Here is a 57,514-nt window from a genome sequence, read left to right as displayed (position 1 = left end):
GATCGACCGGGAGTACGCGCGCCCGCTGAACGTCGAGCAGCTGGCCAGGGACGCGCACATGTCCGCGGGACACCTCAGCCGCGAGTTCAGGCGCGCCTACGGCGACTCGCCGTACTCGTACCTCATGACCCGGCGCATCGAGCGCGCCATGGCTCTGCTGAGGCGCGGCGACCTCAGCGTCACCGACGTGTGCTTCGAGGTCGGTTGTTCGTCCCTGGGCACCTTCAGCACCCGCTTCACCGAACTGGTCGGTATGCCGCCCAGCGCCTACCGAAAGCAGGCCGTGGGCGAGGCGGAGGGCATGCCCTCGTGCGTGGTCCGGCAGGTCACCAGACCGATCAGGAATCAAGAAGCGCGGCGCCCCGGCCAGACGTAGTCTGACCAGCATGGACATCAAGATCAACGCCAGTTTCCTGCCGCACACCGACCCGGAGGCCTCCCTGGCCTTCTACCGGGACGTCCTCGGCTTCGAGGTCCGCCTCGACGTCGGGTACGAGGGGATGCGCTGGATCACCGTGGGACCGGCGGGGCAACCCGACACCTCGGTGGTCCTGGAGCCGCCGGTGTCCGATCCCGGCGTCACCGACGAGGAGCGCCGGGTCATCACCGAGATGATGGCCAAGGGGACCTACGCCTTCCTGAACCTGGCCACCCCGGACCTGGACTCCGCCTTCGAACAGATGGTGGCCCGGGGCGCCGAAGTCGTCCAGGAGCCCACCGACCAGCCGTACGGCGTCCGCGACTGCGCCTTCCGCGACCCGGCCGGAAACCTGGTGCGGATCAAGGAGGACCGTTGACCGGGCAGCGCCCGGACGCCCCGCACCCGGCCGACGGACACGAACTGATCCGGGTGCACGGCGCCCGGGAGAACAACCTCCGGGACGTCAGCGTCGAGATCCCCAAACGCCGCCTGACGGTGTTCACCGGGGTCTCCGGTTCGGGCAAGACCTCTCTGGTCTTCAGCACGATCGCCGCCGAGTCACAGCGGATGATCAACGAGACCTACAGCAGCTTCGCGCAGGGCTTCATGCCGTCGATGCCCCGGCCCGACGTGGACGTCCTCGACGGGTTGACCACCGCCATCATCGTGGACCAGGAGCGCCTGGGCGCCGACCCCCGCTCCACGGTGGGCACGGCCACCGACGCCAACGCGATGCTGCGCATCCTGTTCAGCCGCCTGGGGCAGCCGCACATCGGCTCCCCGCACGCGTTCTCCTTCAACGTCGCCTCGGTCAGGGCCAGCGGCGCCATCACGGTGGAGCGCGGCGATCGCAAGACGGTGAAGCAGACCTTCACCCGCACCGGCGGTATGTGCGTCAACTGCGAGGGCCGGGGCAAGGTCACCGACTTCGACCTGCGCGAGCTCTACGACGACTCCAAGTCGCTGTCGGAGGGGGCGTTCACCATCCCCGGCTGGAAGTCGGACGACTGGTGGACGGTACGGACCTACAAGGCGTCGGGGTTCTTCGACCCGGACAAGCCGATCCGCGACTACACCGAGCAGGAGAAGCGGGACTTCCTGTACCACGAGCCGGTCAAGGTGAAGGTCGAGAAGTCGAACCTGACCTTAGAGGGTCTGATCCCCAAGCTCCGCAAGTCGTTCCTGTCCAAGGACAAGGAGGCGATGCAGCCGCACATCCGGGAGTTCGTGGAGCGCGCGGTGACCTTCACCGACTGCCCCGTGTGCGGCGGGACCCGACTCAGTGAGGCGGCCCGGTCGTCGAGGATCGGGGGCGTGAACATCGCCGAGGTCTGCGCGATGCAGATCAGCGACCTCGCGGAGTGGGTGCGTGACCTGGACGAGCCGTCCGCCGCTCCCCTGCTGTCGGCCCTGCGACGGACGCTGGACTCGTTCGTGGAGATCGGGCTGGGCTACCTGTCCCTGGACCGCGCGGCCGGAACGCTGTCGGGCGGCGAGGCCCAGCGCACCAAGATGATCCGTCACCTGGGGTCCTCTCTGACCGACACCACGTACGTCTTCGACGAACCCACGGCCGGTCTGCACCCGCACGACGTCGAGCGGATGAACCGGCTGCTGCTCCGGCTGCGCGACAAGGGCAACACGGTGCTGGTCGTGGAGCACGAGCCGGACACCATCGCGATCGCCGACCACGTCGTGGACCTCGGGCCCGGCGCCGGCTCGGCGGGCGGCACCGTGTGCTTCGAGGGGACCGTGGGAGGACTGCGCACCAGCGACACCACCACCGGCCGCCACCTCGACGACCGGGCCGCCCTCAAGGAGAGGGTGCGCGTCCCCACCGGCCGCTTCGAGATCAGGGGCGCCGCCACGCACAACCTGCGCGACGTGGACGTGGACGTCCCCTTGGGGGTGCTCACCGTCGTCACCGGGGTGGCCGGTTCGGGCAAGAGCTCACTCGTCCAGGGGTCGCTGGTCGAGGGGGCCTCCGCCGTGGAGGCGGGCGTGGTGGCCGTCGACCAGAGCCCCATCCGTGGTTCGCGGCGCAGCAACCCGGCGACCTACACCGGGCTGCTCGAACCGGTGCGCAAGGCGTTCGCCAAGGCCAACGGGGTCAAGCCCGCGCTGTTCAGCGCCAACTCCGAGGGCGCCTGCCCGGTCTGCAAGGGGATCGGGGTGGTCTACACCGATCTCGGGTTCATGGCCAGCATCGCCTCCACCTGCGAGGAGTGCGACGGCAGACGGTTCGACACCTCCGTGCTGGAGTACCGCCTGGGCGGGCTCGACATCAGCGAGGTGCTCTCGATGTCGGTGTCGGAGGCGACGGCGTTCTTCGCCGAGGGCGAGGCGCGGACCCCCGCGGCGCACCGGATCCTGGAGCGGCTGACGGACGTGGGGCTGGGCTACCTGAGTCTGGGCCAGCCGCTCACCACGCTGTCCGGCGGCGAGCGCCAGCGGCTCAAGCTCGCCGTCCACATGGCGGACCGGGGCGGAGTGTACGTCCTGGACGAGCCGACCACCGGCCTGCACCTGGCCGATGTCGGGCACCTACTGGCCCTGCTGGACCGGCTGGTGGAGTCCGGGAAGTCGGTGGTCGTGATCGAGCACCACCAGTCGGTGATGGCGCACGCCGACTGGATCATCGACCTCGGCCCGGGTGCGGGCCAGGACGGTGGGCGGGTGGTCTTCGAGGGCACCCCGGCGGAGATCGTCGCCGACCGCTCCACGCTCACCGGCCAGCACCTTGCGGAATTCGTCGGGGGCTGAGGACGACGGCCCCGGGGCCGTCCCGGCACCGTTATCGGGACGGCCTCACTCGGTGCCGTGTGAGCACTCACTCACAAGCTCGGATCGCAAGAGTGCCCGCTCCCACAGCGGACACGAGCGAGGAGGGGACGGTTCAGGAGGGCGCCGGGGGACGGGCCGTTCTGGCCCACGTCACCCCGCGGGGCGGGGGGGATGGGTCATGCCGTTGGCCAGGGTGCGCGCCCACGGGGCGTCCACCGCGTCCAGGTCGAGGGCGGTGATCAGGTGGCACATCAGGCCCATGGCGAAGAAGTGCTGGACCTGGTCCCGGGTCCCCCCGGAAAGCGAGTGCGCGAGGGTCACCGCCGAGGCGTACCCCTTCCTGACGGCCTCGCGGATCTCGGGGACGTCGGTGGCGCTCTGGGCGTGCACCTGGAGCATGATCAGGTCGCGGTCGGCGATCAGCGCGGCATACGCGTCGCCCATCCCCTCCAGGACCTGGGCGGCCGAACCCCCGAGGGAACCCTCCGCCCCTTCGCGCAGGGCCTGCTCGATGCGCTCGAAGCACAGCTCCAGCGTCGCCGTGAACAGCCCCAGTTTGCTGCCGAACAGGCGGAAGACGTAGGCCTGGGAGATCCCGGCGGCGTCGGCGATGTCGGTCACCGGCGTCGCGCGGTAGCCGCCCTTGGCGAAGGCGGTCACCGCGTGCCCCAGGATCAGGGACCGGCGCGCCTCCGCCGTGGAACGGCCGCCGCCATCTTTCGGACTCATGGGTGTGAGTACACACTCACATCGCGGTTCTGTCAACCCGTGCAGCACCCGTCACTCCCCCGGCCGCCCGGTGGTGCCTGCCGATGGGGAGCATCAGCGGCTTCCCCGAGGTGGGGTCGGTGATGATCTGGCTCTCCATCCCGAACACCGCCCGCACCGTCTCCGGGGTGAGCACTCGCTCCGGCTGGCCCGCCGCGTGGAGCCCGCCCTCGGCGAGCGCGATGAGGTGGTCGGCGTAGCGAGCCGCCAGGTTGAGGTCGTGCAGGACCAGCACGATGGTGGTTCCGCGCGAGGCGTTGAGGTCGGTGAGCAGGTCCAGGACCTCCACCTGGTGGCTGACGTCCAGGAACGTGGTCGGCTCGTCCAACAGGAGCAGGTCCGTGCGCTGGGCCAGCGCCATGGCGATCCACACCCGCTGGCGCTGCCCGCCGGAGAGCTCGTCCACGGGCCGGTCGGCGAGTTCCACGGTCCCCGTGGCCTCCAGCGCCTCGGCCACCGCCTCGTCGTCCTTCCCGCTCCAGCGCGTGAACATGCGCTGGTGGGGGTGGCGGCCCCGGCCCACCAGGTCGCTCACGGTGATGCCCTCCGGGGCGACCGGCGACTGCGGGAGCAGACCCAGCGTCCGCGCGACCTCCTTGGGCGGCGTGCGGTGGACCTCCCGGCCGTCGAGCAGGACACGGCCCGAACGTGGAGCCAGCAACCGCGACATGGAACGCAGCAGGGTGGACTTGCCGCACGCGTTGGCGCCGACGATGGCGGTGATCCGGCCGGGCGGCACGGCCAGGTCCAGGGAGTCGATGACGTCGCGGTCCTTGTACCCGAGCGTCAGTTCCTCGACGAGGAGCGAGTGGTCCGTGGTCACAGGGAGCCTCCCACGCGGTTGCTGCGAATGATGAGGTAGACGAGGTAGGGGGCGCCGAGCACGCCGGTGACGACCCCGACCGGGAACCGGGTCCCGAAGGCGAACTGGCCGCAGAAGTCGGCGACCAGGACCAGGAGTGCGCCGACCAGGGCGGAGGGCACGAGCAGAGAGCCGTCCGAGCCCACCAGCCGGGCGGCGATCGGCCCGGACAGGAAGGCCACGAAGGCGATCGGTCCGGCCGCGGCGGTGGCGAAGGCGATGAGCCCGACCGCTCCGACCACCGCCAGGAGGCGGGTCCGGTCCACCCGGACACCCAGGGCCGAGGCGGTGTCGTCGCCCAACTGGAGCGCGGACAGGTTCCCGGCCTGTCCCAGGAGCACCGGGGCGATGAGCACCAGCGCGATGACGACCGGCACGGTCGCTCCCCATCCGGCGCCGTTGAGGCTGCCGGTGAGCCAGCGCATCGCCTCCTGGTGGTCCCAGGTGGCCGCGCGGTCCAGGATGTAGGAGGTGATGCTGTGGAGCATGGCCGCGACGCCGATGCCGATGAGGATGAGCCGGGTGCCCGAGACCCCGTCCTTGTACGACAGCAGGTAGATGACCATGGCCACGCCGAGTCCGGCGACGATCGCGAAGACGGACACCCCGGCCCCGTCCAGGGAGAGCACCACGATCGCGAAGGTCGCCGCCGCGCTCGCCCCGGCGCTGATACCGATGATGTCCGGGCTGGCCAGGGGGTTGCGCAGCATGGTCTGGAAGGTGACTCCGGCGAGCCCGAAGCACGCCCCGGCGGTGATCGCGAGCACGGCTCGTGGCAGGCGAAGCCGCCCGACCGTGAACGAGGCGCCGGGGACGTCCTGTCCGAGGACCACTCGGGCGACGTCGCCGGGCGGGTAGAAGGTCTGTCCCACCATCAGGGTGACGGCGAAGCCGACCACGAGCAGGGCGGCGAGGATGACGATCACGGTGTGCCGTCGGCGCGCCCGGCGCGCACGACCGCGCGTGACGGTCTCGACGGTGGAGGTGGTCACAGGGAACGAACCTTCTGACGTCGGACGATGTAGATGAAGAAGGGGGCACCGACCAGCGCGGTCACGATCCCCACATCGATCTGTCCCGGGCGGGCCACGACGCGCCCGACCACGTCGGCGGCGGTCAGCAGCGCGGCGCCGGTCAGGGCCGAGAACGGCAGCAGCCAGCGGTGGTCGACCCCCACGAGCAGGCGGCACACGTGGGGGATCACGAGGCCGACGAACCCGATCGGGCCGGTGACGGCGGTGCTGGCGCCGCACAGCACGACGGAGCCGACCGAAGCGGTGACCCGCGAGATCGCGACGCGTTCGCCCAGGCCCGCGGCGAGGTCGTCGCCCAGTGCCAGGAGGTTGAGGCCCCGAGCCGAGAGGAGGCAGACGACGAACCCGACCACCAGGAAGGGCAGCACGTGGGAGATGGCCGCGAACGTGCCGCCGCCCACGCCGCCGATCTGCCAGGAGCGGACCCCGTCGGCGATGTCGTTGCGGGGCAGCACGACGGCGCTGATGAACGAGGACAGCGCGGCGGAGGTGGCCGCACCGGCCAGCGCCAGCTTCAGCGGGCTCGCGCCTCCCCGACCCAAGGAGCCGATGACGTGCACGAACAGGGCCGTGACGGCGGCGCCGACGATTCCGGCCCAGATGAAACCGGTGGCCGTGGCCAGGCCGAAGTAGGCCATGCCGATGACGACGGCCAGCGAGGCGCCCATGTTCACGCCGAGGATGCCGGGGTCGGCCAGCGGGTTGCGGGTCACGCCCTGCATGACCGCGCCGGAGACCCCGAGCGCCGCGCCGACGAGCACGGCGAGCAGGGTTCGCGGGATGCGCTTGGCCACGGCGGCCTCGTTGAAGCCCTCGGCCGATCCGCCGAAGGCCGCCACGATGTCGGCCCACTGGACGTCGCGGGAGCCGACCGAGACCGAGAGGAACATCAGGCCCAGCAGGACGGCGAGGACCACGAGGAGCCAGAGGGGCCGGCCCCGGCGCGGGGACCGCGCGACCGCGGTCCCCACGTCGGTGGGTGACTGTTGGGTGATCACTGCGCCCCGTCAGCGGCCTCGGCCAGGAGCGACAGGTAGTCGTCGAGGATCCACGAGATCGACAGCGGGGTCGGGTTCGCGGCGGTGCCGAGCGGGCTGTCGCCGGGCAGGTTCACCACGGCGGAGTTCTCGACGGCGGGCATCTGGGACAGCAGCGGGTCGCCCTCCAGGGCCTCCACCAGCTCCTCGCCGCCGTAGGTGACGATGACCTCGACGTCGTCGAAGGCGTCGGCCTGCTCGGCGCTGTGCGTGAGGGAGAACTGGTCGGTCTCGGCGGAGGCGGTGGCGACGCTCTCGGGGGTGACCATCCCGATGTCCTCGAAGAACAGCGCGCGGGTGTCGTGGGTGGTGTAGAAGCTGACCTCGCTGAGGTCGGTGGTGTCGACGTGCGTCATGAACATCGCCGCCGCGCCCTCGATCTGCGGGTACTCCGCGACCGCGGCGTCGATCTCGGCCTCCAGGTCAGCGATGAGCTCGGTGCCCTCGTCGGCCCTGCCGATGGCGGCGCTGTTGAGCTCGATGGTGTCGCGCCAGGAGGTGCCCCAGGCGGTCTCCGGGTAGGCGACGACGGGGGCGATCTCGCTGAGGGTGTCGTAGTCCTCCTGGGTCAGCCCGGAGTACGCGGCGAGGATGACGTCGGGCTGGGTGTCGGCGACGGCCTCGAAGTCGATGCCGTCGGTCTCGTCGAAGAGGACGGGGGTCTCGGCGTCCAGTTCCTCGAGCTTCTCCTCGACCCACGGGAGCACGCCGTTGTCGTCGTCGTCACCGAAGGTGGCAGCGGCCATGCCGACCGGGACGACGCCCAGGGCGAGCGGGACCTCGTGGTTGGCCCAGTTGACCGTGGCGACCCGTTCCGGCTCGGAGTCGATGGTGGTCGTTCCGAGGGCGTGCTCGACGGTGACGGGGGTCCAGTCGCCGGAGGCGGCGTCGCTCTCCCCGGAGGGCGAGGAGGAGCACGCGGCGAGGGTGAGGGGGATGAGTGCGGCGGTGGCGATCGCGGCCAGCCGTGGGGCGCGGGTCATGGTGTCCTTCCGGTGGTGACCAACCCCGGAAACCGGGAGTTAGGTTTGCCTAACCGAATTTAGGGTGCACTCAGTTGGTTCGCAATCGCTCGAAAGGGACAAGGAACCTCGCGAAACGGACATGGGGTCACTGTCACTGGACGCGGAACCGCCCGGGACTCATGCCCGTCACCCTCCGAAAAACCGTGCCGAACGCGCTCGCCGAGTGGTAGCCGACCCTCTCCGCCACCTCCTCGATCTCCTCCCCCAGGGAGAGCAGGGTGATCGCGTGCTGCACGCGCGCGGCTGCCGACCACTGGCTGAACCCGAGCCCGGTCTGGGCTCGGAACGCCCGCGTGATGGTTCGGGTGCTCACGCCGAGCCGCGCGGCCCACGAGGCCAGGGTCGTGTCGTCGGCGGGGTCGTCGCGCACGGCCGCGACGATGGGCTCCAGCAGCGGGGACTCGGGGATCTTCAGCAGCAGCTCGACCGGGGCCGGGGCCAGCAGGTCGAGCACCACGGCCTCGGTCCTGGCACGTGACCCAGGGCCCAGCCCGTCGGTGTTGAGCCGTTCGAGCAGGAGCCGCAGGAGCGGGGTGACCTCCACCGCGACGGTGGTGTCCGCGATGGCCGGGACCGCGTGCACGCTGAACTGGGCCGCGTGGTGCCAGGTCCCCGCCGGGGTCCACCCGGAGTGGGGGGTTCCGGCCGGGATCCACAGGCCGACCGACGGTGTGATGGTCCACACACGCGTCCCGGTGGTGGCGGTCGAGGCGCCGCGCAGGTTCCAGAGCAGCTCGTGCGTGGGGTGCGAGTGCTCCTCCCAGTAGGTGTCGCGCGCGATCACCTCGTCGGTGCCGTGAACCACGTAGGGGACGTCGATCTCCCCCGCACCGTAGGAGGGAAGGCTGCGGTTCTCCACCGCGTCCGCACGCTCGCGCACCGCCCCACGGTGCGACGCCCTGTCTTGTCTGACCACGTCACACAGGTTATGCGGGGCCACCCCGCGAGGACCAAACCAGGGGCTGCCCGGCCTCAGCCCCCTGTCGGACGCGTCACACCGCGGTTCCGGTCGGGGCCACGCGGCCCGCCTCCAGGGTGAGGACGTGGTCGGCGTCCCGCGCCTCCTCGGCGAAGTGGGTGGCGTGCACCACGGTGACCCCCTCGGACGCGACCTCGGAGACCAGTTCCCGGACCCGGCCCATGGATCGGTGGTCCAGCCCGGCCGAGGGTTCGTCCAGCAGCAACAGGCCCGCCTCCTGCGCCAGCCCCTGGGCGATCAGGGCGCGTTGGCGCTGCCCTCCGGAGAGCTCCCCCAGTCTCCGGTGGGCCAGGTCCGCGACCCCGGTGCGCTCCAGGCAGCGGTCGACCACCGCCCGGTCGTGGCGGGTGAGCGGACGCCACCAGCCCCGGTGCGCCCAGCGCCCCATGGCCACCGTGGCGCGCACGGTGAGCGGCAGGGCGTCCGGTACCGCGCTGCGCTGGACGACGAAGGCGGGGCGGCGGGTGTCCGCCGGGACCACCGTTCCGCTCCGGGGCGGGACCGTGCCCGCCAGCACCCCGAGCAGGGTGGACTTGCCCGCGCCGTTGGCCCCCACCAGGGCGGTGACCGCCCCTTCGGGGATCTCGGCGGTGACCCCCCGGAGGACGTCCGTCCCCCCGTAGCCCGCGTACAGGTTGTCGATCCTCATCGCTGGTGACCCCCGCTTCTCGTGTGTCCGGGTTCGCCCGACCCGACCCGATGTGAAAACGATAATGGTTATCGCTGTAGAGTGTCCCATCATGGAAGCACTGATCGAACCCTTCGGGGTCACCTTCGTCCAGCGTGCGCTCTGGGCGGGCCTCCTGGTCTCGGCCGTCTGCGCGATCGCCGGCACCTGGGTGGTCCTGCGGGGCATGGCCTTCCTCGGGGACGCGATGTCGCACGGCATGCTGCCCGGGGTCGCCCTGGCCGCCCTGTTCGGGCAGAGCCTGTTCGTGGGCGCAGCGCTGGCGGCGGGGGCCATGGCCGCCGGGGTCACCGCGCTGAGCCGCTCCCCCCGGTTGTCCCAGGACACGAGCATCGGCCTGTTGTTCGTGGGGATGCTCTCGGTGGGCGTGATCCTGGTCTCGCACTCGGCGTCGTTCGCGGTCGACCTCACCGCGTTCCTCTTCGGCGACGTCCTGGGCGTGCGGGAACGGGACCTGCTCCACCTGGGTCTCTCCCTCGCCGCAGCACTGGTGGTCGCGGTCGTCGGCCACCGGGCGTTCGTCGCGCTGGCCTTCGACCACCGCAAGGCGCACACCCTGGGTCTGGCGCCGCGCTTCGCGCACGCCGCCCTGTTGGGCCTGGTCACCCTCGCCGTGGTCGCCTCGTTCCACGTGGTCGGCACGCTGCTGGTGTTCGGGCTGCTCATCGCCCCGCCCGCCACCGCGCTGCTCTGGGCCAGGAGCATCCCGGGGATCATGCTCACCGCCGCACTGTTGGGCGGCGTCGCCACCTACGTCGGACTGCTCGTCTCCTGGCACTGGGAGACGGCGGCCGGGGCGAGCATCGCGGCCACGGCGGTGGCCTTCTTCTTCGTCTCGGCCCTGGCCTCCGCCCTGCGATCACGCGGCTTCGCCAGGCGACACCCCCCGACCGAGGAGCGCTCCGCCGACCCCGCGCCTCTGCCCACCACCCTGGAAGGAACGGTGACACCGTGAACCGTCGACACCGCACCGCCGCCCTGGGAGCGGCGGCCCTGGTCACCCTGCTCGCAGGTGGCTGCTCCGGCGGCGCCGCCGAACCCGAGCCCTCCGATGAGGAGACACCCCACGGGTACGTCGAGGGGGCCGAGGAGACCGCCGAGCCACAGCTCCGGCTGGTCCTCGCCGACACCGACACCGGCCAGGTGCGGCTCCTGGACCTGCTCACCGAAGAGGTCACGGAGCTGGGCGAGGTCCCCGAGGTGGACGGCGTCGTGGGCGACGGCCGCTTCGCCTACCTGAGTTCGTCCGATGACGGGACCACCGAGGTCTTCGACAGCGGTGTGTGGACCGTGGACCACGGCGACCACAACCACTACTACCGGACCGGCTCCGGACACGTCGGTTCCCTGAACCTCCCCGGCCCCGCTCAGGTCGTCACCGACACCGCGCTGACGTCGGTCACTGCTGGCCCGGGGGCGTCGCTGCTGCTGGACAGGGCGGAACTGGAGGACGGGACGGTCGCCACCGCCGACATCGCGCTCGACGAGGGGGCCATCGTCCTCCCCTACCAGGGGGCTCTGGTCACCGTGGACGACGACGGGACGGTCCGCGTGCTCGACCGCGACGGAGCCCCGCAGGCGACCCCGGACGCGACCTGCACCGAACCGGACGGCGCGGCCGTCACCCGCCGAGGTCTGGTGATCGACTGTGCCGAGGGCACGCTCCACGTCACCGAGGAGGACGGCGAACTGACCGCCTCGACCCTCTCCCACCCGGGTGAGGAACGCGGCGGCCCCTTCCTCCACCGTTCCGGCTCCGCCGTCCTGGCCGCGCTTCCCGCCGACGACACCGTGTGGGTCCTGGATCTGGCCGAGGGCGAGTGGCGTTCCCACGACCGGCCCGGAGCCGTGGCGGCGACGGCGGTCGGCGAGGAGGGGCCGCTCCTGGTCCTGACCGATGACGGGACCCTGCACTCCCTCGACCCGGAGACCGGGGAGGAGGAGGCGTCCACCGCCCTGCTGGACACCGTGGATCCCGAGCTGCCGCCAGCCCTCCTGGCGGACACCTCCCGCGCCTACGTCAGCGACCCCGCAGCCGGGGTCGTGCACGAGATCGACTACGCCGACGACCTGCGTGTGGCCCGCACCCTCGAACCGGGGATCGCGCCGCACCTGATGATCCAGACCGGACGGTGAACGCCATGCTCCCCCGACGTCCCCTCGCCGCCCTCGCGGCCGCCACGCTCACCCTGACCCTGGCCTCCTGTTCCTCGGAGGAGGAGGGCACGGGGATCGTGGTGACCACCAACATCCTCGGCGACGTCACGGCACGGATCGTCGGCGACGAGGCACCGGTCACCGTGCTGATGCCGCCCGACACCGACCCGCACTCCTTCGCGATCTCCGCACGCGAGGCCGCGACCCTGGAGAACGCCGACCTCGTCGTGCACAACGGCCTCGGCCTGGAGGAGGGGGTCGCCCGCAACGTGGCCGCCGCCGAGGAGGCCGGGGTACCCGCCCTGGAGGTCGGCGCGGAAGTCGATCCGCTGCCGTACACGTCTGACGAGAGCGAGGGCGAGCCCGACCCGCACTTCTGGACCGACCCGGCTCGGGTCGGCCTGGCCGTGGACCTCATCGCCGAGCGAGTGATCGAGGAGGTCGACGGGGTCGACGCCGACACCGTGCGCGCCAACGCCGAGGCCTACGCGGCCGAGGTGGACGAGCTCGACGCGTGGATGGGCGAGGAGTTCGCCGCCCTGCCCGCCGAGAGCCGCAGGCTCGTGACCAACCACCACGTCTTCGGCTACCTCGCCGACCGCTACGGCTTCGAGGTCATCGGAGCCGTGATCCCCAGTGGGACCACCCTGGCCTCGCCCAGCACCTCCGACCTCAAGGACCTCTCCGACGCCGTGGCCGAGGCCGGTGTCTCCGCCGTCTTCGCCGATTCCTCCCAGCCCGACCGGCTGGCCACCGTCATGGCCGAGGAGGCCGGGGTGGAGATCGAGGTGATCCCGCTCCACTCCGAGTCCCTGAGCCGCGAGGGCGGGGGCGCCGAGACCTACCTGGAGATGATGCGCGCCAACACCGAGGCCATCACCGCCGGGCTCCGCGACGACTGAGCCCGCCTTCCGACCACCCCCCAGTCACCCCCCGCACCAACACCCATCCCTGAGAGAGAAGAAGCATGCGCCCCAACCGAACCACCCGAGCGGCGGCCCTGCCCGCTCTGCTGTCCGCCGGTCTCCTCCTGACCGCCTGCGGAACCGGCTCCGACGACGGCGCCGCGAGCGCCGACGAGGAGGCGGCCCCGGCCGAGGCCGTGGCGACGGAGCCCCTCGTCACCACCTACGACGGCGGCCTGTACGTCCTGGACGGCGAGTCCCTCGAAGTGGTCGCCGACATCGAGATGGAGGGCTTCAACCGCGTCAACCCCGCGGGGGACGACCGCCACGTGTTCGTCTCCACCTCCGAGGGCTTCCAGGTCCTCGACGCGGCCGGCGCGGAGCTCACCGACACCCTCTTCCCGGCCGACACCCCCGGTCACGTGGTGCGCCACGGCGGCCGGACCGTCCTGTTCGCCGACGGCACCGGCGAGGTCACGGCCTTCGACACCGACGCGCTGGGCTCGGGCCTGCCCGAGGAGACCGACGTCCACACCGCCGAAGAGGCCCACCACGGCGTGGCGGTCGAGCTGGACGAGGGTGAACTCCTGCTCACCCTCGGCAACGAGGAGGAGCGCGTGGGCGCCCTGGTCCTGGACGCCGACGGGGAGGAGATCGCCCGCAGCGAGGAGTGCCCGGGCGTGCACGGGGAGAGCGCGGCCCAGGGCGGGGCCGTGGCCATCGGGTGCCAGGACGGCGTGCTGATCTACCAGGACGGCGCGTTCACCAAGGTCGAGAGCCCCGACGACTACGGGCGGATCGGCAACCAGGCCGGTTCCGAGGAGTCGCCCGTCATCCTGGGCGACTACAAGACCGACCCGGACGCCGAACTGGAGCGCCCCGAGTCGATCGCCCTGGTCGACACCGCCGAGGGCGACCTGGAGCTGGTCGACCTGCCCTCCAGCTACACCTTCCGGTCCCTGGGCCGGGGCCCGGCCGGTGAGGCCCTGGTGCTGGGAACCGACGGCTCCCTGCACGAGATCGACCCCGACTCGGGCGAGCTCACCCGGAGCATCGAGCTGATGGACTCCTGGGAGGAGCCGCTGGAGTGGCAGGACCCCCGGCCCGCGCTGTTCGTGCGCGGTGGCACCGCCTACGTGAGCGACCCGTCCACCAACCAGGTGCACGCGGTGGACCTGGCCTCCGGTGAGGTCACCGGCTCGGTGACCCTGGACGAGGCCCCCAACGAACTGAGCGGCATCGCCCACTAGGGGCGTTGTTCGGTGGATGCTGCCGTGGCGAGCGGTGCATCCGGTGCTGCTGGCACAGGCCCGAAGCGGGAGCGCCCTCCTGTGCGCCGCTCCACGAGCTCCGCGGTGTCGCACAGCGGGGGTCGGCCCGGGTGTGGCTGTCGGCTGACCAGAACGCCGTGCCGGTGCCGCTGGGGCGACGCCCGGCGGGGCGTGTGTCCGCCGAACACGCTCTGGGTCGTTGCTCCACCCCGTCGCACGGCGGGGCAGCCCCCCGAGGCCCGGGGGCCCGCGCGTGACGGCGCGGGCCCCCGGGCCGACCCGTCTCCCGGCTCCACGTTCGGATCGGGGTCCGTTGGTGGTGGCGGCTTCCCGCCAGGGGCCTCAGCGGGCGGCGGGGCCCGTGGAGTCGCGGATCACGAGATGGGTGGGCAGGACCACCCGCTGCGGGGCGGGGTGCGCGGTGGAGAGCGACCCCTTCCTCAGCAGGAGCTCCACCGCCACCCGGCCCGCCTCGTCCTCGGGACCGGCGAGGGTGGTCAGGGCGGGAACACACAGGTCGGCGCCGAAGATGTCGTCGTAGCCGACCACGCTGGCCTCTCCGGGAACCGCGACCCCGCGTTCGGAGAGGCGACGCAGGACACCGATGGCGAGCAGGTCGTTGTGGGCCACCAGAGCGGTCGCCCCGGACACCAGGGCGGCGTCGGCGGCGGCTCCGCCGCCGCTGACCCTGGGTGGGAACGGGCCCAGGCGGGCGACGGCGAGCCCGCGCCGCTCCGCTGCCGCCCTCAGCGCCTTCCACCGTTCGTTGGCGAGCCAGGACTGGTGCGGGCCGGAGAGGTAGACGATCGACCGGTGCCCCAACGAGGCCAGGTGCTCGACGATCTGCCAGCTCCCCGGTCCGCTGTCGACCACCACGCCGGGAAGGCCGTCGACCTCGCGGTTGACCAGTGCCAGGTTGTGGCTCTGCGAGATCCCCACGGTCGTCTCGTCGCTCATACGGCTGGCCGCCAGCACGAAGCCGTCCACCGAGTGGTCCAGCCGTTCGATCTGGTTGCGTTCGTTGGCCGCCGACTCCTCGGTGTTGCCGAGGATGAAGGTGACGCCCGCCTCGCTGGCACGCCGTTCCGCGCCCCGGATCGTGCCGAAGAAGTGTGGATTGGTGATGTCGGGGACCAGCATCGCGATGGTCGCCTTGTGCCCGGACTGCAGGGCCGTGGCCAGGGGGTTGGGCCGGTACCCGAGCCGTTCGGCGACCCGCAGCACGTGGTCGCGCGTGGTCGCGTTCACCCGGCGGGGGTTGCCGAAGGTCCGGGAGACCGTGGAGGCGGCCACACCGGCCTCGGCCGCGACGTCGTAGATGGTCGTGCGCCTGGGAGTCTTCATCTCGCCCCCTTCCTACCGGGTTGTGACAACTTTTGGCAATCGCTTGCCACTGATGTGAACGGAAACCTAGAGTTCACAAAAGTGTGACACCCACCACGTCCACGGCCGCTGATCAGCGCAAAAGCCGTGTACTCCCGACTGGAGCCGACTGGGATGACCCAACCCCCCGAACCGAACGACACCGGGCCCCCGAGTCCCGCGCGGACGGTGGTCCGCTGCCTGGAGAGGGCCGAACTCGTCGTCGGCGCCCTCCTGCTCACCCTGATCTTCACGCTGATGCTCGTCCAGGCGACCCAGCGCCACCTGCCGGTCTCCGGCTGGGTCTGGACCGGCGAACTGGCCCGGTTCGGTCTCGTGTGGCTGACCTTCTCCCTGGTCGGATACCTGGTGGGCCGGGACGAGCACATCACCCTGAAGCTCGTCGACCACGTGGCCCGCGGCCGGGTCCTGCGCGGAGTGTGGGTCCTGGCCAACCTCGTCGTCGCGGCGGTCGCCGTCGGGTTCGTGTTCGAGGCCGCCGAACTCGTCTTCGGCGGTTCCCCGCAGACCACACCCGCCCTCAACGTCCCCCTGTCCTGGACCTACGTCATCCCCATGGTCGGGCTGTCCCTGGCCGCGCTGCGCGCCCTGGCCAACACCCTGCTTCCCGCGCCCCCGGCCCTGGAGACCGCCCCCGAGGAGCGTGCCGAATGAGCGCCGCGCTGGTCGTCACCGGCATTCTCGTACTCCTGTTGCTGCGGGTCCCCGTGGCCTTCGCGATCCTCGGCCCGACCCTGCTCTACATGGTCGTCACGGACCAGTCGACGGGTCTGAGCCTGCGCACCGCCGCCCAGGAGGTCAACAGCTTCCCCCTGCTCGCGGTCCCGTTGTTCATCCTGCTGGGAGTGGTCGCCAACCACACGGGGATCGCGGACCGCATCTTCGCCTTCGCCCAGGTGCTGTTCGGCCGAGTGCGCGCCAGTCTGGGCTACGTGAACATCGGCGTCAGCGTCGGTTTCTCGTGGATCAGCGGCACCGCCCTGGCCGATGTCGCGGGCATGGGCAAGATGCTCGTCCCGGCCATGACCAGCCGGGGGTACCCCCGGCGTTTCGCCCTGGGACTGACCGCCTCCTCCAGCCTGATCAGCCCGGTGATGCCGCCGAGCATCCCCGCGATCGTCTACGCCTCGGTGGCGGCGGTCTCCACGGCCGCGCTGTTCGCCGCCGCCGTGGTCCCGGCCCTGCTGATCGCGGGCGGCCTCGCGCTGTACGTCTTCGTGTGGAGCCGCAAGCAGCCCCAACTCGCCGGACGGCGCTCGGCACCCGGCGAGTTCCGGTCCGCCGCCCTGCGCGTCGTCGGCCCCCTGGGAGCACCGGTGCTGCTGCTCGGGGGCATCCTCAGCGGCCTGTTCACACCGACCGAGGCGGCCGCCGTCGGCGTCGCCTACGTCCTCGTGCTCGGGTTCTGCTACCGGCGCCTGACCCTGCGTTCCCTGTGGAGTATCGCCGTCGAGACCGCCACCACGGCGGCGTCGATCACCCTGATCCTCGCCGCGTCGGGGCTCCTGGGCTGGGTACTGGCCCGCGAGCGGGTGCCGCAGGACATCGCCTCGTTCCTGCTCGGCTTCACGGACAGCCCCGTCGTGTTCCTCCTGCTGGTGAACGTGGCGCTCATCCTGATCGGCACCATCCTGGAACCCATCGCGGCTCTGGTCATCACGGTGCCGGTCCTCCTGCCGATCGCCGTGCAGTTCGGCGTCGACCCGGTCCACTTCGGTGTGATCGCCATAGTGAACCTGATGATCGGCCTGCTCACGCCACCCATCGGCGGCGTCCTCTTCGTCCTGGGGTCGGCCACACGCACCCCCATGCACGAGGTGTTCCGGGGTACGGCGCCGTTCCTGATCCCCCTCCTGGCGGTGCTGGGACTGCTCACCGTGGCCCCCGAACTCGTCCTCTTCCTCCCCGGCCAGCTCGGCCTGTAGCGACCGTCCACCGGACCTCGCCGCCCACGACTCCCCGACCCCACCCGCTCCCCGCGCTCCACCGAAAGGTCCCACCATGAACACCGGTCTCCGCGTCGCCGCGCTCCTGCCAGCGGCCGCCCTCGTCCTCACCGCCTGCGGTGCGGGCGACGACACCGACGGCCCCGTCCTGACCTTCTCCAACAGCTACACCGAGGACCACCCGCACACCAGCTGCGGCATCGACCTGGTGGCCGAGCACGTGGCCGACGCCGACGCGGGCTTCCGCGTGGACACCTTCCCGGGGAGCCAGCTCGGCGACAACACCGAGACCTTCGCGTCGGTGATGTCCGGCGACATCGACATGGACGTCCAGGGCTCGGCGGCGCTGGGTTCCGCCCACCAGCCGATCGGGGTCTTCGACGCGGCGTACGCCTTCGACGACGCCGACCACATGTTCTCCTTCTTCGACTCGGAGGCCGCCGAGGCCACGAAGCAGGGGTTCGAGGAGGCCACCGGGGCGAAGATCCTCGACGTCTGGTACTTCGGGGACCGGCACTTCACCGCCAACCAGCCGATCCGCACCCCCGCCGACCTCTCCGGGCTGCGTATGCGGTTCCCCGACTCCCCCATCTACCTCGCCAACGCCGAGGCGATGGGCGCCAGTCCCACGACGGTCGCCTTCGAGGAGGTCTACATGGCCCTCCAGCAGGGAACCGTGGACGGCCAGGAGAACCCGATCGCGACCGTCGCCGCCGACAACTACTCCGAGGTGCAGTCCCATGTCAGCCTCACCGGGCACCAGATCGGCTCCCAGATGATCGTGGTCTCCGGTCAGACCTGGGACCGGCTCTCCGAGGGGCAGCAGGAGGTGCTCCAGGAGGCGGTCAGCGAGGTCCGGGAGAAGAACCGCGCCTGCATCGAGGAGGCGGAGGCCGAGGTCCTCGCCGAGTGGGAGGCCAGCGGCGCGATGGAGGTCGTCGACGACGTGGACGTGGAGGCCTTCCGCACCCAGGTCCACGAGCACTTCCTGTCCACGCTCGAGGGCGAGGCACTGGAGCTCTACGAGGCCTTCCGGGAGTCCGCCTGACCGCACGGGCCGGTGGGCGCGCGACGCCGCCGGCCCGTTCCACTCCACCTCCGCACCGGCCCGACACCGGTGCGGCGTGAGCACACCCCGCCCCGCGAACGGAAACGGAGTCTGAAGGACATGCGGCGATCCATCGCCACGGTCTCCCTCAGCGGAACCCTGGAAGAGAAACTGAGCGCGGCCGCCAAGGTCGGCTTCGACGGCGTGGAGATCTTCGAGAACGACCTCCTCGCCTCCCCCCTGGCCCCCCGTGAGATCCGCGCCCTGGCCGGGGAACTCGGCCTGACCATCGACCTCTACCAGCCCTTCCGCGACTTCGAGGGCGTGGACGACACCCGGCTGGCGGCCAACCTGAGGCGCGCGGAGGCCAAGTTCGCGCTCATGGTCGAACTCGGGGTGGACACCCTGCTGGTCTGCTCCAACGCGACCGCCTCGGCGATCGACGACGACGCTCTGGCCGCCGCCCAGCTGCGTGCCCTCGCCGAGACCGCCGAGCCCTACGGGGTGCGCGTCGCCTACGAGGCGCTCGCCTGGGGGCGGCGCGTCTCGACCTACGAGCACTCGTGGCGGATCGTCGAGGCGGCCGACCACCCCTCACTCGGCCTGTGCCTGGACAGCTTCCACATCCTCTCCAGGGGTGACGACCCCTCGGGCATCCGGGACATCCCCTCGGAGAAGATCCTCTTCCTCCAGCTGGCCGACGCTCCGCCCATGGACATGGACGTGCTCCAGTGGAGCCGCCACCACCGCTGTTTCCCCGGGCAGGGCGGCTTCGACCTGGCGGCGTTCACCGGCCACGTGATCGCCGCGGGCTACCGGGGACCGCTGTCCCTGGAGGTGTTCAACGACGTCTTCCGCGCCTCCGACCCGGACCGGACGGCAGCGGACGCCCTGCGTTCGCTGTCCGCCCTCGAGGACACGGTGGCCCGGACACGGGAGCCCGTCGACCCCGGGCAGCTCACGGACCGGCACCGCGACGGCGCCGTTCACCTGACCCGGCTCCCGGACCTCGTGCCACCCGAGGACCTTGCGTTCGTCGAGATCGCGGCAGCTGATCCGGCCGCAGGGCGTACCCGCTCCGTGCTGTCGGCGCTGGGGTTCGCGCACACCCGCGACCACCGGTCCAAACCCGTCGAGCTGTGGGAGCACGGCCACACGCGGATCCTGCTCAACTCCGCCGACCCCCGGCTCGGACACACCTGGACCGGCGACGCCGCCGTGACGGCGCTCGGCGTCGAGGTCCCCGATCCGGCCCGGGCGGCGGCCAGGGCCGAGGCCCTCTCGGCTCCCGCCCTGTCCCGCCGCCGTGACCCCTCGGAGGCGCGGATACGTGCCGTCGCCGCGCCCGACGGGACCGCCGTCTTCCTGTGCCCGCCCGAGGCGTCCGGCGGGGCGGACTGGACGGAGGACTTCTCCGCGCCCGCGGTCGGCGACCGAAACGAGGGTGCGCCGACCCCGCTCACCGGCATCGACCACATCGGCCTGTACCAGCCGTTCGACCACTTCGACGAGGCCTCGCTGTTCTACCGGACCCTGTTCGGGCTCTCCCCGTCGGAGAACACCGACCTGTCCTCTCCCGACGGGCTGGTCCGGAGCCGCGTCCTGACCAGGCCGGACCCGGGGTCGGGACCGCGCATCGCGCTGAACGTGTCCGTGCTGGGACGCGGACCGCAGGCCGACGCCACCGGCGGATCGCAGCACATCGCCCTGGCCTGTGACGACATCGTCGCGGTCGCCCGTACGATGGTGGCCGCCGGGGAGCCTCCGATCCGGGTCCCCGACAACCACTACGACGACCTCGCGGCCAGGTCGGACCTGTCACCGGCCCGGCTCGCGCTCATGCGCGGCCTGGGCATCCTCCACGACACCGACGGCGCGGGCGAGTTCTGGCACCTCTACACACCCCTGCTGGGCGGCCGGTTGTTCTTCGAGGTCGTACAGCGAGTGAACGGGTACGAGGGGTACGGGGCGGCGAACACAGCGGTGCGGATGGCCGCGCACCGGGCCGCGCAGCGTTCGGAGCAGTGGACGTGACGGGCCGGACGAGCGACGGCGGGAGCGTTCGAGCGCTCTCCCCCACCCAGGACGTCCCCTCCTTCCTGGTCGGGCTGATCGGTTCGGGGATCGGCCCCTCCCTGACCCCGGCCATGCACGAGACGGAGGCCGCCGAACTCGGGCGCCGCCTGGTCTACCGCAGGATCGACCTCGACGCCTGGGACCTGCCGGCGTCGTCGGTCGGCGAACTCGTGCGCTCGGCCCCGCGTTACGGGTTCGACGGGCTGAACATCACCCACCCCTGCAAGCAGCTGGTCCTGCCCCACCTGGACGAACTCACCCCCGACGCCGCCGCGCTGGGAGCGGTGAACACCGTGGTGTTCGACGGTGAACGCGCGGTCGGGCACAACACGGACTGGTCGGCCTTCGCCCGCTCCCTGGAACTCGGGCTGCCCACCGTGCCGAGGGAGAGGGTGGTCCTCCTGGGCGCGGGCGGGGCCGGTGCGGCGGTGGCCCACGCCCTGATGACCGCCGGTGTTCGGGACCTGTCGGTGGTGGACACCGACCAGGACCGGGCCAGCGGACTCGTCCGGGACCTGGCGGAACGCTTTCCGGGGCATCGTTGCGAGGCGGCCCCTCCCTCTGAGGTCGGCGGCCTGCTCACCCGGGCGGACGGGCTGGTGAACGCCACCCCGGCCGGGATGGCCCAGCACCCGGCTCCTCCCGTGTCCCCGGAGCTCCTGCGCCCGCACCTGTGGGTGGCCGACGTGGTCTACCGGCCGTTGCGCACCGCGCTGCTCGCCGAGGCCGAGGGGATCGGGTGCGCCACTCTGGACGGCGGCGGCATGGCGGTGTTCCAGGCCGCCCAGGCGTTGGAGCTGATCACGGGCATGGTGCCCGACCACGACCGGATGATGGCGCACTTCGCCGCCGTCGCGCGGGGCTGACACGGGTGCGGTGACCGGTCGGTCCCGGGCGGGCACCGGTCCCCGGGCCGGGCCCGCCGTCACTCCTCGATCGGGATCCCGAACGGCCCCGCGTCGAACGTGAGCTCGGTGGTCTCCACCGGGGGCGCGGTCAGGTGGAGGTAGCCGTACTGGGTGGGACCCGGGGGAGGTGGCGGCGGGCCACAGGGGCGATCCCACTCGCTCGATGAAGGCCGGGTCCTCGCCGTCGAAGGCCTGTGTGTGGACGGTCCCGGTGGCGGGGTCGAAGGCGCTGAACTCGAAGTACGACCCGATACCGAAGGGGTTGGTCGTGGAGGGGACGGTGACTCCCTCGTGGGTGGCCTCGAACCGGGCGACGATGAACGCGCCGTCCCGGTAGAAGGGGTGGACGTCCAGTTCCCAGGAGTGCTGGAGATCGCCGTTCCTGCTCCTCTTCCTCTGGGAAAACCGAATCCTCGTTGGCAGTTCACCACAGCGTGTTGGCTCTTGCGGCAGGCTTCAGTTCCGGAAAGGAGTGGGCCCTGCGAGAGGGAGCGTACGCTCGTGCTGACTACCTCCCGCCCCCCGGCCAGCCCCTTCTCACGGAAAGGCGCCCCCGTGCTCCCCTACGTCTCCGAGCCAGACGGCCGCCCCGCCCTGACCTTCGGCGAACGCGCGCTCTCCTACGAGGAGCTCTCCGGAGCGGCGTCACGGCTCGCCGCCCGACTCCCCCGGGACGGCCGGGTGGCGGTGTGGGCGACCCCCACCCTCGAGACCTGCGTCGCGGTGACCGCCGCGCTCCTGGCCGGGGTACCGGTGGTCCCGCTGAACCCGCGCTCCGGCGACCAGGAGCTGCGGCACGTGATCGACGACAGCGCCCCCGAACTCCTGCTCCACGCGCCCGGCGAGCGGACCCCGGAGGCCCTGGGAGCGCTGCCCCGACTGGAGGTGGACGCCGCCCCCGGCCCCGGCACGCCTCCGTTCACCCGCGAGGTGGACGACGAGGCCACCGCCCTGGTCGTCTACACGTCCGGGACCACCGGGCCGCCCAAGGGGGTGCTCCTCTCCCGGCGCGCGGTGGCCGCGACCCTGGACTCCCTCGCCCGGACCTGGGCCTGGACCGGCGAGGACGTCTTGGTGCACGCCCTGCCCCTGTTCCACGTGCACGGCCTGGTCCTGGGCGTGCTCGGGCCGCTGCGCCTGGGCGCCGACCTGATCCACCTGGGCCGGTTCGACACCAAGGAGCTCACCCGGGCCCTCACGGCGCGGGCGACCATGGTGTTCGGTGTCCCGACCATGTACCACCGGCTCGCGCTGGCCGTGGAGGACGACCCCGCCCTGGCCGAGGGGCTGTCCCGGGCGCGGCTGCTCGTCTCCGGCTCGGCCGCGCTGCCGCTGCCCGATCACGAGAGGCTGACCTCCGCCACCGGACAGAGGGTGGTGGAGCGGTACGGGATGACCGAGACCCTCATGAACACCAGCGTGCGTCCGGGGGACCCGTCCGGGCACGGCACCGTGGGCGTCGCGCTGGACGGGGTGGAGCTGCGCCTGGTCGACGACGACGGCGCGGAACTGGGGCTCGGCACCGAGGAGATCGGTGAGGTCCAGGTGCGCGGCCCGAACCTGTTCAGCGGCTACCTCAACCGGCCCGAGGCCACCGCCGAGGCGATGGACGGCACCTGGTTCCGGACCGGCGACATGGCCGTGCGCGACGCCGAGGGGCGGGTGCGGCTGGTGGGCCGCCGGAGCACCGACCTCGTCAAGAGCGGCGGGTACAAGATCGGCGCCGGGGAGATCGAGAACACGCTGCTGGACCACCCGGGGGTGGCGGAGGCGGCCGTCACCGGGGAGCCCGATCCGGACCTGGGCGAACGCGTGGTCGCCTGGATCGTCGCGACCGGCCCGGTACCGCCGACTCTGGAGGAGCTGGCGGAACTCGTGGCCTCGCGGCTGGCCCCGCACAAGCGCCCCCGCCGCCTGCACGTGGTGGACGCACTGCCCCGCAACGACATGGGCAAGATCCTCAAACGGAAGCTGGGGGTGTGACCACGGGGTCCGGGTGCGGCGCGCCCGGACCCCGTCACCCGGTCAGAGCCGGACGTCCTCTCCGAACCAGGGCTCGACGATGCGGTCGTAGGTGCCGTCGTTCAGGGCCATGTTCAGCCACTGGTCCACGTAGTGCTTGAACACCTCGTCGCCCCGGGGCAGCATGAACGCCTTCTCGAAGAAATCGAAGGGCTCCTCGGGGTTGACGGCGCACAGCTCCTCGTACTCGTTGGCCACCCACAGCACCTCGGAGGCGTCGGTGGTCATCACATCGGCCCTGCCCGCGACGATCTCGTCGAAGATCGTGTTGTTGTCGTGCGTGACGAGCTCGCCGTCCGGGTAGTGCTCCTCGGCGAACACCTGGTTGGTGCCGCCGCTGGGCATGATCGAACGCACCCCGGGCTGGTTGATCTGCTCGATGGTGCGGTAGTCGTCGACGTTCTCGCACAGGGCGATGGGGGTCTTGCCGTCCTCCATGAGCGGCGCGGAGAAGTACACCCGCTGTGCGCGCTCGGTGCTGACCGAGATGCCGCCGACCGCGATGTCGCAACCGGCGAGGAAGTCGTCCATCAGGTCGTCCCAGGTGGTCCGGGTCCACTCGATCTCCACGCCGAGCTCGTCGGCGAGGTCGCGCGCCATGTCGACGTCGATGCCGGTGAACTCGTCCGGGTCGGCGTCGAGGAAGGTGAAGGGCCGGTAGTCGCCGGTCGTGCAGACATTGAGCGAGCCGCGTTCCAGGACCTCGTCCAGCCTGCTCCCCTCCAGAGTGGTGGTCTCGGGGTGGGCCGAGCCGTCGGAGTCCGCCCCCGAGCAACCGGCGGCGAGGAGGACGGCCAGCGAGGCGGCGGAGGCGGCGAGGACGGTGCGCGGTCGGGCTGGCGCTACTGGCACGTGCGGACTCCCGGCGTCTGGTGGGTGATCCGGGTCATATTAGCCACGGCCCGCAGCGCGCACCGCGGCCGGGCCCCGGGAACGGGAACGGCCCCGCCGAGCCTGGCGGGGCCGTTCTCCGGGGTTCCGTCGCGACCGGTTCGGCTCTCCCTACCGGGAGGTTCCGGCGGCGGCGTCGGCCTCCCGGGGGTCGCCGTCGTCCGCGTCGTTCGCCGAGCTCTCACCCTCACGCGTGCCCTCCGCGGTGACGGGCGCGACCGGGGCGAGCCGGTCGCCCTCGATGTCCACGTTGGGGAGCAGGCGGTCCAACCACGTGGGCAGCCACCAGGTGGCCCGGCCGAACAGCGCCATGACCGCCGGGCCGAGCGTCATCCGGACCAGGAAGGCGTCGATGAGGATGCCCACGGCCAGGACGAACGCGATCGGCTTCAGCATCTCCACGTGGCCGAAGACGAACGAGGCGAAGACGCTGATCATGATCGCCGCGGCCGCCGTGACCACGCGCGCCCCCTGGGTGAAGCCGGTGGAGATCGCGGCCATCGGCTCGGCGCCGTGGACGTGGTCCTCCCGCATACGGGAGACCAGGAAGACCTCGTAGTCCATGGCCAGACCGAAGAGGATGCCGATCATGAGGGTCGGCATGAACGCCAGGAGCGGACCGGGTTCCACTCCGAACAGCCCGGCGCCGTAGCCCCACTGGAAGACCACCACGGTCAGTCCCAGGGAGGCGCCCGCGCTGAGCACGAACCCCAGCGCGGCCTTCACCGGCACCAGGATCGAGCGGAACACGACGGTCATCAGCACCAGAGCGAGGCCGATGACCACAGCGGCGAACACCGGCAGCGCGTCGGCGAGGCGTTCGGAGACGTCGATCGCCATGGCGGCGGCACCGGCCACCACGATCTTCGCGCCGATCTCGTCCTCGATCTCGCCCTGGAGTCCGCGCACGTCGTGCAGCAGGTCCTCAGTGGCGGTGTCCGAGGGGCCGGTCTCCGGGATGACCACGATGATCGCCGTGTCCCGCACGTCGCTGAGCTGGGGCGGGAACACCTCCGCGACCCCGTCGACCCCCTCCATGCGCTCGGCGACCTCGTCCGCGGCCGCGGGCATGTCCGGCAGGCCGGTCAGGTCGGCCACCACGGCGAGCTGCGCGGTGTGTCCGGGCCCGAACTCGTCGCTGATGATCTCGAAGGCCTGGCGCTGGGTGGTGTCCGTCGAGCTGGTCTCGTCGCTGGGCAGGCCCAGGTGCATGCTGCCGAGGGGAAGCAGGAGCGTCCCCAGGACGGCGGTCACGCCGACGATCGCGATGACCGGACGCTTGATGACCATGCCGATCCACCGTGCGCTCATGGTGCGCTCGGAGACCATCGCCCTCTCGGCGCGGCGGCCCAGCACCGGCAGGCGCCCTGCCGTGACACGGTGGCCCACGAACCCGAGGAGGGCGGGGAGCAGCGTGATCGCCACGAGCACCGCCACGGCCACCGTGACCATGGCGGCCACGCCCATGAGGGTCAGGAACGGGATCTGGACCACCGACAGACCGAGCAGGGCGATGATGACCGTGATCCCGGCGAAGACCACGGCGCTGCCAGCGGTGCCGATGGCGCGGGCGGCCGACTCCGCGGGGTCCCAGCCCTGCGCCACCTGCTTGCGGTGGCGGGAGAGCACGAACAGCGAGTAGTCGATGCCCACGGCGATCCCGAGCATGAGCGCCAGGATCGGGGCCGTGCTGGTGAGCTCGATCAGGCTGGACGAGGCGTAGAGCAGGAGCATGCCCACGCCCACGCCGATCAGCGCGAGCAGGATCGGCAGACCGGCGGTGACCAGGGCGCCGAAGTTGATGATGAGCACCACGAGGGCGGCGACCAGGCCGACGACCTCGCTCGGGCCCATGATGGCGGGCACCTGCTGGGTGATGGAGGGGCCGCTGAACTCCACGTCCATGCCGGCCGCGCGGGCCTCGTCACCGGTGTCGAGAATGGCCTCGACGGTCTCGGACGGGACCTCGCCGTTGCGGAACTCCAGCTGTACCTGGATCATCACGCTGTCGCGGTCGTCCGAGAGCTGCGGAACCTGCTCGAGGACCTCCTCCTCGTCGAAGTCCGGGGCCTGCTCGGCGACGGCGGCGAGCGCCTGTTCCTCGGCCTCGACCATCAGTTCCTCGACGGCCTGGTCGCGGCCGGGTGTCTCCGGCGGCACCAGTCCCTCGACCTGCTCGCGGGCGGCCTCCAGGGCCTGTTCCTCACCCTCGGCGATCCCGTCGTCGTACTGCTGACGGGCGTCCTCGAGGATGCCGTGCGGGCTGAAGACCTCGTCGACACCGTCGATCTCCGCCAGTTCGTCGGCGGTGGCGCGCACGGCGTCGGCGTACTGTTCGTCCTCGATGACGTCGGAGCCGTCGGGGGCGCGCAGCACGGCGGTGACGGACTCACCGGTGGTGGAGAACCGCGCCTCCATGAGGTCGGTGGCCTGTTCCGACTCGGTGCCGGGGATACTGAGGGCGTCGTTGAGCGGGGCGCGGAACATCAGCGCCGCACCGCCCGCGAGCACCAGGACCAACAGCCACGAGAACACGACCAGCCATCGTCGTCGGTAGGCGAACCCACCCAGACGATAGAGCAGCCCAGCCATACTCATTCCTCTCAACCCCGACTTACGCTTGCCTTCCAGCTCATACGACGCCGATGAGGTGAAATGCCGAGGATCATGAGAGTTCGATGAGAACGCCGCACCACCGGTGAGATCGTCGTCACGTTGACCAGCTCGGGAGCCCGTGTCCGGGTCGGGCGGGGACGGGAAGCGGAGGGTGACCGTGGTGCCCTCGGCGGCGGTGGAGACGAACTCCGCCTCTCCCCCGTGGGCCCGCATGACAGCGCGGACGATGGGCAGCCCGAGCCCGCTGCCGGGGCGGCCCGTCGCGGCGGAGGCCCGGTAGAAGCGCTCGAACACGAAGGCCGCGTTCTCCTCGGCCACGCCGGGGCCCTCGTCGGCCACCTCCAGGACCACGCGTCCGTCACGGCGGTGCAGCCGGACGGTCGCCGGGCTGGTGGCCGGGGTGTGCACGCGCACGTTGGCCAGCAGGTTGGAGACGGCCTGGCGCAACTCCTGTTCGTCCCCGACCACCAGACCGTCGGCGGAGACCTCGGTCCGCCAGTCCCGCTCGGGCTGGGCGGCGCGGGCATCGGAGACGCTGTCGGACACGATCGGGCCGAGGGCGACGACCTCGTGCCGGGGCGCGGGCCCCTCGTCGAGCCGGGCGAGGTAGAGGAGGTTGTCCACGATGGCGGCCATGCGCTCGGACTCCTGCTGGGAGCGGGTGATGACGTCCGGTCTCCGGGCGACGTCGACCACCCCCTGGGCCACGAGTTGCAGGTAGCCCCGGATCGAGGTGAGCGGGGTGCGCAGTTCGTGGGAGGCGTCCGAGACGAACCGGCGCAGCCGCTCCTCGGAGTGTTCGTGCGCGTACAGGGCTCCGCGCAGGCGGGCGAGCATGCGGTTGATGGACAGGGTGAGGCGGCTGACCTCGTCGGCCGCGCCCGGAGCGGGTTCGGGGACACGGCGTTCCAGGTCGCCCAGGGCGATGGCCTCCGCCGTCTCCACGACGTCGTCCAGGGGACGCAGACCCCGGCGGATGACCGCGGTTCCGGCGATCAGCGCGATCCCGAGCATGCCCAGGCCGACCGACACCTGGATGGCCACCAGCCGGTGGACGGTGGCGGTGACCGGACGCAGGGGTTCGCCCATGAGGACGACGGTGTCCTGTTCCGGCAGGTGGAGCACCTTGACCCGGTACTCCGCACCGTCGTGTTCGACCGTGAACACGCCCTCGGGCGCGCTGTCGGTGTCGATGTCACGGACCAGGGTGGGGCCCGATCCCTGGAGCCGGTGCACCTTGGGGTGACTGTCGCCCGGGACCCGGGTGACGAACTCGGCGACGAACTCGCTGGGGGCGCGGATCTGCTCCACGAGCTGGTCGGGGCTCTTGGCGAAGATCTCGTCCTGGTTGGCGCGCACGAACGACGCGCTGGTCTCGATACGCTCGTCCAGCCGGTCGACCAGGTAGGACGCGAGGAACATGGAGCTGGCCACGGCGACGACGCTCAGGGCCAGGAACATCAGGACGGCGTTGACCACCACCATGCGGCCGCGCAGGGTGCGCCACGGTGCCCTCATCCGGGGTCACCCTCACGGAGCGCGTAGCCGAACCCCCGCTGGGTCCGGATGAGGTTGGGGCCGTGCGCGCCGAGTTTGCGGCGCAGGTAGCCGACGTAGGTGTCGACGATGTTGGAGCCGCCCGAGTATCCGTCGCTCCACACCTCGTCGATGATCTGCGGGCGTGAGAGCACGCGCCCGCTGTTGAGCATCAGGTAGCGGAGCAGGTCGAACTCGGTGCGCGACAACGGCACCGGGTTCCCTGCCCGACGCACCACGCAGGCGCGCTCGTCGAGTTCGACGTCGGCGAAGCGCAGGACGCCCTCGCCCGGTTCGGGGCCGTTTCCGGGTCGTGTCCTGCGCAGGACCGCCCGTACCCGGGCCACGAGTTCGTCGGTGTTGAACGGCTTGGTGACGTAGTCGTCCCCACCGTAGGTGAGCCCCGCGATCCGCTCGCTGTGGGCGTCCTTGGCGGTGAGGAAGACGATGCCCAGGTCGGGCCGCGAACGCCGCAGTGCCCGGCACACGTCGAACCCGTCCCCGTCCGGGAGCATGACGTCCAGCACGACCAGGTCGGGTCCGAACACGTGTGCGGCGGTGTGGGCCTCGGCGGCGGTGGCGGCGGTCCGCACCTCGAATCCGTGGAACTCCAGCACGGTCGCGACCATGTCGAGGATGTTGGGTTCGTCGTCGACGACGAGGATCTTGGCTTGCATGGTCCGTCCATCACAGCCGAAAGGGATGAGAGAGCGATGAGAGCCCAGGTCACAGGGTTGCGGTGGCGTCGGACCCCGGCCCGATGGTAACCCCGCCGCTGGACCCGCACGGCCGCCCGGCCTTGTCCCGGCTCCCTGGCCGCGGTGGTCGTCCCCGGCGTTCCGGGCCCGCTCCCGGAGCCCCACCGAGTGTGTGGCGCGCCCCCCGTACCGGCGCGGACACCGTCGCCGGGGGGCGCGCTCCAGGACCGCGCCCGCGAGGACTCAGACGAGTGCGGCCAGGAGGGGGATCTGCTCGGGATCGGTCAGCGCGGAGCCGACCGCCACCATCCGCGCCCCCGCGTCGAGGTACTGACGGGCGTTGCGGGCGTCCATGCCGCCGGTCGCCACGATCCGCACGTCGGGGAAGGGTCCGGCCATGGCCCGGAACCAGTCGGTGCCGAGCGACGTGGCGGGGAAGGCCTTCACCCAGTGACCGCCCGCCCTGAGCACCTTCTGGATGTCGGTGGGCGTGGCCACACCGGGCAGGTGGGGCATACCCGCGGCCTCCGAGAGGCCCATGACTTCGGCGTCGAACCCCGGCGCGACGGTGAACGCGGCGCCCGCCTCGGACACGGCACGGACCTGGTCGGGGGTGATCACCGTGCCCGCGCCGACCGGGTGTCCGCGCTCCGCGCCCGCTCTGACCGTGGCGTGCAGCGCCTCCAGCCCCCGGGCGTCGCGGGCGGGCACCTCGATGGCGGTCACACCCAGGTCCCAGGCGCGCTCGGCCAGTTCGACCGTGGTGCGCACCGGCATGCCCCTCAGGATCGCCAGCACGCTGTGATCGGCGAACAGACCGTCCAGACCCTTGTCACTCACTGTTGTCTCCTCTCACCGCGGCCACGGCCGCGGAGGCTTGTACGGGCCAGTGTTCGTCGGCCACCGCCACCAGCGCGTCCACCTCGTGCGGCGGAGGCGGGTCGGCCAGGTCCCCCGTCACCCGAAGGACGCGTCCAGCGCACAGGTGCCCCAGGCGCAGACGTCCCCGGCCGTCCAGGCCGCGCAGGTCCCCCGCCAGGTATCCCGCGGCGAAGGCGTCCCCCGCCCCGACCGGCTCGACGACCTCGACGGTGGGCGCGGGCACGTACACCCGCGTGTCGCCGTGGAACTCGCTGGCGCCGTGCTCGGCGTCCTTGACCACGAGGCGTTCGACGTCGGGCAGGAGCGCTCGCACGTCGTGGTCGGTGGAGGTCCCCCACAGCTCCTCGGCCTCGTCCCTGCCGACGAAGACGGTGTCGGCGAGCCGGGCCAGCGCGAGCAGACGCGGGGCCGCCTCGTTCGGCCCCCACAGTCGGGGCCGGTGGTTCACGTCGAAGCTCACCGTCAGGCCCGGGGCCTCCAGCAGCCCCTGGGCCAGGGCGTCGCACGCCGGTGACAGCGCGGGGGTGACCCCGGACAGGTGGACCCTGCCAGCGGCCCGCACCCTCGGGTCCCCGACCAGTTCGGGGCCGAGCGCGGAGGCCGCGGACCCGGTCCGGTAGTAGTGCACGGTGCTCCCCGCGGGCGAGGGGTCCTTGGCGAACACGCCCGTGGGACGGTCCTGGTCGACCCGGACCCCCGTCACGTCCACGCCGCCCTCACGGAGGGTGCGCGTGATCAGGCGGCCGAAGGGGTCGTCCCCCACGGCGCTGATCCAGGCGGCCCGGTGCCCGAGGGCGGCGAGGCCGGAGGCGACGTTGGACTCGGCACCCGCGACCCCCATCGTCAGGAGCGGAGCCCGGTCCAGCGGGGTCGGGTCGGCGGCGGTGAGGAGCAGCATGGTCTCGCCGACACAGGCGATCTGAGCGCTCACGCCGCACCCCCGAACTGCTGGACCCGGGGTCCGCCGACCCCCACGGGGACCGAGAACACGGCGCCGTCGCCGGGGCCGGGACGGTCGAGGCCGACCGTCGCGGTGGTGACGAACAGCCGCGGCCGCGGACCTTGGGTGACGCACACGCTCGTGGGCTGGGCGGCGGGGACCGCGACCACGCTCTCCAGGGTTCCGTCGGGGTCGTAGCGGTGCACCTCACCGGCACCCCAGACCGCGACCCACAGGTGCCCTTCGTCGTCGACCTGCATGCCGTCGGGACTGCCCCGCGTGACACGGGCGAAGACCGCCCGAGCCCCGGGTTCTCCTCCAGGGGACACGTCGTGGACGTCGATACGCCCGTCTGCGCTGTCCGCCAGGTACATGCGGGAACCGTCGGCGCTGAAGGCCGGGCCGTTGGGAACGGTGTAGCCCTCCAGGACGCGGGTGAATCCGCCCTCGGGGTCGGCGCGGTAGACGGAACCGGCGCCCCGGGTGCCGTCGTAGGCCATCGACCCGGCCCAGAACCTGCCCGACGGATCGCAGGAACCGTCGTTCATCCGCATCGGCGCGGCCGCGCCGTCCTCCGGCCTGGCCAGCCACTCCACACCGCCGTTCGCGGAGACCACGGCGACCCCGGTTCCGACGGCCGCGACGTAGGAGTCCGGACGGTCCAGTACGGGGGCGACCGCCCCCAGCGGCGCGTCCAGGGAGAGTACGACCTCGGCCGGACCGGGCGAGCCCGGGTCCAGGCGCAGGAGCCTCCCGGTGAGGATGTCCACCATGAGCAGGTGCCGACCGTGCCGGCGCAGCCCCTCTCCCAGTTCGAAGCGGTCCGCGCTCCACGGTTCTCTCGACACGCGTGTCATCTCCTCCCTCATCACCACTCCGCGAACGATCCGTCCTCGTGGCTCCACACGGGCGACCGCCAGCGGTGGCCCGTGCGGTCCGCGCGGCGCACGGCGGCCTCGTCCACCTCCACTCCCAGGCCAGGGGCGTCGCTCCGGTGGATGTGCCCGTCGGGGAAGGCGAAGACCCCGGCGTCCAGGACGTAGTCGAGCAGTTCGGCGTCCTGGTTGTAGTGGATGCCGATGCTCTGTTCCTGGATGAGGAAGTTGGGGGTGGCGAAGGCGACCTGGAGGCTGGCCGCCAGGGCCAGCGGACCGAGCGGGCAGTGCGGGGCGAGCAGGACGTCGTAGGTCTCGGCCAGGGAGGCGATCCTGCGGACCTCCGAGATCCCGCCCGCGTGCGAGAGGTCGGGCTGGGCCACCGAGATGCCGGCCTGGAGGGCGGGCAGGAAGTCGGTCCGGCTGAACAGGCGCTCACCGGTGGCGATGGGCACGGGGCTGCTCCGCACGACGTCGCCGAGCAGGTGACCGTACTCGGGTAGCACGGGCTCCTCCACGAACATGGGACGCAGCGGCTCCAGCAGGGGCAGGACGCGACGGGCCGTGGCCGCGTTGAAGCGGCCGTGGAAGTCCACCGCCACGTCACGGTCCGGGCCGAGCACCTCGCGCACGCTCGCCAGCCGGTCCACGATCCCGTCGATCTCGCGCACGGTCGCCGAGCGCCCCATCACCCCGGATCCGTTCATCTTCACCGCGGTCAGGCCGGTCTCCACCCGCGCGCTGACCCTGTCCACCAGTTCGGCCGGGTCGTCGCCGCCGACCCAACCGTAGACCCTGACCTTGTCGCGGACGGGACCGCCGAGGAGGCGGTGCACGGGCACGCCCAGGCTCTTGCCCGCGATGTCCCACAGGGCCTGGTCGAGCCCGGCGACCGCGCTGGACAGCACGGGGCCGCCCCGGTAGAAACCGCCCTTGGTCAGACGCTGCCAATGGTGCTCGATGGGGGCGGGGTCCTGGCCCAGGAGGAGTTCGGACAGCTCCTCCACCGCCGCCCGCACGGTCTCCGCCCGCCCCTCGACCACAGGCTCGCCCCAGCCGACGATCCCCTCGTCGGTCTCCACCCGGCACATCAGCCACCGGGGCGGGACCAGGAAGGTCTCAATACGGGTGATTCTCACTCGGGTCTCTCCAAACTGTCTTCGGGCACGTCGTGTTCGGTGACGCGGAGCAGGTCCTGCCTGGCCTGTGTCAGCAGGGAGCGCATGGCGGCCTCGGCGGCGAGGGGGTCTCCGGCCGCGATGGCCTCGGTGACCGCCTCGTGGCTGGGCACCGGGTCGTCGTGGTCGCCTTCGTGGACCAGGCGGTCGCGTTCGGAGAGCCCCGCGGAGAAGAAGACGTCGGTGCGGGTGAACAGCTCGTTGTGAGTGGCCGCCAACAACGCGCGGTGCCAGCGCAGGTCGGCCCGGACGGCGTCCTCGGCCTGGCCGTCCACGGTGTCGGCGATCTCGCCGAGCGCGGCCCTCAGCTCGGCGACGTCGCCGTCCTCGCGCCGCCGTGCCGCGAGCAGGGCGGCGGCGGGTTCGAGGGCGTCGCGCAGCTCGGCCAGATCCCGGAAGAAGACGTCACCGGCGCCCGCCGCCACCTGCCAACGGACCACGTCCGGGTCGAGCAGGTTCCAGTCACCGCGAGGGCGCACGAAGGTGCCCTTCTTCTGGCGTGAGCCCACCAGCCCCTTGGCCGCGAGCACCTTGATCGCCTCGCGCAGGGCCGTCAGGCTCAGGTCGAGTTCCTCGCTGAGCTCGACCAGGTCGATGGTCTGCCCCTCCGCGAACTCCCCGGCGAGGACCCGTTCACCGAGCAATCGCACCGTCTGGCCGTGCACACCGCGCCCCGAATAGGCCGCCATCATGTCCTCCGTTCCAGGCGCCCGGTCACGACGACGCCTTGTAGATACTCCACCCTCCGTCGACCGGAAGGCTCGCCCCCGTGACGTAGGAGGCCTCGGAGGATGCGAGGAAGGAGATGACGGACGCGACCTCGTCGGGATCGCCGAAACGCCCGGCTGCGGTCTGGGCGACACTGGCGCGGCGGTCCTCCTCGCTCACGCCCTCCCAGGCAGCGGTGAGGACCGGGCCGGGAAGTACGCAGTTGACCCGCACGCGCGGACCGTACTCGACGGCGAGCTGGCGGGTCAGGGCGGTCAGTCCGCCCTTGCTGGTGGCGTAGGCCGGTCGGCCGGGCAGCCCGAACCAGGCGTGGACCGAGGACGCGATGACGACGCTGCCGCCGCAGGCGGTCAGGTCGTCCAGGCAGGCGCGCACGCCCAGGAACGCGCCGGTGAGGTTGACGCCGATCTGGCGCTCCCAGGAGGCGAGCGCGGTCTCGTGGGCGGGCGCCTGTTCGAAGGTGTAGGCGTTGGAGACGAGGATCCCCACGGGACCGAAGGTGGCGCGGGTCCGCTCCACCACACGCTCCCACGAGCCCTCGTCGCTCACGTCCGCCAGGATCGCCAGGGCCCGTCCGCCCTCGGAGCGGATGCGTTCGGCGGCCTCCTCCACACGGGGTGACAGGTCGGTGAGCACCACCGAGGCGCCCTGCGCCGCCAGGCGTCGGGCGGTGGCCTCACCGATTCCCTGGGCCGCTCCGGTGACCACGGCCGTGGTTCCCTCGTGCCTGGTGTTCGTCATGTCTCTTCCATCAGTTGGTGGGTGCGTCACGGAGGCGCCGGTCCGCGGTTCGGTCACGGCCGCGCCGCCGTGAACACGACGTCGGGGTCGGTACGCGGGTCGGCCTCCGGAACCGGAACGGCGAACCCGGCCGGTTCACCCGGTGCGACCCGTGCGACGGTGCGCCCGGACCGGCGGTGGACCAGGGCGCCGTGCCGTGTGGAGGTGAACGAGCCGACCAGCCGCGCTCCCTCGGGCCCGCGACCGTCCCAGTGGGGTCGCTCGCTCCAGAAGCCGTCGGCAGTGACCTCGGAGACGGGCTCCCGGCCCGTACCGAAGCCGAAGTCGATCCCCAGGCCCACCCGTTCCCCGGGAGCCAGTTCGGTGAGGGGTCCCAGTGCCTCGACCTCGATCACGCGGTCCACCGGGCACAGGCCGCCCAGGTGCTCCAGTGGTCGGCTCACCGGGGCCTCGAGCCAGACCTCGGCAGGGGACCCCGCGTCCGGGTAGTCGGCCCCCTCGGTCACGTCGAAGCGCTGGGTGAGGGTGCCCGCGGCCCCCACGTTGGCCAACCAGCCGGAGGCGGTGGGGAAGCCGACCTTGCCGACCACGTCCTGTGGCGGCACCCGCAGAGCGGCGCGCGTGTGCTCCACGACCCGCGGGTAGCCGTTGCCCGAGACGATCGGCACCGTGTGCGGGCCCTCGCCCCTGACTCCCACGAAGACACCGTCGGTGGCCTCGCCCGCGGGTCCGGACCCGTCGATCTGGGTCACGTTCCACAGCGCCCACCGGCGGTCCGTCGTGGAGGCGTTGAACGCCTCCAGGTCCAACCGGTACCCGGCGACCCCGGGTTCCATGGTGAGCCGACGGGACAGCCGCAGACCGGACCTCGGATCGTCCCCGCTGGTGAGGGTGAGCACGCCGGAGCCTCCCGGGCCGTCCTGGAGCCGGACTCCGTAGGCGCCCGAGTCCAGGACGGGGTCGGGCGGGCCGGCCCACTGTCCGGGCCCGTCCCACCCCTGCGGCGCGGGCCAGGTCTTGTCTCCGCCGACGTTGTTCCAGGCGCTCATCGGTCCGTCGACCGGTCCGAGCGACACCCCCTCCACCGGACGCAGGTCCTCACCCAGCAGACTGCCGTTGCGGTACAGGTGCTCCCGGTCACGGTGGCGCACGGACAGCACCCGGCCGCCCAGACCGGGCGCCGCGACGACCCGCACCACTCCGTTGTCGAGGACGATCCGCTCGTGTGCCTCCGAGCCCTCGCGCCGGACGCGGACGCGGGCGTTCACCCCTCCTCCCGGTTCACCAGGCACACCTTGCCCCGGCTCTCCCCCGCGGCCAGCCGGTACGCGGTGTCGGCGTCGGCGAGGTCGAAGCGGTCGGAGACCACGCGCTCGGGCGAGACGCCCCACCGGACCAGGTTCACCGACAGTTCGGCCATGGCGGGCAGCGACGTGACCCAGGAGGCGTACAGCGTGAGCTGCTTGTGCAGGAGGGTGTCGGACACCTCGGTCTCCAGGGTGCCTCCCTCGCCGACCAGCGAGACCCTCCCCCACTCCGCCGCGTGTTCCAGCGCCAGCGAGCGGCCCGCGCGCGATCCCGAGCAGTCGATGACCGTCGCCGCGCCCCGGCCGGAGGTGGCCCGGCCGATCTCCTCGGCCGCGTCCTCCGGGGAGGCCAGGGCGTCGAACACGTCCAGAGTGGCGGCCCAGTCCCGGCGCCTGCCGTTGGGTTCGACCCCGATGACACGGGACGCGCCCATGCCGCGGCCGATCATGCCCGCCGCGAGCCCGACCGGGCCCAGACCCACGACCAGCAGGTCGCCGTCACCGTTGACTCCGATGCGCCGCAGCCCCTCGTACGCCGTGCCGAACCCACAGGCGATGAGCGCGCCGTCCACGAAGGAGAGCTCGTCCGGCAGGGGGACACAGGTGGACTCCTCAGCCAGCAGGTACTCGGCGTGGCCTCCGTCGCGCTGCCAGCCGTAGGAGGCCCGGCCGGGGTCCGTGCAGCTGATCATGTAGCCGCGGCGGCAGTTGTCACACAGCCCGCATCCCGCGATGTGGTAGACGATGACCCGGTCGCCGGGACCGAACCTGCGGCACCCGGGGCCCGCCTGCACGACCGTGCCAGAAGGCTCGTGTCCGGCGACGACCCCGCGGTAGGCGGGGCCGTCGATCCCCCGGTGCGTCCTGTGCTCGTGGTAGATGAACCCGATGTCGCTGCCGCAGATCCCGGAGGCGCCCACTCTCAGGAGAACCTGGCCCGGCCCCGGTTCCGGCACGGGGAGACTGTCGACGACCGCGGTGGAGTCGCCGGGAAGCCTCACCCCGCGCATGGTGGCGGGCGGCGGAGCGCCGAAGGCGGTTGCGTTCATGGTGGTGTCCCCCCTGTTCGGTCTAGGCGAGCCGGTTGGCCGCACTGCGCCTGCTGATGATGACGTTGATGAGGACGGCCCCCACGATGATGAGGCCGCGGACCACGTCCTGGAAGAAGGAGTTGACGCCGAGCAGCACGAGCCCGTTGGCGATGACGGTGATGAAGACGACTCCGAGGAGGGTGCCGACCAGCGATCCGCGCCCACCCGCGAGCGCCGTCCCTCCGATCACCACGGCGGCGATGACGTCGAACTCCAGCCCCGAGGCGGCGCCGCCGTTCCCCGAGCCGAGACGGGCCGCGAGCAGCACACCGGTGATGGCGGACAGCAGGCCGGTGGTGGCGAACAGCAGGACGCGCACCCGAGCCACGTTGATGCCCGCGAGCTGCGCGGCGGCGGCGTTGCCACCGGTGGCGTAGACGGAGCGCCCGTAGGCGGTGTACTTGGCGACGTAGGCGAAGACCGCGAAGAGGACGAGCATGACGATCGCGGCTGTGGGCACGCCCATGACGGAGCCGCCGAGCACGTCGAGCAGCGCGCTCTCGGGGAGGGGCACGGGCAGCGCGTCGGTCATGTAGAGCGCCAAACCGCCGAGCACGCTCCACAGGCCCAGCGTGGTGATGAAGGAGGGCACGTTGAACCGGGCTCTGAGCCACCCGGCGAGGCCACCCCAGAGCACACCCATGGCCAGGGTGAGCAGGATGGCGCCGATCACTCCGAGGTTCCACTCGGTGGCACCCGTGGCGACGATGACCGAGGCGAAGGCCACCGCCGGGCCGATGCTGATGTCGATCTCCCCGGCGATGATCACCAGGGTGACACCCCACGCGGCGATGCCGATCGTGGCCGCGTTGCGCAGGAGGCCGAGCTGGTTGTCCAGGCTCAGGAAGCCGGAGGCCGACAGGCCGAGACCGACGTAGAGGATGAGGATGGCGGCCAGGAGGCCGATCTCGTTGAGACGGTGGCCGTAGCGGCCGATGAGGTCGCCGCGGGCGGAGACCGCCTCGCCGGTGACCTTGGTGGTGGTGGTCATTCCTACCTCGCCGTTCACGCCGCCATCGCGGCGGCCATGATGTTGTCCAGGGTGATGTCGTCGCCGGAGAACTCGCCCTCGAGGCGTCCTCCGCGCAGGGCCAGAACGCGGTCGCACACGAGCGGCAGTTCCTCCAGCTCACTGGAGACGAACAGGACCGCCGCGCCCTGTTGGGCGAGTTCGCGCACGATGCCGTAGATCTGGGCCTTGGCCTCCACGTCCACACCGCGGGTGGGCTCGTCGAGGAGCAGGATGCGGCTCCCCGCGTGCAGCCAGCGGCCGATGACGGCCTTCTGCTGGTTGCCGCCGCTCAGGTTGACGATCGGGGTGTCGGGCGCGGCCGCCTTGATGGACAACCGCTCGATGAGCGCGCGCCCGAGGGAGGACACACGTGAGGGCAGTACCGTTCCCGCCCTGGACGCCCCTCCGAACCAGCTCATGACCATGTTCTCCGAGACACCCAGAAGAGGAACCACGCCCTCTCCCTTGCGGTCCTCGGGTGTGATGCCCACACCGAGGCGACGCATCTCGTGCGGGGTCGGGCGGGTCACCGTGGTGCCGTCGACCTCGACGACGCCCTGGGCCGGGGTGAAACCGGCCAGCGCCCGAAGGAGTTCGGTGCGGCCCGACCCCATCAGCCCGCCGAGCCCGAGGACCTCCCCTTGGTGGAGGTCGAAGGAGACCTTCTCGATCTTGGGTGGGACCGACAGGTCGCGGACCGACAACAGCGGGGGTCCCTTGGCCGCGGTGGTCCGCACCGCCGGGGACTGTGCCCGCTCGCCCCCGTCGCCGAGCATGAGGGAGACGATGCGGGCGGTGGTGGCGCCGCGGACGGGCACCGTCTCCACGACCGCGCCGTCCCGCATGACGGTGACGGAGTCGGCGACGCGGCGGATCTCCTCCAACCGGTGGCTGACGTAGATGACGCCGACCCCGTGTGAGGCCACGCGTGTGACGGCGTCCAGGACGGCCTCGGCCTCGGCCGCCGCCAGTGCGCTGGTCGGTTCGTCCAGGATCAGCAGGCGGGGCCGCGCCAGGAAGGCGCGCGCGATCTCGACGAGCTGCTGCTGGGCCAGGGGCAGTTCCCCGACCCGGGTGTCGGAGGCGATGTCGACGCCGAGTTCGCCGAAGATCTCCTTCGCGCCGGCGCGCATCGCGGCGTAGTCGACGCGTCCGCCGCCCGTCGGCCAGGAACCGAGGTAGAGGTTCTCGGCGGCCGAGAGTTCCGGCACCAGGCTGAGTTCCTGGTAGACGGTTCCGACTCCGAGTTCGGTGGCACGCCGGACGCCCCCGCCGTCGAACGGGACTCCGCCGAGTTCGATCCGGCCCTCGTCGGGCGTCTCGACTCCGGCCAGCAGGCGGATCAGGGTGGACTTGCCAGCGCCGTTGCGCCCGAGGAGCGCCCGGACCTCTCCGGCGCGGATCTCGAAGTCGGCGTGGTCGAGCGCGGTGACTCCGGGGTAGCTCTTGGTGGCGCCGCGGACGCGGGCCACGACTTCGGTGTCGGGAGCCGCGGTGTCGGCGGAGATGTCACTCATGGGTGCTCCACAGGTCGGACGGGGGGCGTTCGCGGGATTCGGAGGCCGGTCACGGGATACCGTCCGGGTGTTCCTCCAGCCATTCCTCGCCGTGCTCGGGAGTGGTGTAGAGGTCGATGGGGGCCGGGGTGACGAACTCCTCGGGTTCCTCCCCCGCGATGATGCGCTCGACGGTCTCTCCCGCGAGGAGTCCGACGGCGGTGCCGGAGATGTCGACGTTGGCCTTGAGGACGCGGTGGTCGGCCAGGGCCCGGGCCGCGTCCGTGGACATGTCGCTGCCGAAGACCACGACGTCCCCGACGCGGCCCCGGTTGCCGACGGCTCGGACCGCGCCCATCGTGGCGCCGCCCGCCTCGCCGTAGAAGGCGTCCAGGTCGGGGTGGGCGGTCAGGAGCCGTTCGCCCACGTCGACGGCGTCGTCGATGGTGGCGCCCTCCTGGTTGGCCACGATCCGGGCGTCGGGCAGGCGGGCGAAGAGGGCTTCCTCGAACCCCTCGCGGCGCTGGACGCAGACCTCGACGAACTCGCAGTTCAGGACGGCGATCTGCGGGTCGTGCACGCCCTCGCCCTCGAAGTGCTCCGCCGCGGCGTCGCCGAGCTGACGGCCGAACTCGTGGGGGTCCCCCAGGATGTAGGAGGTCACGTACTCCCGGGCGGCCTCGTCCTCGATGCAGGTGTTGTAGCAGACGACGGGTATGCCGCTCTCGTGTGCCAGGCGCAGGGCCGGGATGGAGGCGGTGGCCGAGACCGGGGACAGGACCAGGACGTCGACGTCGGCGGAGGAGGCCACGTCGACGAAGGTGCTCTCCTCGGAGGCGTCTCCGCGGGCGTTGAGCTCCAGTAGCTGGAGTTCGCGTCCGGAGTTCTCGGCGTGGTTCTGCATGCCCTGCCGGACTCCCGCGTAGAAGCCCTGGGCGTCCATGTAGACGACGCCGATACGGCCGTCCTCTCCCAGTCGCGCGCCGCATCCGGCGAGAACCAGCACACACAGGGCGGCGGCGAGGGACACGAGCGCTCGGCTCGTCGGGGGTGGTGGTCGCCTGACCATGGCCTACTCCTTGGCGTTGGGCACACGCTTTTGACCTGCGTGAACAGCCACTTCGACTGGAGTCGAGAATGTCAGAGTGATCCAGGTAACGTCAACAATAAATACTAATTAATTATTTTTGGGGAGTCACGGGAGCCACGGGGCCCGACTACGGACGTGAACGGGCCCGCCGACCGGGCGGTGCGCGAGGCGGCAGGCGGCAGGCAGCAGGCGAACCCACGCCCTCGGTCGCCCCGCCGGACACCCGAGAGGCGACCCTTTGCGGTCGACACCCGCCCCTTGGGGTGGGAGCGTTCCCAGAATCTTCCCGACACCCCCTTGAAACAACACGGAGCGCGACCGTACAGTCGCTTAACACTCATTCAGCAGAGTGCGCCGAGCCCCTCGGATCCGCGCGAGACCCGCTAGCCCGCGCGTGCCCCGGGTCCGGCCCCGCCCCCTGACCCCCTGGAGAACCACCATGGGCCACCGATCGACCGCGAAACCCCGCAGCGGCGGCACCGCCCGCCGCACCGTCACCACCACGGTGGGGCTGGGAGCCGCCTTCGCTCTCACCGTCACCGCCCTGACCTGGACCGGAAGCGACGTGACCGACAACAGCGAACTGACCTCCACCGACGCCTCACAGGCCGCGCTGGTGTGGTCCGACGAGTTCGACGGCGCGGCGGGCGACGCCCCCGACCCCGCGAACTGGAACCACGAGACCGGCGACCACGGTTGGGGTAACCAGGAGCTCCAGAACTACACCACCAGCCGGGACAACTCCGCCCTGGACGGTGAGGGCAACCTCGTCATCACCGCGCGCCAGGAAGCCGACGGCGGCTACACCTCCGCGCGGTTGACCACCCAGAACAACGTCGAGCACGCCTACGGCCGCATCGAGGCCAGGATCAAGGTGCCGACCAGCCAGGGCGTCTGGCCCGCCTTCTGGATGCTCGGCTCGGACTTCCCGGACACCCCGTGGCCGGACTCGGGCGAGATCGACATCATGGAGCACATCGGCAGCGAGCCCGGCACCGTTCACGGCACCGTTCACGGTCCCGGCTACTCCGGCGGCGGGGGCGTGGGCGCCTCCTACGACCACCCGGACGGCGGGGCGTTCCCGGACGACTTCCACGTGTACGCGGTGGACTGGACCCCCGAGTCCATCACCTGGTCGGTCGACGACGTTCCCTTCAACACCGTCACCCCCGCCGACGTGAGCGGCGACTGGGTGTTCGACCAGGAGTTCTTCATGATCCTCAACGTCGCCGTGGGCGGCGAGTGGCCCGGCTACCCGGACGAGTCCACCCAGCTCCCGCAGGAGATGGTCGTGGACTACGTCCGCGTCTACGACACGGAGTAGATCCCGCAGAGTGAAGGGACGGGGCCCGTCGACCACGGGCCCCGTCCCTTGGTGTCCGGACACCCCGATACCAGCGGGTATCCGGTACCGACGGGCATGCTAGGTTCGCCCCATGGACGGCCCACCGGAACCCATCCCCCGTGTGCCCCGCGCGCAGGTGCGCCGCCGCCTGCTCGCCGCCGCCGCGCGCGTGTTCGCCGAGCACGGGTACGCCGAGAGCCGCCTGGACGACGTGGCGCGCGCCGCCGGGTTCACCAAGGGGGCCGTCTACTCCAACTTCGGCGGCAAGCAGGACCTCTTCGCCGCCGTGCTCGGCGACCGCTCCGACCACGGGTTCGCCTCGGCCGCCGCCGACCTGGAACGGTCCGAGGCGCCCGAGGACGCGGTGGCCGGGATCGCCCGGACGATCGCCCGGCGCCTCACCGAGGACACCCAGCGCGGCCGCCTCGGGCTGGAGTTCGCCGCGCACGCCACCCGGCACGGCCCGACCGCGGGCGCCGTGACCCGGATGCGCCGCATCCAGCGCGAGACGGTGACCGCGCTGGTCACCGAACTCACCGAGCGGCACGGCGTCCGACTCACCGCCTCTCCCGAGACCGTCGCCCTGGCCCTGCACTGCCTCACCAACGGCCTGTCCATGGAACATCTGGCCGACCCCGAGGCCGTGGACGCGCTGGCCATCGAGGACACCCTGATCGCCACCCTGGCCGGGTTCACGGCCCGCCCCGAACACGAGGAGACCCCATGAACCCGCCCATCACCCGCGCCGCGCTCGCCACAGGCGGGACCCTCCTCGCCCTGGGGCTGCTCACGGCGTGCGGTCAGCCCGCCGAGCTGGGCGACGCTGAGGAGAAGACCTACGACGACGTTCCCGAACTCCTCATCGTCGAGGTCGACAACGCCTCCCTGGAGGTCGTCCCCCACGACACCGACCAGGTCAGGGTGGTCCGTCAGGACACCGGCGACGCCGGCGGGGACTGGGAGCTGACCGGGGACACCCTCTCCCTGGAGATGACGTGCGGCGCCGTCTCCAACTGCCGGGTCAGATACCAGGTGTTCGTCCCGGCCGACACCGCGCTGGCCGTGGACACCGACAACGGCACCGTGTCCGTGTCCGGCTTCACCGCACCCCTGGAGGTCACCTCGGCCAACGGGACGGTCGACGTCGCGAACGTCACGGGGCCACTCACCCTGACCTCCGACAACGGCGACATGAACCTCAGCGAGATCGGCTCGGACTCCGTCAGCGCCGCCACCGACAACGGCAGCATCGACGCCGTCTTCAGCGAGGCGCCCACGGAGGTGGAGGTGAGCACCAACAACGGGACCGCGACGGTCGCGATGCCCGGCGGGCCCTACGCGGTGTTCGAGACCTCCGACAACGGCGAGGTCGTCAACGACCTGCCCACCGACGACTCCAGCACGAGCACGGTCACCGCGCGGACCGACAACGGCACGATCACCCTGGACCCGATCGGCTGAGGAGCGGGGGCCGCGTCGCACCGACCCCGCCCTGACCGCCCCTGACCCCGGCGGCGGTCTCCCCTCCCCCACCCAGGCCGACGTCCGCCCCGTTCCACGTGCGAGGCCCCACCGCCCCCACCGCCCCGGTCCCGGTGGTCGTGGTTCCCGCCGTCCACCCCGGACGGGACACCGGTCCGCGTAGCGCTCCCCCTCCGTACCCCGCGGGGGCGCCGGAGCGGCCGGGACCGGAGCCCAAGGACGGGATGTCGCCGGGGTCCGGGCTCCGTCGCACCCGGGCCCACCCCGGCCAGGACCCCGCCACCGGGGCCGGTCCGGGACATGCCCTAGAATCTCCCCCATGTCCGGCCCCACCCGTTTCCTGCGCATGGCTCTGATCTCCATGTCGCTCACGAGCACCGATGACGGCCTCTGTCGCCGCCGGTGCCGTCTCCGCGTGCGCTGACCCGACCCGTCTCCCGCGCTCCGACGCGGCACCGGTGTGCCCCTGGCGTTCCCGCGACCCCGAGTCGCCCCACCCCGTCACGTTTGGACACATCCCTGTGACCGCAACACCCACCAAACCGACCGGGAACTCCGGTTCGGACGTCTCTCCCGCCCTGGCCCTGAAGTGGAACCCCGCTCTCTCGGTGCCGCCACCGCAGGCCCCCTCCGCCGAACCGGTCCGCTGGTGGCCGCTGGGGATCGCCCTGCTCGGCGCCCTCGGCCTGGCCGCCTTCGTCTGGTCGGAGCACGGCGCCCTGCCCGCCGTCCTCCTGCTCCTGGGCACCGGCCTCGGCTTCACGCTGTTCCACTCACGATTCGGCTTCACCTCCGCCTGGCGCCAGTTCCTCGCGGTCGGCAACGGCACCGGCCTGCGCGCCCACGCGGTCCTGCTCGGAACCACCGCCACCCTCTTCGCGCTGGTCATCGGCACCGGCACCGGCCTGTTCGGCAACGAGCCCTCGCCCTCGGCCGGACCGATCGGCATCGCCCTGTTCGCGGGGGCGTTCCTGTTCGGAATCGGCATGCAGCTCGGCGGCGCCTGCGCCTCGGGCACGCTCTTCGCCGTCGGCTCCGGCCAGTCCGCGATCCTCATCACGCTCTTCGGCTTCATCGTCGGATCGCAGATCTACAGCGTCGCCTGGCCACTGGTGTCCGACCTGCCCGCGATCCCGCCGGTGCTGCTCTCCGACCACGTCGGCTGGGGCGGCTCCTGGCTCATCACCATCGCCGCCCTGGTCGCCATGGTGGTCCTCACGCGCTTCGTGCAGAACCGGCGCGTCCCGCCGCCCGTGGGCGCCCCGCCCTCCGCTGAGGGAGTGGCGCGGATCGTACGCGGCAGCTGGCCGCTGGTCGCCGGAGCCCTGGTGCTGGCCGCCCTGGGCGCCGCCGTGCTGGTCGTCTCCGGCGGAGCGTGGGGAATCACCTCGGCCTTCAACCTGTGGGGGGCCAAGGCCCTCCAGCTGGTCGGGCTCCAGCCCGAGACCTGGGCGTTCTGGTCACAGCCCGGCCAGGCCGAGCAGCTGGCGGGACCGATCCTCCAGGACAAGAACAGCCTGACCAACATCGGCATCATCCTGGGCGCGGCCGTGGCCGCCGGAGCGGCGGGCACCTGGAAGTGGCACACCGGTCTGAGCTGGAACCTCGTGGCCGCGGGCCTGGTCGGCGGCATCCTGATGGGCATCGGCGCGCGGCTCGCTGGCGGGTGCAACATCGGCGCCTACCTGGCCGGGATCGGTTCGGGCAGCCTGCACGGCTGGCTGTGGGCGGCCTTCGCCCTGGCCGGGACCTGGGCCGGTCTGCGCGCCCGCACGCTCTTCGGCCTGGGTGTGCCCAAGCCCGGCGACAGCGTCTGCTGACCACCCCCGCCGCCGTTCTAGGGTGCGAGGGACACAGAACGGCGGCGGAGGGATCGGTGTGGAAGCGAACGCCCGAGTGGAACTGACCGGGGAGGTCCGCCAGCGGGCCCGGATTGTCTGGGACTACCTGCGCATGGACCAGGAGCCGCGCGGGTGCGACGTGGCGGTGGTCCTGGGCAGCCACGACCTCGGGGTGGCCACGTGCGCCGCCGACCTGTACCGGCAGGGGTTCTTCCCCCGCATGGTGATCACCGGCGCCAACAGCCCCTCCACCCTCGCACGGTTCCCCAGGGGTGAGGCGGTGCACTACCGCGAGCACGTCCTGGAGCTGGGCGTTCCGGACTCGGCCGTCCTGCTGGAGGACGGGGCCACCAACACCGGGGAGAACCTCCGGTACTCACGGGCGCTCCTGGCGGAGGCGGGGATCAGCGTCGGCTCGGTCATGCTCGTGTGCAAGCCCTACATGGAGCGGCGCGCGCACGCCACCGCGCGCGTGCTCTGGCCCGAGGCGGACACGGTGTGCGCCTCGGCCCGGACCGGGTTCGACGGCTACCTGGAGACGGTGGGGGACGACCGGCTCGTGATGGACACGATGGTGGGCGACCTGCAACGGGTGATGGAGTACCCGGCCCGGGGCTTCTCCATCCCGCAGGAGGTCCCCGACCGCGTGCGTGAGGCCTACACCTTCCTGGTCGCGGCCGGGTTCGACGGCCACCTGATCACGCCCTGAACGGGGCGCGGTACTCGGGCTCAGGGGAGGGGTGGGAGGAACCTCTCTCCGTTCTCCACGTACACCGCGCCCGGGGTCCCGCCACAGGACCCGGGTGAGGGCGCAGCATCAGTCCTGGTCACTGCGGGTCCCGAGTGAGGCCGGGGTCGGGCACGGGGAGCCCCTGTCCGACGGCCCGGTCAGGCGCGCGGCGGTGGACCGGTGGCGGGGCGACGCGGTGTTCCCAGAGGAGTCCGGGCGAGCAGCGTCCGGAAGGCCGGGGCGTCCCTGGGCGAAGGCGGGCACGGTCCCGACGAGGTCGGCCGGGCGTCAGGGGGTCGGCCGGGTTCGGCGGGTTCGGAGGCGGCGGTACGCGAGCGCGGTCCGTCCCCTCTCCGATAACCTGCGGCGGGAATCGACGAAGGGATCGAAATGGACCAGGTCCAGGACCTACCCGAACGCAGTCGCGAGGTGACGCGGGCGCTCGACTCGCTGGGAGCAAGCGGCCGGGTGCGCGCGCTGCCCGCCTCCACCCGGACCGCCGCCGAGGCGGCCGAGGCCCTGGGGTGCGAGGTCGGTGCGATCGCCAACAGCCTGGTGTTCATGGCCGACGGCGCGCCCCTGCTGGTGATGACCAGCGGCCGGCACAAGGTGGACGTCGCCCTCCTGGCCGAACGCCTGGGCCGGACGAAGATCAAACGCGCCACCCCGGAGCAGGTCCGGGAGGCCACCGGCCAGGCCATCGGTGGGGTGGCGCCGATCGGCCACCCCTCCCCCGTGGAGACCGTGGTGGACCCCGCCCTGGCGGACTACCCCCAGCTGTGGGCGGCGGGTGGCACCCCCAACACCATCTTCCCCACCGACCACGCCGAACTGCTCCGCATCACCGGCGGCACCTCCGTCGAGGTCAACTGACACACCGCGACGTGAGCCGGGCCGCGGGGCCGGTCCGGCCGCGCGTCAGGCGGAGGGCGCGCGTCGCCGCCGATGGATCACCCTGCTGGCGCCCCAGGCCAGGAGACCGCACACCGCACCCACCAGGGTCCCCGTGACGACGCTGCTCAGCGCCGCGAAACCGCGTGTGACCATCGCGTGGGCAACGGGCGGGAGCTCGCTGAGGTTGCCGCCGAGGGTCGGCGGATCGCCGTCCCAGGCCGTGGTCCACAGGATCTGGTGGCCGACCATCAGGAACAACCCGTACACGACCCCCACCACCAGGAGCGTCAGGAACGGGTTCGGGACCCGGCGCCACAGCACCACGGCGATCCACACGAGCGGCGGGACGAACACGAACACCGCGTTGACGAGGGTGCCCTCCTGGATGATCCCGAGGTCGTGCAGCACCACCCGGGGCGCGGCGAGCAGGGCCAGGAGGACGACGGCGAGGAACGGGAGCCCCGGACGCTTTCGGCGGGGCGGGGTGGGGTTGTCTGCTGGGTTCATGCCCCCATGCTGGGTAACCGGGACTCCGCGCGCGTCCGCCCCAGGTATCGACCACCTACGCCAGGGAGCGTCACCTCTCCCCCGCCCTGCCTCGCGCACCCTCACCACAGGACCTCCCCCGCGCGTCCGTGTACGGTACGGTCGCCCTGAGCCCCGGGCCCTCGGGCCCGCCCTGGGAAGGACACCCCCGCATGACCAGAACCGGCTGGATCGTGACCGCGATCAGTACCGTGGTCGCCCTGATCGTCGGGTTCGGCGCCGGATGGTGGGTCCAGGGGTCGTCGTCGGCGGAACCGGACCCGACCCCGCCCTCCGCCCGGAGCACCCACCCCGACGACGTGGAGGAGCGGCCCGAGGACGGGTTCGAGGCGGTCGTCGTCGACCTGGACCAGACCCACGACTTCGGTGACGGGTTCTCCATCGGGCTGAGCGGGTTCGAGCGCCGTGTCGAGGAGGGCGGGGTCGACCCGGCCACCGGCGAGGAGGGCGACCTGCCCTACCTGTCGTGGACGGTGGAGGTCGTCAACGAGGGGTCCGAGACCGTACTGTCCGGTCTGGTGACCAGGTCGTGCTCGGTGGGCGACCCGCTCCGCGAGTCAGGTTCCCCGGTGCTGGGCGACAGCGTGAACCCGCCGGAGAGTCTGGCCCCGGGCCAGTCCGGCGCCTGGGACGAGGACTGCTGGGCCGACGAGGACGACCACCAGGTCCAGTACACGGTCGAGTTCCACGACCAGGACTTCGTCCCCCTGTACCCGCCGGTCACCTTCGNAGGCCTTCGCCCCCCTGTCCCCGCCGGTCACCTTCGCGGGATCCGTCGACTGAGACCGGCGGGTCGTGTCCTACCCGGTGAACAGGGCCGCCGCCTGGATCGCGGTCCGCACCACCCCGTAACCCAGCGCGATGATGACGACCGCCCACAGGAAGAGTGCGGCGGCCTTCGACGCCCGGTCACGTGTGCTCTGTTCCATCGGATCCTCCTTCACCGACCCCGACGGGGCCCCTCGGTCTGCACTGTGGTCCACGGCCCCGCGGCCGTCGGCGCTCACACGCGCGCCTGGGACGGGTCGGCGTCCTGCGGCGTCGCCTCGGGGGCGGCCTTGGGCAGGGGGCGCACCAGCGCGTTGGCCACGAAACCGACCACCATCACGCCCACCATCAGGTAGAGCGAGAAGGTGTAGAGGTCGGCACCGGAGCGGCCCGCCGCCAGCTGCTGGTCGGCGATCACGTTGACGATCAGCGGCCCGGCGATTCCGGCGCACGACCAGGCCGTGAGCAGGCGGCCGTGGATGGCACCGACGTTGAAGGAGCCGAACAGGTCCTTGAGGTAGGCGGGGATGGTCGCGAAACCGCCGCCGTAGAAGGACAGGATGATTCCGGTGACCGCCACGAAGAGCACCACCGAGCTGGTCCCCGCCACGGCGATCAGCACGTAGAGCAGGCTGCCGAGTCCGAGATACCCGATGTAGGTGCGCTTGCGGCCGAGCAGGTCCGACGTGGACGACCACACGAAGCGCCCGAGCATGTTGCACAGGGACAGGAAACCGACGTAGCCCGCGGCCTCGGCGGGTCCGACCCCGGTGAAGAAGTCCTGGACCATCGGCGCGGCCTGTTCGAGGATGCCGATCCCCGCGGTGACGTTGCAGAACAGCACGATCCACAGCAGCCAGAACTGGCGGGTGCGGAAGGCCCGTTCGACGCTGACGCCCTCGGTGGCGGGGTCCACGGCGGGTGTGCCAGGGGACTCCGTCGGCGGCTGCCATCCGTCCGGGCGCCACCCGGGCGCCGGGACCTTGACCGTCATCGCGCCGAGCATCATGGCGACGAAGTAGACGGCGCCGAGGATGAGGAACGCGGGGACGATGGCGTCGGCGGGGGTGTCGCCGAAGCGGTCCAGGAGCGCGGCGGACAGCGGCGAGGCGATCAGCGCGCCGCCGCCGAAGCCCATGATGGCCAGACCGGTGGCCATGCCGGGCCGGTCCGGGAACCACTTGATCAGGGTGGACACCGGGGAGATGTACCCGATACCGAGGCCGATCCCGCCCACCACGCCGTAGCCGAGGTAGAGCAGCCACAGCTGGCCGGTGGCCACTCCGAGGGCGCCGATCAGGAAGCCGGTGCCCCAGCACAGTCCGGAGACGAACATCGCCTTGCGTGGACCGTTGCGCTCCACCCACTTGCCGCCGAAGGCCGCCGAGAGGCCCAGCATCACGATGGAGATGCTGAAGACCACGCCGATCGCTGTCAGCGTGGTGTCGAAGCGTTCGACCAACGGGGTCTTGAACACGCTGAAGGCGTACACCTGGCCGATGGACAGGTGTACGGCGAGCGCGGCGGGTGGGATGAACCAGCGGCTGTATCCGGGCGGCGCGACACTCTTGTCACGATCGAGAAACGACAGCACTACTCATCCTCATGATTGATTTCCGACCGGAATGCGCTTCCGCTTTCCCTGGTATTCCGGGGAAGCGGCACAAGCATGCGCCATCGTCACACCTTGTGTGACGAGAATCAAATACACGTTCATTGTCGAACGATAGGTTCTGGTTATCGAGGGCCCGGAAGCGGGCCCTGGCGGGGCTCAGAGTGTGACTCCTGGAGCAAGCCCGGCCGGGTGGTGGTGGTCCAGCCGTGCCTGGAGGTCGGCGACGGCCACGGTGTCCAGGAGGGCGCGGGCCAGCACGGGTTCGGGGTCCCGGTCGGCGACGACCAGGCCGATCTGCTTGCTGACCTCGGGTTCCACGAGGGGGATGGCGCGCATGCCGTCCGGAACCGCGTGGAGGGACAGCCAGGCGTGCGGCATGACCGCTGACCAGCGGGTCTCGTTGACGTACGAACACAGCGCGCTCACCGAGTTGGTCTCGACCCTGGGCACCGCCTCGACGCCCGCCCGACGGAACGCCTGGTCGACGATGCGACGGTTCTGCATGTCCGGGGACAACAGGCACAGCGGTACCTCGGCGGCCTCGGCCCAGGTGATGGTCTCACGGCCGTTGAGCAGGCCCTGCTCGTCGGTGAGCAGGGCGTAACGCTCCCGGTAGACGGGCTGCTGGCGCACGTTCTCCAGGGGCTCGTTGTCGATGTAGGTCAGCCCGACGTCGATCTGGTAGTCGGCCAGGCCCCGCTCGATCTCCTTGGAGGTCATGGAGACCACCGACAGCGTCACCAGCGGGTGGAGCTCACAGAAGGCGCTGGTGATGAGGGAGATGGAGCTCAGGGTGGTGGGTATGGCGCCGATCCGCAGACGACCGCTCAGTCCCTCCCGCAGGCTCCGGACGTTCTCCACCAGGATGTCGTGTTCGGCCAGGACACGCTGGGCCCAGGCGACGATCCGCTCCCCCTCGTGGGTGAACCCGATGAACCGGTTGCTCCGTCTGACGATGGGGACGCGGAACTCGGCCTCGAGCTTGCGGATGGCTGCGGACAGCGCGGGCTGGGACACGTGGCACGCCTGGGCCGCACGGGCGAAATGCCGTTCCTTGGCCAGCGCTGTCAGGTACTTCAGCTGGCTCAGCAACATCGCGTAAGAATACATGCGCCAGCCCCCCGGGAACAACAACACCCAAGTTCTTGATATCGTTCGGCCCATTCAGGGCCATAACTATTCGGGACCTCTGGACAGAGGGCGACTCGGTGAGAGAATTCGAACTGTGACACACCACGACTCGGACATGCCCGACCCCGCCCAGGACGCGCCGGAGGTCGGGCCTCCCAAGGAGAGCGCGGCGGGCATCCCCGCGGTGCTCAACAGCGTGCGCCATGTGAACGACCAGGCGGGCGTGCTGCGCGGGCTGCCCGCGATGCTCGCCGTCAACCAGAAGAAGGGCTTCGACTGCCCCGGCTGTGCCTGGCCGGAGCCGGGCAAGCGCCACCGCGCGGAGTTCTGCGAGAACGGCGCGAAGGCGGTCGCCGAGGAGGCCACCCGCCGCACCGTGGGCCCGGACTTCTTCGCGCGGCACCCCGTCACGGACCTGTTCGAGCGCTCCGGGTACTGGTTGGGGCAGCAGGGCAGGCTGACCGAGCCGATGTACCTCGCGGAGGGCGCCACCCACTACGAACCCGTCTCCTGGGACCGCGCGCTGGACATGATCGCCGATGAGCTGCGCGGGCTGGACACGCCCGACGGCGCGGTGTTCTACACCTCGGGCCGCACCAGCAACGAGGCGGCCTTCGCGTACCAGCTGTTCGCGCGCCAGCTCGGCACCAACAACATGCCCGACTGCTCGAACATGTGCCACGAGTCGTCCGGCTCCGCGCTCACCGAGACGCTGGGAGTGGGCAAGGGCAGCGTGTCCCTGGAGGACATGTACGAGGCCGACCTCATCATCGTGGCCGGTCAGAACCCGGGCACCAACCACCCCCGGATGCTGTCCGCGCTGGAGAAGGCCAAGCGGCGCGGTACGCGGATCGTCACGGTGAACCCGCTGCCCGAGGCGGGCATGAAGGCGTTCCGCAACCCGCAGTACGCCCGGGGCCTGGTGGGGCGCGGGACCGAACTGACCGACCTGTTCGCACAGATCAGGGTGGGCGGAGACCTCGCGCTGTTCTCGGCGGTCAACCGGCTCCTGCTGGAGGCCGACCAGCGTGGGGAGAAGGTCCTGGACCACGGGTTCGTGAACTCGTTCACGCACGGGTTCGAGGAGTTCGCCGAGGCGCTGCTGGCCGAGCCTGAGGACGAGTTCTGGGCCCGGACCGAACGCGACACCGGGCTGTCCCGCTCGCTGATCGAGGAGCTCACCGCGATGGTGGTCGCCTCGGAGCGGATCGTGGTGTGCTGGGCGATGGGGCTGACCCAGCACAAGCACTCGGTGCCGACCATCCGCGAGGTGGTCAACTTCCTGCTGCTGCGCGGCAACGTGGGGCGTCCGGGCGCGGGTGTGTGCCCGGTGCGCGGCCACTCCAACGTGCAGGGCGACCGCACGATGGGCATCTTCGAGCGGCCCGCGGACTCCTTCCTGGACGCGCTGGGCGCGGAGTTCGGGATCGAACCGCCGCGCGAGCACGGGCACGACACGGTGAACGCGATCCGGGCGATGGCGCGCGGTGAGGTGGGCGTGTTCTTCGCCATGGGCGGCAACTTCGTGGCAGCCTCCCCGGACACCGAGGTGACCGAGGAAGCGATGCGTCAGGTGGGGCTGACGGTCCACGTCTCCACCAAGTTGAACCGTTCGCACGTGGTGACCGGCACCCGTGCCCTCATCCTGCCCGCTCTGGCCCGCAGCGACCGCGACCAGCGCGACGGGGATCAGCGGTGGGTGACGGTGGAGGACTCGATGGGCCTGGTGCACGCCTCCCACGGGGTGCTCGCGCCGCTGTCGGAGGGGATGCGCTCGGAGGTGGACATCGTCCTCGAACTGGGCCGGAGGATGTTCGGGAACGCCCCGGTGGACTGGGAGGCCATGGCCGACTACGACCGCGTGCGCGACCACGTGGCCCGGGTCGTGCCGGGGTTCGAGGACTTCAACGCCAAGGCGCGACGGCGCGGAGGGTTCGCCCTGCCGCACGCTCCCCGCGACGACCGGAAGTTCCCGACCGCCACGGGCCTGGCCAACTTCACGGCCAACGGCACGTACGCGCCCGAGGTCCCCGAGGGGCGGCTGCTGTTGCAGACGCTGCGCTCGCACGACCAGTACAACACCACGATCTACGGGCTGGACGACCGCTACCGCGGCATCAAGGACGGCCGAAGGGTCGTGTTGGTCAACGCTGAGGACGCCGCCGAGCTGGGGCTGGCGGACGGGGCGTACACGGACCTGGTGGGTGAGTGGTCGGACGGCCGTGAGCGCCGGGCACCGCACTTCCGGGTGGTGCACTACCCCACCGCCCGTGGCAGCGCGGCCGCGTACTACCCGGAAACCAACGTGCTGGTGCCGCTGGACTCCACCGCGGACGTGAGCAACACGCCCACGTCGAAGTCGGTGGTGGTGCGCTTCGAGCCGTCCTCCCAGGCCAGCTGAGCCGGGCGACCGTCCCGCCCCGGTTGTCGGAGGGTCCCCGGGTATCCGTACCGGGGGCCCTCCGCGCCGGTTCCGCACCCCTGTTGCGCCCCGGCACAGGGGAGCTCCGTGCACCGCCTCCTCGTCTTCGGGGCGTCCGGTCACTGACCCCCGTAACGGCGCCACGGGAGGCGGGCCCGGACCCGCCAGCGGGGGCGCCAGCTTAGCCACGGAAGCCACGGTTCACCCGGGGGGTGCGGGACGGTGGGGTCCTCCAGTTCTCCAAGGAGGACGTCCTCGACCTCCTCGAACCTGATCCCGGCGAACACCATGATGTCGGTGGCGACCATCTCCACGGCGAGGTGGGTGGCGTGGGTGACCGGGTCATCCTCGGGCAGACCGGCTCCGTAGGCGCGCGCGGCCGTCAGCGCCTGTTCCACCGCCTGTTCCCGGGCCTCGCGACTGCTGAGGTCGTCGGCCAGGATGGTGAGCACCTCGGCCATGTCGGTCACGATCGGCGCCAGCTCCCGCTGTTCCTCCACCCCCATGGCCGTGGTGGTCCGGGACAGGAACAGGCAGCTCTCGCCGAGCAGGATCAGCCGCTCGATGACCTCGTCCTCCTCCAGCACGGGCTTCGGATCGCCCCAGCGGATGGTGGAGAGCCGGATCGTGGACCTGCTGCTCTCGCGGGCGCGGCTGAGTTCGGCCATGGGTCGGCTCAGGTCCCCGAGCCGGTTGACCACCTGCTCGCTGGAGGTCTCACCGTGCTCGAGGGAGCGGCCGACCAGGGCGAGCATGCTGGCCATCTCGTTGAGCGCGTCCTCCTCGATCCGCCGGAGCATGGCCACGAGCCGGGCCGGGAAGAACAGCTGGCTGAAGGCGAGCGCCACACCCGCACCGATCAGCGCGTCCACCAGGCGGTCGATGCCGGGGCTGGCGCCGCCGACGAAGATCGTGGTGAGGATGGCGCTGGCGGCGGCCTGGCCGATGATGATCCGTTCGGCGTTGATCGCGGCCGCGACCGTCATGGCGCACGCGGTGGCCAGCACCATGGCCACCTCGTTGAGGTCGGTGATCAGCAGGCTGAGCTCGCCCGCGAGGATGCCGATGAACACGCCCATGAGCAGGCGCAGGGCCTGGGCGCCGCGTTCTCCCCCGGCCGCGTTCAGCGCGATCACCGCGGCGATGGGCGCGAAGAAGGGTCGGTGGTCCTGGACGAGGCCACCCGCGATGGTCCAGGCCAGGGTGGCGGCGATGACCGCCAGCACGATCAGGGCGGAGTTGGCGGACAGGCGTGCGCGGACCTCCGCCGTCACGGCCCGGATCCGGCTCCGCGGGGTGTGGCCCTCAGGGGGCTGCTCTCCCATGTTCTCCTCACCGACGAAGGGACACACCTTCGGGGGTGGGGGGCCGCCGGTTCCATTGATACCGGCAGGAAGGGGAGAAGTGTGGGTACCGTGCCCGGTGTTTCGCGCCGAGGTGGGCCCGGCCCGCCCAGCCGAGCGGGGGCGCCCGTACTGTGACGCCATGCCGACGATCTACCTGATCCGCCACGGTAAGGCCTCCCCTGAGGCGGCGGACTACGACGAACTGAGCCCCATCGGACACGAACAGGCCCGCCTGGTGGGGGCCGAGTTGGCCCGGCGCGACCTGGACCTCGGCCCCGTGGTGAGCGGGACCCTGCGCCGCCAGCGCGGGACCGCCGTCACCGCCCTCGACGTCGAGCCCGTGACGGACCCGCGGTGGAACGAGTACGACCACCTGCGGCTGCTGGCCCTCCACCCGACCGGAGCGGGCACGCTCCAGGAGCGGCTGGACGCCTCCCTGCACGCGTGGACGTCGTCGGGTGCGACGGGAGAGGGTTCGTGGAACGCGTTCCGGGACGGTGTGCGATCGGCACTGGACGAGCTCGCGGCCTCCCTGGAGAGAGGACGGACAGCGCTGGTGTTCACCTCGGCGGGGGTGGTCGCGGCGGCCTGTGCGTCCCTGTTGAACGCCCCCGATCCGGTGTTCGTGGCGATGAACCGGGTGGTGGTCAACGGATCGGTGACCAAGCTGGTGCACGGGCGCGGCGGGACCCGGCTGCTCTCCTTCAACGACCACGCCCACCTGGAGCGCGGCGACCCGGAACTGATGACCTTCCGCTGAGCGGCGCCTACTCGGACCCGCCTCATACCGACCGGTCGGTTCTGTGTTCCGCGCAGGGGGGCCGGAACCGGCCGCCCCCAGCGCCGCTGGCTCGCGGGCCCCGGTGAAGCCGGGGCGCCCCGCCACGAGTGCGCGATGCGGTAGGAGCGAACTCGGCCAAGCCCCCGCGTGGGCAGCCCGAAGCAGACCGCGCGCCCGTGTGCGAGGCCGGGTCGAGCAGGGCATTCTGGAGGGCATGACCGAACACCCCGCCTCCGACTCCGTCCCCATTCCGGGCTCCGTCCCCCTCCCCGGTTTCGGCCCCGTACCACGGGTCCAGCCCGCGCCGGAGACCGAGCCCGTCCCGGGTTCCGTCCCGCTTCCGGGGTTCGGCCCCGCGCCCGAGGTCCGCTTCTCCGAGGCCACCGGACCCACTCAGGAGGCCGGTCCGGGGCCGGAGACCGGCCCCTCCCCCGAGGTCGAGCACCTGGCCGCCACCCTGCGTCGGCGCCGGTCCGAACTGGCCGACGCCAAGGCGGCCCGGATCGGCGACGGCAGCATCGTCCACGAACTGACCACCCGGGTCTGGGTGGGAGTGGAGATCCCGGCGGTGGTGTGCGCGGCCGCCGACGACCCCATGCGGCTGCGCCCGTCCACCCACCCGGTGAACTGTCTGCGGTGCAGGTCGAGGCGGTCCGGCTCCGGCGGTGAACAGGTCCCCGGCCAGGAACTGCTGTGGGGCTGAACCGGTCGGGGGCTCAGGCCCCCGGCTGGGCCGCCCGTTCCGCCGCGCGGGACAGGACCGCGCGCAGGCCGAGTTCGTAGCCGAGGACCCCGCAGCCCGCCACGTATCCGGCGGCGACCGGCGCGGTGACGGAGGTGTGGCGGAACTCCTCACGGGCGTAGATGTTGGAGATGTGCACCTCGACCACGGGCGCCTCGATCGCGTCCACGGCGTCGCGCAGGGCGATGCTGTAGTGGGCGTAGGCGCCGGGGTTCATCACCACGCCGGCGTAGTGCCGCGCCGCGTGCACGTGGTCGACCATGCCGCCCTCACTGTTGGTCTGGGCGCAGACGACCTCCACACCCAGTTCCTTCCCGAGGGCGGTCACCCGCCCTTCGATCTCGGCGAGGGTGACGGTTCCGTACTGCTCGGGGTCACGGGTGCCCAGCAGGTTGAGGTTGGGGCCGTTCAGCAACAGCACGGTGGGCGTGTTCTCGGACATGCTCGGATCCCTGGCTTCGTCTCTGGATGGTGGGACCAGCGTAGACCCGCGGTGGTCCCGGCCACCAAGGGCCGATACCATACCGACCAGTCGGTCAATCACTCTGGGAGGCAACCCGTGGCGTCCACCCTGCTGTCCAGGCGCGACCTACACTTCCTGCTCTACGAATGGCTCGACACCGAGGCGCTCACCCGGCGCCCCCGCTATGCCGACCACTCGAGGCAGACCCTCGACGGCGCCCTCGACCTGGCCGAACGCGTGGCCACCGACCACTTCGCTCCGCACAACAAGACCAACGACGCCCACGAACCCAGCTTCGACGGCGAACGCGTGCACGTCATCCCCGAGGTCGGCCGGGCCCTGAGCGTCCACGCCGAGACCGGCCTGTCCTCCCTCGCGATGGACGCCTCCGTGGGCGGCGGCCAGATTCCCCGGGTGGTCTCCAGCGCCTGCGACGCCTACTTCCAGGCCGCCAACCCCGGCACAGCCGCCTACTCCTTCCTCACCTCGGGCAACGCCTCCCTCCTGATGGCGCACGGCTCCCCCGAACAGATCGACACGTTCGTGCGGCCCATGGTCGAGGGCCGCTTCACAGGCACGATGTGCCTCTCCGAACCGCACGCGGGCAGCTCCCTGGCCGACATCACCACCCGGGCGGAGCCCGCCGGGAACGGGACATACCGGCTCTTCGGCAACAAGATGTGGATCTCCGCGGGCGACCACGAGCTGACCGAGAACATCGTCCACCTGGTCCTGGCCAAGATCCCGGGCGGGCCGCCCGGCGTCAAGGGCATCTCGCTGTTCGTGGTGCCCAAGTACCTCGTCGACGGACAGGGCGAACGCAACGACGTCGTCACAGCGGGCCTCAACCACAAGATGGGTTACCGGGGCACCGTCAACGCGCTCCTCAACTTCGGCGAGGGCAGGCACACCCCGGGCGGCGCGCCCGGCGCGGTCGGCTACCTCGTCGGCGAGCCACACCAGGGTCTTCGGCAGATGTTCCACATGATGAACCACGCCCGGATCGGAGTGG

General features: G+C 71.5%; 51 protein-coding genes (1 of these 51 cut by a window edge). 23 read left to right on the top strand and 28 right to left on the bottom strand.

Annotation, left to right across the window (positions count from 1 at the left end; translation table 11 throughout):
* The 3 genes in view from D452_RS0126215 to D452_RS0126205 are tightly spaced (at most 10 nt apart) and all read left to right on the top strand, a layout consistent with a single transcriptional unit that may run on beyond the window.
* Positions 1–376, top strand: the 3' portion of a protein-coding gene (locus tag D452_RS0126215) for a helix-turn-helix transcriptional regulator (protein ID WP_193374286.1). Its footprint begins 77 nt before the window's first position; the window shows 376 of its 453 coding nt (coding positions 78–453); the start codon falls outside the window, past its left edge; its stop codon occupies positions 374–376.
* 10 nt (positions 377–386) lie between these two features.
* Positions 387–797: a VOC family protein gene (locus tag D452_RS0126210; RefSeq protein ID WP_017547104.1), complete on the top strand. Its 411-nt coding sequence runs from the start codon at positions 387–389 to the stop codon at positions 795–797.
* Complete coding sequence (locus D452_RS0126205; RefSeq protein ID WP_017547103.1) at positions 794–3,184, top strand: ATP-binding cassette domain-containing protein; 2,391 nt, start codon at positions 794–796, stop codon at positions 3,182–3,184. Before D452_RS0126210 ends, D452_RS0126205 begins: the two co-directional genes overlap by 4 nt.
* Positions 3,185–3,355: 171 nt before the next feature.
* On the opposite strand, the gene D452_RS0126200 is transcribed toward D452_RS0126205, so the two are convergent.
* The 7 genes from D452_RS0126200 to aztA all read right to left on the bottom strand — a co-directional run bounded on the left by D452_RS0126200 (position 3,356) and on the right by aztA (position 9,559).
* Positions 3,356–3,934 carry a TetR/AcrR family transcriptional regulator gene (locus D452_RS0126200; RefSeq protein WP_026129698.1) on the bottom strand — a complete coding sequence of 193 codons (579 nt, stop codon included), beginning with the start codon at positions 3,932–3,934 and terminating at the stop codon, positions 3,356–3,358.
* Positions 3,935–3,950: 16 nt separating this feature from the next.
* Complete coding sequence (locus D452_RS0126195; protein WP_017547101.1) at positions 3,951–4,796, bottom strand: ABC transporter ATP-binding protein; 846 nt, start codon at positions 4,794–4,796, stop codon at positions 3,951–3,953.
* A complete protein-coding gene (locus tag D452_RS0126190; protein ID WP_017547100.1) occupies positions 4,793–5,827 on the bottom strand; it encodes a FecCD family ABC transporter permease in 1,035 nt (344 codons plus the stop codon). Before D452_RS0126190 ends, D452_RS0126195 begins: the two co-directional genes overlap by 4 nt.
* A complete protein-coding gene (locus tag D452_RS0126185) occupies positions 5,824–6,867 on the bottom strand; it encodes a FecCD family ABC transporter permease (RefSeq protein ID WP_017547099.1) in 1,044 nt (347 codons plus the stop codon). Before D452_RS0126185 ends, D452_RS0126190 begins: the two co-directional genes overlap by 4 nt.
* Positions 6,864–7,889, bottom strand: a complete 1,026-nt coding sequence (locus tag D452_RS0126180) for an iron-siderophore ABC transporter substrate-binding protein (protein WP_017547098.1) — start codon at positions 7,887–7,889, stop codon at positions 6,864–6,866. Before D452_RS0126180 ends, D452_RS0126185 begins: the two co-directional genes overlap by 4 nt.
* A 133-nt stretch (positions 7,890–8,022) precedes the next feature.
* Complete coding sequence (locus D452_RS0126175; protein ID WP_017547097.1) at positions 8,023–8,811, bottom strand: helix-turn-helix domain-containing protein; 789 nt, start codon at positions 8,809–8,811, stop codon at positions 8,023–8,025.
* Positions 8,812–8,923: 112 nt separating this feature from the next.
* Entirely contained in the window at positions 8,924–9,559 is a 636-nt protein-coding gene (gene aztA / locus D452_RS0126170; protein ID WP_017547096.1) for a zinc ABC transporter ATP-binding protein AztA, read from the bottom strand.
* A gap of 91 nt (positions 9,560–9,650) precedes the next feature.
* Here aztA and aztB point away from each other — a divergent pair, with 91 nt between their 5' ends.
* The 4 genes from aztB to aztD all read left to right on the top strand — a co-directional run bounded on the left by aztB (position 9,651) and on the right by aztD (position 13,910).
* Positions 9,651–10,553 (top strand): zinc ABC transporter permease AztB, encoded by a 903-nt coding sequence (gene aztB, locus D452_RS0126165; RefSeq protein WP_017547095.1) that lies wholly within the window; start codon positions 9,651–9,653, stop codon positions 10,551–10,553.
* The gene (locus D452_RS0126160) at positions 10,550–11,734 is read left to right on the top strand and encodes a hypothetical protein (RefSeq protein WP_017547094.1); all 1,185 of its coding nucleotides are present in this window, start codon (positions 10,550–10,552) and stop codon (positions 11,732–11,734) included. The genes aztB and D452_RS0126160 overlap by 4 nt, the downstream gene beginning before the upstream one ends.
* A 5-nt stretch (positions 11,735–11,739) precedes the next feature.
* Positions 11,740–12,657 (top strand): zinc ABC transporter substrate-binding protein AztC, encoded by a 918-nt coding sequence (gene aztC / locus D452_RS0126155; protein WP_040694933.1) that lies wholly within the window; start codon positions 11,740–11,742, stop codon positions 12,655–12,657.
* Positions 12,658–12,722: 65 nt separating this feature from the next.
* Positions 12,723–13,910, top strand: coding sequence for a zinc metallochaperone AztD (gene aztD / locus D452_RS0126150; RefSeq protein ID WP_017547092.1), 1,188 nt, complete (start codon positions 12,723–12,725; stop codon positions 13,908–13,910).
* A gap of 363 nt (positions 13,911–14,273) precedes the next feature.
* On the opposite strand, the gene D452_RS0126145 is transcribed toward aztD, so the two are convergent.
* On the bottom strand, positions 14,274–15,275 hold the full coding sequence (locus tag D452_RS0126145) for a LacI family DNA-binding transcriptional regulator (RefSeq protein WP_017547091.1): 1,002 nt from the start codon (positions 15,273–15,275) through the stop codon (positions 14,274–14,276).
* Positions 15,276–15,428: 153 nt separating this feature from the next.
* On the opposite strand from D452_RS0126145, the gene D452_RS0126140 reads away from it, so the two are divergent.
* The 6 genes from D452_RS0126140 to D452_RS0126110 all read left to right on the top strand — a co-directional run bounded on the left by D452_RS0126140 (position 15,429) and on the right by D452_RS0126110 (position 23,275).
* A complete protein-coding gene (locus D452_RS0126140; protein WP_017547090.1) occupies positions 15,429–15,968 on the top strand; it encodes a TRAP transporter small permease in 540 nt (179 codons plus the stop codon).
* Positions 15,965–17,239, top strand: a complete 1,275-nt coding sequence (locus D452_RS0126135; RefSeq protein ID WP_017547089.1) for a TRAP transporter large permease — start codon at positions 15,965–15,967, stop codon at positions 17,237–17,239. Before D452_RS0126140 ends, D452_RS0126135 begins: the two co-directional genes overlap by 4 nt.
* 76 nt (positions 17,240–17,315) lie before the next feature.
* Positions 17,316–18,308, top strand: a complete 993-nt coding sequence (locus D452_RS0126130; protein WP_017547088.1) for a DctP family TRAP transporter solute-binding subunit — start codon at positions 17,316–17,318, stop codon at positions 18,306–18,308.
* A gap of 120 nt (positions 18,309–18,428) precedes the next feature.
* Entirely contained in the window at positions 18,429–20,342 is a 1,914-nt protein-coding gene (locus D452_RS0126125; RefSeq protein ID WP_017547087.1) for a bifunctional sugar phosphate isomerase/epimerase/4-hydroxyphenylpyruvate dioxygenase family protein, read from the top strand.
* Complete coding sequence (locus D452_RS0126120; protein WP_017547086.1) at positions 20,333–21,250, top strand: shikimate dehydrogenase; 918 nt, start codon at positions 20,333–20,335, stop codon at positions 21,248–21,250. The genes D452_RS0126125 and D452_RS0126120 overlap by 10 nt, the downstream gene beginning before the upstream one ends.
* 597 nt (positions 21,251–21,847) lie before the next feature.
* Positions 21,848–23,275: an acyl-CoA synthetase gene (locus D452_RS0126110; protein WP_017547084.1), complete on the top strand. Its 1,428-nt coding sequence runs from the start codon at positions 21,848–21,850 to the stop codon at positions 23,273–23,275.
* A gap of 42 nt (positions 23,276–23,317) precedes the next feature.
* Here the strand turns inward: D452_RS0126110 and D452_RS0126105 are convergent, their stop codons facing one another.
* The 14 genes from D452_RS0126105 to D452_RS0126040 all read right to left on the bottom strand — a co-directional run bounded on the left by D452_RS0126105 (position 23,318) and on the right by D452_RS0126040 (position 40,375).
* Positions 23,318–24,166, bottom strand: coding sequence for a transporter substrate-binding domain-containing protein (locus D452_RS0126105; RefSeq protein ID WP_017547083.1), 849 nt, complete (start codon positions 24,164–24,166; stop codon positions 23,318–23,320).
* A gap of 150 nt (positions 24,167–24,316) precedes the next feature.
* Positions 24,317–28,339, bottom strand: coding sequence for an MMPL family transporter (locus D452_RS29325; protein ID WP_239646456.1), 4,023 nt, complete (start codon positions 28,337–28,339; stop codon positions 24,317–24,319).
* Positions 28,336–29,034, bottom strand: a complete 699-nt coding sequence (locus D452_RS0126095) for a response regulator transcription factor (RefSeq protein ID WP_017547081.1) — start codon at positions 29,032–29,034, stop codon at positions 28,336–28,338. The genes D452_RS29325 and D452_RS0126095 overlap by 4 nt, the downstream gene beginning before the upstream one ends.
* A 264-nt stretch (positions 29,035–29,298) precedes the next feature.
* Positions 29,299–29,895, bottom strand: a complete 597-nt coding sequence (locus tag D452_RS0126090; protein ID WP_017547080.1) for a bifunctional 4-hydroxy-2-oxoglutarate aldolase/2-dehydro-3-deoxy-phosphogluconate aldolase — start codon at positions 29,893–29,895, stop codon at positions 29,299–29,301.
* Positions 29,888–30,868: a sugar kinase gene (locus D452_RS0126085; protein WP_017547079.1), complete on the bottom strand. Its 981-nt coding sequence runs from the start codon at positions 30,866–30,868 to the stop codon at positions 29,888–29,890. Before D452_RS0126085 ends, D452_RS0126090 begins: the two co-directional genes overlap by 8 nt.
* Positions 30,865–31,734, bottom strand: a complete 870-nt coding sequence (locus D452_RS0126080) for an SMP-30/gluconolactonase/LRE family protein (RefSeq protein ID WP_026129694.1) — start codon at positions 31,732–31,734, stop codon at positions 30,865–30,867. The genes D452_RS0126085 and D452_RS0126080 overlap by 4 nt, the downstream gene beginning before the upstream one ends.
* 11 nt (positions 31,735–31,745) lie before the next feature.
* Entirely contained in the window at positions 31,746–32,891 is a 1,146-nt protein-coding gene (gene dgoD / locus D452_RS0126075) for a galactonate dehydratase (RefSeq protein WP_017547077.1), read from the bottom strand.
* Positions 32,888–33,619, bottom strand: a complete 732-nt coding sequence (locus tag D452_RS0126070) for a FadR/GntR family transcriptional regulator (protein ID WP_026129693.1) — start codon at positions 33,617–33,619, stop codon at positions 32,888–32,890. The genes dgoD and D452_RS0126070 overlap by 4 nt, the downstream gene beginning before the upstream one ends.
* 25 nt (positions 33,620–33,644) lie before the next feature.
* Positions 33,645–34,400, bottom strand: a complete 756-nt coding sequence (locus D452_RS0126065) for an SDR family NAD(P)-dependent oxidoreductase (RefSeq protein ID WP_017547075.1) — start codon at positions 34,398–34,400, stop codon at positions 33,645–33,647.
* Positions 34,401–34,453: 53 nt separating this feature from the next.
* Positions 34,454–35,668: a DUF4380 domain-containing protein gene (locus D452_RS29040; RefSeq protein WP_017547074.1), complete on the bottom strand. Its 1,215-nt coding sequence runs from the start codon at positions 35,666–35,668 to the stop codon at positions 34,454–34,456.
* Positions 35,665–36,756 carry a zinc-dependent alcohol dehydrogenase family protein gene (locus tag D452_RS0126055; protein ID WP_017547073.1) on the bottom strand — a complete coding sequence of 364 codons (1,092 nt, stop codon included), beginning with the start codon at positions 36,754–36,756 and terminating at the stop codon, positions 35,665–35,667. Before D452_RS0126055 ends, D452_RS29040 begins: the two co-directional genes overlap by 4 nt.
* A 22-nt stretch (positions 36,757–36,778) precedes the next feature.
* Complete coding sequence (locus tag D452_RS0126050) at positions 36,779–37,789, bottom strand: ABC transporter permease (protein ID WP_017547072.1); 1,011 nt, start codon at positions 37,787–37,789, stop codon at positions 36,779–36,781.
* A 14-nt stretch (positions 37,790–37,803) separates the two neighbouring features.
* Complete coding sequence (locus tag D452_RS0126045; RefSeq protein ID WP_017547071.1) at positions 37,804–39,327, bottom strand: sugar ABC transporter ATP-binding protein; 1,524 nt, start codon at positions 39,325–39,327, stop codon at positions 37,804–37,806.
* Positions 39,328–39,376: 49 nt separating this feature from the next.
* Entirely contained in the window at positions 39,377–40,375 is a 999-nt protein-coding gene (locus D452_RS0126040) for a substrate-binding domain-containing protein (RefSeq protein ID WP_026129692.1), read from the bottom strand.
* A gap of 460 nt (positions 40,376–40,835) precedes the next feature.
* On the opposite strand from D452_RS0126040, the gene D452_RS0126035 reads away from it, so the two are divergent.
* The 6 genes from D452_RS0126035 (at position 40,836) to D452_RS0126010 (ending at position 46,667) form a co-directional block, all read left to right on the top strand.
* Positions 40,836–41,720: a glycoside hydrolase family 16 protein gene (locus tag D452_RS0126035; protein WP_017547069.1), complete on the top strand. Its 885-nt coding sequence runs from the start codon at positions 40,836–40,838 to the stop codon at positions 41,718–41,720.
* Positions 41,721–41,832: 112 nt separating this feature from the next.
* A complete protein-coding gene (locus D452_RS29035) occupies positions 41,833–42,468 on the top strand; it encodes a TetR/AcrR family transcriptional regulator (RefSeq protein ID WP_017547068.1) in 636 nt (211 codons plus the stop codon).
* The gene (locus tag D452_RS0126025) at positions 42,465–43,202 is read left to right on the top strand and encodes a DUF4097 family beta strand repeat-containing protein (RefSeq protein ID WP_017547067.1); all 738 of its coding nucleotides are present in this window, start codon (positions 42,465–42,467) and stop codon (positions 43,200–43,202) included. Before D452_RS29035 ends, D452_RS0126025 begins: the two co-directional genes overlap by 4 nt.
* Positions 43,203–43,744: 542 nt before the next feature.
* Complete coding sequence (locus D452_RS0126020; protein WP_017547066.1) at positions 43,745–45,043, top strand: YeeE/YedE family protein; 1,299 nt, start codon at positions 43,745–43,747, stop codon at positions 45,041–45,043.
* A gap of 58 nt (positions 45,044–45,101) precedes the next feature.
* On the top strand, positions 45,102–45,773 hold the full coding sequence (locus tag D452_RS0126015; protein ID WP_239646455.1) for a YdcF family protein: 672 nt from the start codon (positions 45,102–45,104) through the stop codon (positions 45,771–45,773).
* Positions 45,774–46,184: 411 nt separating this feature from the next.
* Positions 46,185–46,667 (top strand): YbaK/EbsC family protein, encoded by a 483-nt coding sequence (locus D452_RS0126010; protein ID WP_017547064.1) that lies wholly within the window; start codon positions 46,185–46,187, stop codon positions 46,665–46,667.
* Positions 46,668–46,712: 45 nt separating this feature from the next.
* Here the strand turns inward: D452_RS0126010 and D452_RS0126005 are convergent, their stop codons facing one another.
* From D452_RS0126005 to D452_RS0125990, 4 genes are all read right to left on the bottom strand, one after another.
* A complete protein-coding gene (locus D452_RS0126005) occupies positions 46,713–47,195 on the bottom strand; it encodes a hypothetical protein (protein WP_017547063.1) in 483 nt (160 codons plus the stop codon).
* 839 nt (positions 47,196–48,034) lie between these two features.
* On the bottom strand, positions 48,035–48,163 hold the full coding sequence (locus D452_RS32060; RefSeq protein ID WP_255352590.1) for an MFS transporter small subunit: 129 nt from the start codon (positions 48,161–48,163) through the stop codon (positions 48,035–48,037).
* A 74-nt stretch (positions 48,164–48,237) separates the two neighbouring features.
* Entirely contained in the window at positions 48,238–49,596 is a 1,359-nt protein-coding gene (locus D452_RS29025; RefSeq protein ID WP_017547061.1) for an L-lactate MFS transporter, read from the bottom strand.
* A 177-nt stretch (positions 49,597–49,773) separates the two neighbouring features.
* Positions 49,774–50,712, bottom strand: coding sequence for a LysR family transcriptional regulator (locus D452_RS0125990; RefSeq protein ID WP_017547060.1), 939 nt, complete (start codon positions 50,710–50,712; stop codon positions 49,774–49,776).
* 151 nt (positions 50,713–50,863) lie between these two features.
* Between D452_RS0125990 and D452_RS0125985 the strand changes: the two genes are divergently transcribed.
* Positions 50,864–53,149, top strand: coding sequence for an FdhF/YdeP family oxidoreductase (locus D452_RS0125985; protein ID WP_193374287.1), 2,286 nt, complete (start codon positions 50,864–50,866; stop codon positions 53,147–53,149).
* A gap of 140 nt (positions 53,150–53,289) precedes the next feature.
* Here the strand turns inward: D452_RS0125985 and D452_RS0125980 are convergent, their stop codons facing one another.
* Positions 53,290–54,495, bottom strand: coding sequence for an FUSC family protein (locus D452_RS0125980; RefSeq protein ID WP_040694923.1), 1,206 nt, complete (start codon positions 54,493–54,495; stop codon positions 53,290–53,292).
* Positions 54,496–54,655: 160 nt separating this feature from the next.
* Here D452_RS0125980 and D452_RS0125975 point away from each other — a divergent pair, with 160 nt between their 5' ends.
* Entirely contained in the window at positions 54,656–55,276 is a 621-nt protein-coding gene (locus D452_RS0125975; RefSeq protein WP_017547057.1) for a histidine phosphatase family protein, read from the top strand.
* A 235-nt stretch (positions 55,277–55,511) separates the two neighbouring features.
* Positions 55,512–56,000 (top strand): hypothetical protein, encoded by a 489-nt coding sequence (locus D452_RS31900; RefSeq protein WP_017547056.1) that lies wholly within the window; start codon positions 55,512–55,514, stop codon positions 55,998–56,000.
* Positions 56,001–56,013: 13 nt separating this feature from the next.
* Here D452_RS31900 and aroQ read toward each other — a convergent pair whose 3' ends face one another.
* Positions 56,014–56,481, bottom strand: a complete 468-nt coding sequence (aroQ, locus tag D452_RS0125965; RefSeq protein ID WP_017547055.1) for a type II 3-dehydroquinate dehydratase — start codon at positions 56,479–56,481, stop codon at positions 56,014–56,016.
* A 117-nt stretch (positions 56,482–56,598) separates the two neighbouring features.
* Here aroQ and D452_RS0125960 point away from each other — a divergent pair.
* A partial coding sequence (locus D452_RS0125960) for an acyl-CoA dehydrogenase family protein (RefSeq protein WP_017547054.1) occupies positions 56,599–57,514 on the top strand: 916 nt, incomplete at its 3' end.

This window comes from Nocardiopsis prasina DSM 43845, assembly GCF_000341265.1.
Taxonomy (GTDB): domain Bacteria; phylum Actinomycetota; class Actinomycetes; order Streptosporangiales; family Streptosporangiaceae; genus Nocardiopsis; species Nocardiopsis prasina.
The sequence above is the reverse complement of the archived record's forward strand: the minus strand, read 5'-3'. Positions and strand labels throughout refer to the sequence as shown.

Excerpts from the sequence above, each read along its gene's own strand:
- D452_RS0126210 (WP_017547104.1), top strand. The coding sequence starts at position 387 with ATGGACATCAAGATCAACGCCAGTTTCCTGCCGCACACCGACCCGGAG.
- D452_RS0126200 (WP_026129698.1), bottom strand. The coding sequence starts at position 3,934 with ATGAGTCCGAAAGATGGCGGCGGCCGTTCCACGGCGGAGGCGCGCCGG.
- D452_RS0126180 (WP_017547098.1), bottom strand. The coding sequence starts at position 7,889 with ATGACCCGCGCCCCACGGCTGGCCGCGATCGCCACCGCCGCACTCATC.
- aztA (WP_017547096.1), bottom strand. The coding sequence starts at position 9,559 with ATGAGGATCGACAACCTGTACGCGGGCTACGGGGGGACGGACGTCCTC.
- aztB (WP_017547095.1), top strand. The coding sequence starts at position 9,651 with ATGGAAGCACTGATCGAACCCTTCGGGGTCACCTTCGTCCAGCGTGCG.
- aztC (WP_040694933.1), top strand. The coding sequence starts at position 11,740 with ATGCTCCCCCGACGTCCCCTCGCCGCCCTCGCGGCCGCCACGCTCACC.
- aztD (WP_017547092.1), top strand. The coding sequence starts at position 12,723 with ATGCGCCCCAACCGAACCACCCGAGCGGCGGCCCTGCCCGCTCTGCTG.
- D452_RS0126145 (WP_017547091.1), bottom strand. The coding sequence starts at position 15,275 with ATGAAGACTCCCAGGCGCACGACCATCTACGACGTCGCGGCCGAGGCC.
- D452_RS0126140 (WP_017547090.1), top strand. The coding sequence starts at position 15,429 with ATGACCCAACCCCCCGAACCGAACGACACCGGGCCCCCGAGTCCCGCG.
- D452_RS0126135 (WP_017547089.1), top strand. The coding sequence starts at position 15,965 with ATGAGCGCCGCGCTGGTCGTCACCGGCATTCTCGTACTCCTGTTGCTG.
- D452_RS0126130 (WP_017547088.1), top strand. The coding sequence starts at position 17,316 with ATGAACACCGGTCTCCGCGTCGCCGCGCTCCTGCCAGCGGCCGCCCTC.
- D452_RS0126125 (WP_017547087.1), top strand. The coding sequence starts at position 18,429 with ATGCGGCGATCCATCGCCACGGTCTCCCTCAGCGGAACCCTGGAAGAG.
- D452_RS29325 (WP_239646456.1), bottom strand. The coding sequence starts at position 28,339 with ATGAGGGCACCGTGGCGCACCCTGCGCGGCCGCATGGTGGTGGTCAAC.
- D452_RS0126095 (WP_017547081.1), bottom strand. The coding sequence starts at position 29,034 with ATGCAAGCCAAGATCCTCGTCGTCGACGACGAACCCAACATCCTCGAC.
- D452_RS0126080 (WP_026129694.1), bottom strand. The coding sequence starts at position 31,734 with ATGACACGCGTGTCGAGAGAACCGTGGAGCGCGGACCGCTTCGAACTG.
- D452_RS0126070 (WP_026129693.1), bottom strand. The coding sequence starts at position 33,619 with ATGGCGGCCTATTCGGGGCGCGGTGTGCACGGCCAGACGGTGCGATTG.
- D452_RS0126065 (WP_017547075.1), bottom strand. The coding sequence starts at position 34,400 with ATGACGAACACCAGGCACGAGGGAACCACGGCCGTGGTCACCGGAGCG.
- D452_RS0126055 (WP_017547073.1), bottom strand. The coding sequence starts at position 36,756 with ATGAACGCAACCGCCTTCGGCGCTCCGCCGCCCGCCACCATGCGCGGG.
- D452_RS0126050 (WP_017547072.1), bottom strand. The coding sequence starts at position 37,789 with ATGACCACCACCACCAAGGTCACCGGCGAGGCGGTCTCCGCCCGCGGC.
- D452_RS0126045 (WP_017547071.1), bottom strand. The coding sequence starts at position 39,327 with ATGAGTGACATCTCCGCCGACACCGCGGCTCCCGACACCGAAGTCGTG.
- D452_RS0126040 (WP_026129692.1), bottom strand. The coding sequence starts at position 40,375 with ATGGTCAGGCGACCACCACCCCCGACGAGCCGAGCGCTCGTGTCCCTC.
- D452_RS0126035 (WP_017547069.1), top strand. The coding sequence starts at position 40,836 with ATGGGCCACCGATCGACCGCGAAACCCCGCAGCGGCGGCACCGCCCGC.
- D452_RS29035 (WP_017547068.1), top strand. The coding sequence starts at position 41,833 with ATGGACGGCCCACCGGAACCCATCCCCCGTGTGCCCCGCGCGCAGGTG.
- D452_RS0126025 (WP_017547067.1), top strand. The coding sequence starts at position 42,465 with ATGAACCCGCCCATCACCCGCGCCGCGCTCGCCACAGGCGGGACCCTC.
- D452_RS0126010 (WP_017547064.1), top strand. The coding sequence starts at position 46,185 with ATGGACCAGGTCCAGGACCTACCCGAACGCAGTCGCGAGGTGACGCGG.
- D452_RS0126005 (WP_017547063.1), bottom strand. The coding sequence starts at position 47,195 with ATGAACCCAGCAGACAACCCCACCCCGCCCCGCCGAAAGCGTCCGGGG.
- D452_RS32060 (WP_255352590.1), bottom strand. The coding sequence starts at position 48,163 with ATGGAACAGAGCACACGTGACCGGGCGTCGAAGGCCGCCGCACTCTTC.
- D452_RS0125990 (WP_017547060.1), bottom strand. The coding sequence starts at position 50,712 with ATGTTGCTGAGCCAGCTGAAGTACCTGACAGCGCTGGCCAAGGAACGG.
- D452_RS0125985 (WP_193374287.1), top strand. The coding sequence starts at position 50,864 with ATGCCCGACCCCGCCCAGGACGCGCCGGAGGTCGGGCCTCCCAAGGAG.
- D452_RS0125980 (WP_040694923.1), bottom strand. The coding sequence starts at position 54,495 with ATGGGAGAGCAGCCCCCTGAGGGCCACACCCCGCGGAGCCGGATCCGG.
- D452_RS0125975 (WP_017547057.1), top strand. The coding sequence starts at position 54,656 with ATGCCGACGATCTACCTGATCCGCCACGGTAAGGCCTCCCCTGAGGCG.
- D452_RS31900 (WP_017547056.1), top strand. The coding sequence starts at position 55,512 with ATGACCGAACACCCCGCCTCCGACTCCGTCCCCATTCCGGGCTCCGTC.
- aroQ (WP_017547055.1), bottom strand. The coding sequence starts at position 56,481 with ATGTCCGAGAACACGCCCACCGTGCTGTTGCTGAACGGCCCCAACCTC.